Origin of the sequence: Lysinibacillus sp. FSL K6-1151, from assembly GCF_038630755.1 — a bacterium.
GTDB classification, from domain to species: Bacteria; Bacillota; Bacilli; order Bacillales_A; family Planococcaceae; genus Lysinibacillus; species Lysinibacillus fusiformis_D.
Genome location: NZ_CP152040.1, coordinates 639043 through 696713 on the forward strand (window position 1 = coordinate 639043; position 57671 = coordinate 696713).

Below are 57671 nucleotides of genomic sequence, written 5' to 3' on the forward strand. Positions count from 1 at the left end.
ACTTTATCTTACTCACCTACGATGAATGGTTATGCATACACAAACCAAACACCATTTACTATTAGTTTTGTTGGAGATGGTGAAATATTAAAAACTTATACACTCTCAAAAGATAACAATGTAATTAAAGTTGATATCCCGATTGATGTAAAAAGGACATTTGGAGTAATTATAGAAGGTGACGTAACGGATTACTCAATTGTCACATTACTAGGATCAAAATTTATAAATGAGTTGAACAGGTAACTTATATAAAAAAACTTTATTTGTACAGTAAGCCACTAATGCGTTTAAAAAGCATCTGATGAAAAGTGGACTCTTTCAAACCTCAAAATGCATATTATGGAAGATAACCCTGAATACATATAAAAAAATATAATAATCGTCGTATTAAATATGTATAATTTCCGTTTTTAGGTAATTGAAAAAATAAAAAAAGTAGTTAATTTTTCTTTGGAATAGATTAGCTACTTTTATTTTTAACTTACATTTAAAGTGGATTGTTCTTTTTGGATAGCCTTAATAGACTCTGTTCTCCATACTTCATTTTCTATGGTGATTACCCAAAAGTTATGTAACTTTTTTTTATAAAACGAGTCTACTTAAGAAAATATAACTTTACTGGGAGTTCTAATAGTAATGAAGTTACTTATCAAATATTATGCACATATAATTTGATAAAAAGCTGACTTCATTACCTTTAAAATACAGTACGATGGGGGTTATACATAAGGATTTATCAAGTAGCAATGAGTTTGATAGAAAATGTTCATGGAGATTTGGAAATAGCCTTTTCTTTCTATGAAGCTTTTGAAGGAGAGGGGTTAGCACTCTAGTACCGAATTCAACTCTTTTCGATAAAAATCCCACATTTTAGGGTTTTTTCGTGTTAAGATGTTAAAGACTATGGAATGTGAAAAAGGAGATTAGCATGTTTAAGAAACTTAGGAATACATGTATTGTATCGGCAGTTGCTTTGGCTACCATTTTGCCTGGACAAGCATCTGCTGCAACAGCTATTAGTAAAGATGGAATTCAGATAAAAAACAATGTTTCGATTACGATAAATGGAGAGACGATTAGTGTCTATGACCCTATCTTAAATAAATCGGATTTCTTATTATTACCGATGCGTGCATTATATGAAGCGATTGGTGCGAATGTGGAGTGGAATAAGGATACATTGACAGCGTCAGCTACTCGAAATGGTAAGCTTGTCGATTTAACGATTGACTCTATGAACGCATTAGTAGATGGGGAAGAGGTGGCGATGGATGTCGCACCGTTTATGTATAAGGACCGAACTTATATGCCATTACGCTTTGTCAGTGAAAACTTTGATGGCACTGTGAATTGGGACCCCGATACTCAAAGTGTCGATATTACGCTATCTGATGAAACACCAGAGCAACCTCAAGAAAACCCATATATTTTACATATTAATAATCATCGCATTGTGATGAAAGATCCAATTGTGATGAAGCAATCAAGATCCTACATCCCAGCGAATTATATATATGAATACCTTGATGATTCAACAGGTATGTGGCTACCAGATAACTCTTTTGAATTACAAATAGCTGGCATGAGCTTTGTTTTTAAGGATAACAGTAATCAAGTTTTAGTGAATAATGAAGTTGTCACTTTAGAAGAGGTTCCTTTTGTTCAAAAAGGGAAGATGTACGTTCCTATTACCTTTGTAGTGAATGCATTAGGCGGAAACTTGCGTTATATAAGTGAAAAACGAGAAATGTATTTATATGTCTATCATTATATGTATACAAGCTCTTTCCTTGAAAAATCATTTGGCTCAACAGCTTATCCAGAAGCCGTTCCTTCTGCTCGTTTAGAGGGAGATCGTGATTTATTTATTAGTGACAACCCAGAAACTTTAACACGTAAATTAGTTCCTAAATCTAATGCTACGCTTGCACAATACGATGTTAATGCAACAGCAGCAACGAATAAGCACCGTATCTTTGGTTGGCATTATAACACATTAGGGACAGATGTGAAGCTTGGGATTACGGTTCAAAATAAATCTACTACAGAGAGTATTAAGGTAACAGAATCGAAGGGCATTAACCAAAAAACTGGGAACAGCTGGGTAGGCCACGATATTGGTTTAACGATTGCTGATGCTGTTTTAAATAACAAGCTTCAAAGATCAACAAGTAAAGGTACTGTGATTGAACCAGGAGAAACAAAGGTTATTGAAACATACGATTTAGAATACGACTATATCATTGGTTTTTTACATGATTTAGATATCCAAGCGGCTAACGGTGGAAAGCCAGAGTATACAATTCGTACAGTGCTTACAAAGGATAATAGTGACTTAAGAACGATTCAATCAGAGCAGGTTGCTGTTGATGAATATGCTAAACATCCAAGGGGTGCTTGGCCAAGTGCTACAATTCTAGCAGAGCTACCAGCTTATACAGTAGATTCTCCAGAGGTAGGCTATAACATTTCTAACGGCCGTACAGATCATTTACAAACGGCTGAAAATTCCTTCTCGCAAATCAATGGAGCAGTAGGGAATCCAGGTCATTTTGGCATGAACTATAAGGTGTCGATTCCAGTGGTGAATTCATCTGGCACATCAAAAACGATTAAGATGAAATTAGCTGGTCGTGGTGGTTTATATAGTGGTGCTATTAAGGTCAATGGCAAAGTATATTTAGTGCCTTCTTTACGAGTAGGAACAGAATATGTTGAGCTGCCAGAGTACACAATTGATGGTTCATCAGGAACAATTGAATTAGAACTAATGCATGCTGGTGGTGTCAATCTTCCAGTAGCTATCTATGTAGGAACAAAATAAAAAAGTCACTGGCACGGGTCATGTGACATGAGATCGTGCCATACTTTGAATATATTCGGAGTGAAGAAATTGGCAAGAAAACTAGTAACAATTATTGTAGCCCTATTTGTGCTTATACTAACAGTTAGCCCAATCAATGGACAAGCAGCTGGTTTAGGCAATAAAGTCAGTGAAGTTAAAACGGAGGTTTCACCACAGGTAACACATATACAGCAAAGCTATACTTCAGGTTCTATTCGTGAGTTTGTAAATGTTTTAGATGTTAATTTAAATAATACATATACAAAATTAGAAATCGGTATGCCCAATCCTATTAATTCATTAAAAACAACATCAGCGATGGCAAAGCAAAATACGTATGATGGACATCGTGTTGTGGGAGCTGTCAATGCTTCTTACTTTTTAGGTAATGGTATGCCCGCGAACTTGTTAGCGGAAAAAAATGAAATAGTGAACTATGGTATTTTAGGAGATACGTATGATAGCCCAACACAAAAACCAGTTGCGTTTGGTTTATCAAAATCAGGGAAAGCCATAGCAGATTATTATACAACAAATCTAACGTTCCAAGTGAATGGCAAAAGCTATCCTATTGATCTCATTAATAGTGAACGAGGAACGAATAAAACAGTTTTATATACACCTGAAAAAAGAACGACAGGTACGAATACATGGGGTGTAGAATTAGTGGTGACAGGTGCTAGCCAAGATACAAATGTCTTGCATTTTGGCGATCAGTTTTCAGGCACAGTTTCGCATGTAACAGCCTATGGGGCAGAAGGTAACTCATCTGTACCAGCGGATGGCTTTGTTATTTCTGTTCAAAATAAAGAGTTAGCTGCTGAATTAAGTACAATTACTTCAGGCACGAATGTGGATGTAAGCTTATCCATTGATCAAAAATGGATGGATGCTCAATTCATTTTAGCTGCTGGACCAATGCTAGTGCGAAACGGCAAAGTTGATATTTCGATGCCGACGAATTCTGGCTTTGCTTCAACACGTAGTCCACGTACAGCAGTTGCAGTGGATGCCACTGGTACGAAGGTATCTCTTGTAACAATTGATGGTCGCATAAGCGGTCACAGTAATGGGGTTAATTTATCAGATTTAGCTTCTCATTTAATTTCAATGGGCGCTTCTTCGGCTATTAACTTAGATGGAGGCGGCTCTACAGCGATGGTCGTGCGTAATCCAGGTGGCTATTTCGCTAACCTAGTGAACAGACCATCAGAGGGCAGTGAGCGTCGTGTATCAGCCATTTTGCAGGTTGTGAATACAGCACCACCAGGACAAGCAAAATCGATTACATTAAGTAGTGTAAGTCAAGTAATGAAAGGTTCGTCTGTAGATATGCAGGTAGCAAGTGCCTATGATCAATACTTGAATCCGATGACGATCAACCCAGCCAATATGAAATGGACTGTGGAAGGAAATATCGGGAAAATGGATGGGGCAACCTTTACTGCTACACAAAAAGGTGAAGGGAAAATTATCGCAGAATATGAAGGAATCCGTACGTCTACACCTGTAAAAGTAATAGACTTAGCAGAAAAACCTATCGTACTAGATAGCTTCGATAATGCGTCATCTTGGACAACTGAAGTGGCAAAAGCCAATGCTTCATTAGCAAACTCTAAAGAGTATGCTAGACAGGGAACTGCTAGCTTACAATTAAACTATGATTTTACGACAGCGGGCACAGGCACAAAAGCGGCCTATATGGTTGCTAAGACACCAATTGCTATGACAGGTCAGCCTAAAAACATCGGTCTTTGGGTATTTGGTGATGGCGGTAAGCATTGGCTAAGAGGTGTAGTTGTTGATGGTTCTGGCGCTAAGCATACGATTGATTTCACAAGTCAGGGCGGTTTAGACTGGAATGGCTGGAAGTACGTTACGGCGAATATTCCGAGTGATTTAGCGCAGCCATTGAAATTTGAACGATTATATGTTGCTCAACCAACAGCGTCTCTTCAAAAGAAAGGGCAGCTATACTTCGATCAATTACAGGCTGTCTATAAAGATAATCATGAGGAATTAATTTATACAGATGTTGCAAAAGGACATTGGGCATTTTCTGAAATCCAAAGCCTAAACAATAAATCGCTTATTAAAGGGTATGCCAATGGAACATTTAAGCCAGAAGCATCGATTACTCGTGCAGAGGCAGCGACAATCATTGCTAGAGCTTTAAATCTAACAACGACGAAGGATTCAAGCTTTAAAGATGTGAGTAAAGGCCACTATGCTTACAGTGCCATTGCTGCCGTAGAGCAGGCTGGCATTATTAAAGGGCAAGAAGCAGGGAAGTTTAATCCAAATGGACAGCTTTCACGTGCAGAAATGGCTGCGATTTTAACAAGAGCGTACAAATTAACAGGTACAAGTAAGGTAAGCTTCACAGATGTTAAATCAACACATTGGGCATATAGCAATATCCAAGCACTTGTGGCGAATAATTTAACTGGAGGTTTCCCAGACAATACATTTAGACCAGATGCACAAATTACACGTGCTCAATTTGCAAGCTTCTTAAATAGATGCTTATCATTAAAATAATATTGATGAATCCCCTGTAGCTACTACAGGGGATTCGTTCGTAACAAAAAAATCCGCCTAGCTCATAAGAGAGCGAAGCGGATTTTTTATTTAGAATACAATGTATTTCACATATTGTTTCCAAGTTAAATCTTTAAAATGGCTCCATTGTATTTTCTCAACAGGCAACGTGCGGAAGGTATAGGCTGCAATATTACGTTTCTCATTAGAGAGCATTGGCGTGCCTTCCTCTACATAGTCCATAAAAATAGCGGATTTCGCTGTGTTAAATTGCACATTGATATCGATCAGCTGGATTTTGCCCTCCTGATTGATAATATAAAGCTTTTTATTCCCTTTTTTAGTCGTCGCTAGCCACGATTTATCGACTTTGTAAGAATCGAATGCTTCATTGACAATAATGGATGCCTTGCCTGTAGTTGAAAATGGGATGTCCTCTAATGGAGCATCTTGCTGTAACGTTACTTCATAATTTGTTGGCTGTGGTAAAGCTGCTGTTTTAGCTAGCTCATTTGCCCAAAATGTATGATCATCTGTAGCGATCATTTGTTTTTCTAAAACCACACCTGATAAGGCATCTTTAACATGTTTGACTTTAAAATCAACGGTTTGGCCTTCCTGTACCTTTTGCCATTCCATTTCTGATAAATAGGCATACATTGCTTTTTCATTAGAATAGATTTCAAACGTTACTGTACCAGCTTCTTCTTTAATGGCAGATACGATACCATCAATAGGGCTGACAATGCCCTGACGAGATTGAATTTGTGTAATTTGTGCTTCAATTAGCGCAATTTGACGATTTGTTTCGGCAATATGTCGATTTAGCAGTGCAACGGCTGTCGATGCTGAATTTTGTTGAGCAAGCTCTAATTTTAGCGTAACAGATAGTTTATCATTGATTTGGTCCGTATTAATCGAGCTTTTCGGATTAGAGCCATCTCCATATTCATCCTCAATTTGGTCGAGTGCATCCTGTAAATCACTTAATTCTGTTTCATAGGCAGTACGTTCGGATTCAAGCTTTGTTATCTCTTCATCTACCTCATCAGTTTGATAGGTAGCAAGCAAATCATTCATCATCACTTCCTGACCACGTTTTACATTCACAGCCGATAAGCTAGTTGCATCAGCGGTAATGGTGAACGTTTCAGCAGGTGCTACAATCGTTTCTTTATTGACACGCTCAGTATTTGTGCCGATATAGGCTTTTTGAAACTCGTTGATAAAGTAGGATCGTGTGATGTTGCTATCATTCTTGAACACTAAATAAGCATTTATACCGATTACTAGCATCGCCAACACAATGGTCATACTTGTCCATGGTCTTGCTTTGATAAATGCCATCATCCTAACCCCCTAGCAATCCATTCTTTTATTGGTAGCACACTAATCATCCCAACAAATAAGGCCATAAATAGTTGTACACCAATCAATTTGACTACTAATATTTTTCTACTAGCTGCTTCCTCCCATTTAGATAGGAATAGATACTGCACAATAATGATTAAAACGGTCGTTACTGTCAATTGGTTGATGCTAAATAAGACGAAATCTGTTTCAATCACCTGTAGGGCAGCTGGAGCTAATGAGAAGAATGAAAACATTGTTGTATAGCCTACTGCGTAGAAAACAGCAAAGAGAATTGCTTTTTCGATTAATAAGAAGGCAACAACATAAAGCTGGACTTTTTTAATCCAAGAGTAAGGAATGTCCGTTAATAGATGTAATAGATAGGTAACCCCATAATAATGGAAGCAAAAATAGACGATTGCCCATAATACAGCACCGAGCATGGAAAGTACGCGTGCTACAAAATAATCATTTTGTTGATCCATTGCGAATAGGGTCGTTAAATTTTCCGTCCCCATTCCCCAATATTCGCGTACAGCATACAACAGGATAAATAAAATAAACACTGATAATACGCGTTTCTTATATCCGATGACCTCACCTTCCTCTACTATGTTTGTAAAGTAGGTAGGATTTTTTAAGCTATGCCAGAACTTATAATGGTAAAACATAAACAGCGTCCTTTCTTCCAAAATAGGATTTCAAAGTTGTAGTATACACCTTGTAAAAAGATTATGACATATGAAATTAGCTGTTTTTTTTCATTAATTTCGTAGAAAAAAACATATGCCGTCATTACATGTCGGTTGATGTAAACATCACATAAATCTATTGTATAGTATAATTGAAATAACTTCCTGTTTTTCTAGCTAGTAAATTTGAAAAAATATTTTTGATACTCATAATTTTGTAAATATACTAGAATGTCTTGAAAACATGATATTTATACCGATACTAAAGTAATGATTATCAATTACACTTTGCTGTAATTACGTCCGGATTTTTTCGAGCTTGCTCGAAACGTTTTTTTTCAAAATCTGTGACATCCGCCAGAGGTATTGGGGCTACATGATGCTGGTCACACACCTTCATTACTACAAGACGCACCACATTTAGACGGTGTTCCCTTATTTCGGTGGGCATTTAATTAATCGATGAAAAAAGTAAAACAAGAATTTAACTCTGTCTAGTGGAAGGGGATAAATTCTGAATCAAGATAATTGAAAATGAACATAATCATTTTCCCATACATAAAAGATGAAAGGGTGGTTCGATTGAATCGAAAATTGACAGCAGGGGTCATAACAAGTCTTTTACTTGCACCTACGGCTATAGCAAATGCACAGGAAAATGATGCGCAAACTCGTGTGACACCACAGACAGAGCAAGTTGGCTATGCCAACGTGGTAGCAGCTGCTACGACAAGAGAGCAGCTCATTGCAGAATTTGGTAAGTTATCTGAAATTTCTTCAGGTGATGAGATGGTGATTGCAGAAGGAAATCTCATTGTTGTACAAAATTCTGGAGATTTTAATGCTGATGAAAAAGCAATTATAAAAGCGAAGTATGAATATGTAGTAAAACATCGCGAGCTATTAACAAAGCTTAAAGGAATGGGCAATAAAGTTAATGGAATTTTGTATTCAAGTAAAACGTTTTTTGAAGAAGTTGAAGCTGTAAATGACGAATATGTTAAATTTTTAGGAGAAAAAGAACCAACAGATACAACATCCTATCTATATGTACAAGCTCAATTTAAACAGGCCGTTGATACAGCGCTTATAAATAACGCAAGTAGTATTGCTCCTACTATGCGTAACTCGGTGTTGCAATATGGTTATGATAAGGTAGCACGTGATGCGTATTTTGGCAAAAAAGGACTGGACGTTGGAAAACTATCAAAATTAGGTAAGGATGTAGAAGCTACTGAATTGATTGCTAGCGAGCTAGTGGATTTAGTTAATTTATTGGAGAGTTCTGCAAATTTTGAAGATATTTCGACTGCACTAAACAGTTTTACAACTGGATATAATACCTTAACTGCAGATCAAAAGAAGGTGGTTGAAGCTTATAATCCAAACGATGCTTCCGTAACGCCCTTCAAAAAATATAAGGACGCTCTAACGAGTCAGTCTGCTGTAGAAAAAGTTATTTTAAGTATTAATCAGCTGAAAGCAAAACAACCATCTGAATTCACATCAGCAACAAATTTCATTAGTGCGGTATCGTCTGTTGAAAAAGCATATAACAGCCTTGATACGGCATCAAAAAATTTGGTGACAAACGCTTCTATACTTGAAGAGTATAAAAAAGCGGCTGAAATTTCCAAGCGAATTTCAGCACTACGTGTATCAAGTGATGCTGCTTATCGTACAGAAGTAGCTTCAATTAAAGATATTTATGATAATCAATTAACCCTAGAAAAGGGATATATAAAGAATGCGGCTGATTTTGAAATAGCGGTCGCGAATATTGCTTCTGCACAACAGATTGAAGGACTCATCTTGGCAATTGCAGGTGCTTCAGATAAAGTACAAGCAATTAAAGATGCTCGAACTGCTTATGATGCTCCTCCAGCACCATCTGGAACAACAATCAATGCGGCAAATGTCAAAAAAATTGTTAATAATCTAGCAGAGTTAACGAAGTGGGAAAAGGTTTATAACGCGTCTTTAACTGTGGAGAAATTAATCGATAGTATTGATCCAACAGCTTCTACTTTTGAAAGCAAGACATTAGCTGCACAGGCTGCTTTCAATAAGCTTGGAGAAAGTGAAAAGACGTTAGTTCAAGGCACAAATAAACTGACTCTGTTTTTCAAATATGCGGATGTATCGAAAAAAGTGAATGCACTAAATTCTTCTGTGTCTGACTACAACGCACAGCTTGCAACATTGAAAAATGCAGTTGCTGCTTTAGATGCATCGGGCAGTGAATATGCAGCAGCGCTTGATAATATCAAAGATAAACTCAATGAAAAATTAACAGCTCTTACAAACGAAGCATCAGCAGTAACAGATGTTATGAGCAAGATCGACAGTTTAAATACATCATCTAATCTCGTACAGGATATGCTAGATGCCCGTTCAGCTTATAATGCACTACCATCAGCAGCAAAAAGTCGTGTAACGAACATTAAAGTTTTAACAGATTTTGAAAAATCACATAAAGCTGTTGTGAATGTCATCTCACTCTTTGAAAAACTTGATCCATCTTCTAAAAGCTATATTTCCAAAGCGAAGTCAGCTTTTACTGCTTATGCAAAGCTAGATGACAATAATAAAGTATATGTAAAAAATTACAAGGATTTAAAAGATATAGTACCAGTTGTAGATGTCATTGTTCAAATTAATGCTTTAAATCCTTCTAAAAAAACGTATAAAGTGGATGTAACAAAAGCAACAGAGGCATACGCGGCATTAGCAGATGCAACACTTCAAGGAAAGGTTGTCAATTATGCTGACCTAATAAAAGCACAGGGGTATATCGATACAGCCAAAAACTTTGATGCCCATGTCGCAGCATTGGCGAATGAGAATCCTGACACATTTGTCAAAAAGGTAGCCGACCTAGCTGCAGAATATAAGGCGATGGATAAAAATGTTAAAAAGCTGGTGGAAGAGTACAAAACGTTAAGTGCGTATGAAAAAAACAATAAGGCTGTAGTAAAGGTTATTCAAATGATTGATGCCTTAAACCCAACAAGTAAGGATTATACGAAAAAGGTACTTGCTGCACGCAAAGCCTATAATGCGCTTGATACAGTATCACAAAAACGAGTGACGAACTATGATAATCTGACAGCAGTTGAGGATGTAGCTTCTTTGATTGGTCTTATTGCTTCATTAAAGCCAACGAGTAAAACATTCTATCAGGATATGAAAACAGCTCGTGAGCTTTACGATTCACTACCTGAAGCGAAACAACAAGCTATCATCAACTATGATGCTCTGGTGGCAGCAGAAAATGAACAGGGCTTAGCGCAGAGCGTGATTGAGCTTATTAATTTAACAGAAGAACAAGATGCAGACTATTTAACGAAGCTGATGAATGCACGAGTAGCCTATGATAAGCTGTCATCGAATCAAAAGAAATTAGTGACAAATATTAAAGATTTAACAACACGTGAAAAAGCGGTTAAGCCGATTTTAAGTGTGATGGTTCAAATTAATGAACTAGATCCAGAAGCGCAAAACTTTGTTAGTAAGTTTAACGCCGCACGTAAGGCCTATGACAAACTATCAAAGGATCAGAAGAAATATATTGATAATATTGATATACTCTTAAAGTTTGAGCCCGTTTCTAATGTGATGGAATTGATTAGCAAACTAAAATCTTCTAATAGTACATTCCTTCAGGATACATCACGAGCCCGTTCATTGTACGATGCACTGCCTGCTGATTTGCAGCAATATGTGACAAACTATTATTTATTGCAAGCAGCTGAGTCTAGTATTTTAGGTGCTGGGAATGTAATGCAGATGATCAATGACTTACCATCTGTTGATCCAAAGCAATATGTGAAACGTATTCAAGAGATTCGTGCGGCTTATAATGCTTTACCAAAGGATCAGCAGCGAGCTGTACAAAATTACAGAGTGCTACAAGATCAAGAGAAGCTAATTAAGCCTGTTATTACTGTGGTAGAGGATATTGACCGACTATTAACAGCCAAAGATATGAACAGCCAGTATCAAAAGATTTTAAAAGCCTATGATAAGCTCAATGCCGATCAAAGACGCTATGTCTATAACGACCAGCTATTGCTATCATTAGACAACGTGATAAAAGTTTATAATAGCATTGCTAACTTGAATCCGAAGGATAAGTTCTACTTTGGTATGATCGAAGCGGTGCGTAGAGAGTATGATAGCTTGAATACAATAGATAAACAGCGTATTTCCAACTACTCTATTTTATTAGAGGCAGAGAAAAGCATGGCTGACGTCAAGAAAGTGGTTGAGTTAATAGCAGGACTTTCACCAAGCTCGCCAACCTATATTGAAGATGTGGCTAATGCAGTTGCTGCTTATAAAGCGCTGGATTCAAAAGTACGAGGACAAGTCATCAATGAGGATGTATTAAAGCAGGCTGAAAAAGATGTGGCAGCTGTTTTGAAAGTTGTCCAAGCCATTGGCGGCATTGATCCAGAAAGCTCATCCTTCGAGAAAAAAGTATTAGCTGCTCAAAAAGATTATAGTAATTTATCGATTGAGCAACAGGGGTTAGTTTATAATTTCCGCATTTTAGAAGAATATCTAAAAATGATACAATAGTCTGACGAAAAAGGAGTTTCCCCAATGAAGATTGCGGGAAAACTCCTTTTATAACGAGAAAATAATGGTTCTACTTATAAATTTCCAAAAAAGTGAAACTATATCAGATGAAATTCGTATCTTATAATGTGCTTACTTATTTTTATTGCATCATGGATACATATTCATTTGACAGAGTGAGGAGGTAGCCCTGTTGAAAAAAATACTTTGTATAGTGGTCCTTTCAATAGCTGCAACCATAGGAAGTTTAACTAATTCAAGTCAGGTAGAAGCTGCATCTGCAAAAGCTGTAGATGTGACTAGTTCATATTGGGCAAATGCTTCCATTCAACATATGCTCACTAAACAATATATGACTACATATAACGATCATACATTTAAGCCTGAGCAAGCTATTACGAGGGCTGAGGCTGCCGCTACCATTGCTCGTTCTCTCCAGGTAAATGTAGACATTGCGAATTCCGCAAAATTTAAGGATGTTCCTGCAACACATCCATATTACAAGGAAATTTGTCAGCTCGTTCAGCTAGGTGTTATTCAAAAAGGTGATGAATTTCATCCAGAAGAGCCTTTGAAGCGAATGCAGGTAGCGAAAATGCTAACACTTGCCTATCAGTTTAAAGTAGATAGCAAAAACAACAGCCAGTTTGCAGATATTGCTAGCACACATTGGGCAAAGGACTATATCGAATCCTTAGCAGATATAGGCATTGTTAGTGGAGTGGATACAAAACATTTTGCACCGGACCAATTGGTGACGCGTGCACAGTTTGCTGTTTTTGTTGAGCGCAGCATAAATTTTCAGCAAAAGATAAAGAAGCTGGAAGTAGCCTATGATTATTTAGCGAAGCAATATATCCCAACAAAAAACCTTTCTACAGAATGGTCTAAAAAGGTCATTGAATTAATCAATGTGGAAAGAAAAAAGAATAAGCTAGAAACGGTTGTCTATGATCCAGAGCTGACACAAATCGCGATTATCAAAGCACAGGACATGGTGAATCGCCATTATTTTGAACATGTTTCTCCATTTTATGGTGCACCTTGGGATTTAGCGACATTATTTGATTACGATTACACAAGCTTTGGCGAGAATATTGCCAGAAATATAAAAACACCTGAAATTGCTGTAAAGGCGTGGATGGCTTCCACTAGTCATCGAGAGAATATTTTAAAAGAACATTATACAAATACAGGTGTTGCGATAGCACAGGACATCAAAGGAAATTACTATTGGGTTCAAATGTTCTCTAGTCAATAAGTTGTTGTGTAACAAAGAGTCTCTAATATTACAGGAATGTTACGAAAGATCCAAAATACGATAAAAAAATTTCCTTTTGAACGCTGGAAATACCACCAAACGTTGGTATTACAGCGTTTTTTTGCTGTCTAAAACCGTTACACAATTGAAAAATAACAATCGCTTTTTTTGTGATAGTCTATGTATAGGCAAAAAAGTTTTGAGAGGGGTATAACAAAAGTATGAATAAGAAATGGTTATTACCGATTTTTGCATCTTTTATGTTATTTTCAACAGCTCATATAAACACTGCTGAGGCAGCGACTAAAGCAGATGTAACTGATACAGCTTCTAAATACGTAGGTATTCCATATAAATACGGCGGTACAACAACAAGTGGTTTTGATTGCTCTGGCTTTACTTCTAAAGTATTTTCAGATTTAGGCATTCAATTAAATCGCACATCTGGCTCACAGTATCAACAAGGTACTGCAGTAGCGAAAAGCGATTTGCAAGTTGGCGATTTACTATTTTTCAATACAAGTGGTAGTGGTATTTCACATGTGGCTATATACATAGGTGACGGTAAAATGATCCACTCTCAAACTGGTCAAGGCGTAAGTTATTCAAGTGTGAATGATCCATACTATTGGAGCTCTCGTTATGTAGGTGCTAAACGCGTTGCGACATTTGATACACAACAGCAAGCAGAAGTTAAACAAGCAGCAATTGACTTTTCAGTATATGCTTCTCGCGCAGAGGTAGCTGTCCAAATTGCGAAAGCTTTGAACTTAGATACATCTGATACAAATGCTGGTTTTGTAGACGTAAAACCATCCAATGCCCATGCAGGTGCAATCGCAGCTGTGGCAAAACTAGGCATCTTTGAAGGCGATGCGAATGGTAAATTCAACCCGTCTTCACCAATTACACGCGCACAAATTGCTAAAGTATTAGTGGTAGCATTTGGCCTTGAAAACAATGGTGGAAGTGTAGCATTTAGCGATGTACCTCAAAATAGCTGGGCTAATGGATATATTTCGACTTTAGCATCAAATGGTATTACAAATGGCGATGGAGAAGGTAGCTTCGGTTCAGATGAGTTACTTAAAATCGACCAACTAAAAGTATTTATCAAACGAATTCAACAATAAGTTCATAAAGTTAACACTTTAATTGTGTTATAGATTGCAAGAATTGATCTTTTGAATAGCGTATAATGGAAGAAGGGTTTGCAATCGCAGACTCTTCTATTTTTATGATAATTTTGTAGGAAAGGGTGTGACTTGGAAAATTAAATTTTAACAGTTCTATTGTCTGATGCATTATTTAGCTAATTTTGTTAAAATGGACACGTTAAGAGAACAAGAAGGGAGGAAATAAGACATTGAACATCAAAAAAATTAGTCTTATCTTGTGCGTCTTATTGATTTCGGCTTCTATGTTTACGATACATAGTGCAAGTGTCAGTGCAGCTACCAATTCAAATATAACATTTGAAGATGTCACTAAAACACACCCAGCCTATGAAGAAATCAATTATTTAGTAAGTTTAGGTGTTATTCAAGGATACTTTGTCAATGGTAAAAGAGTATTTGGCCCAAATAACAATGTAACAAGAGGACAAGCTGCTAAGATGGTTGTAGTTGCTTCAGGTAACAAACCATTAGTTGTTAATAAATCAAGCTTTTCAGATGTTACAGTAGGCACTGAAATGTCAGGTTACATAGAGCGTGCTGTCCAATTAGGATTTTTCGACAAAAATATAAAAGGTGAATTCCTACCAAATAAGCCTCTAACTCGTGGAGAAATGAGTTATGTATTAACAAAGGCATTCAATTTAGATACTAGTGAGTATGAGGGAATTGACTCACCATTTACGGACGTAGCGATTACACATGAATATGTGAAATACATTAATACCATCTATTATAATGGTATTACGAACGGAACGGGTGATAAGTATTTACCAAATAGTACTGTAACACGTTCACAATTTTCTTTATTCGTTGCACGTGCAAAAAGTGAAAAATATCGCTTAGAATTACCTGTAAAAGGTGTACAAGTGCCAGATACATCACAAGTGATTGGCTTAGTAAAAGTTACTACAGAGGGGTTAAACATCCGTAAATCAAAGGATTCCTCTTCTAGTACTAACATCGTAGGTAAAGTCAATACAGGCGGTAAATTATCAGTATATGCAGTTGAAGGCAATTGGTTAAAGGTAACTTATAAAGGTGCATTTGCCTATGTTTTTAAGCAATACACTGAATTTTTAGATGCAGATGGCAATGAGCTAGGAGCAGTCGAAAAAGAAGTTACGACAAATGGTGCTGTAAACTTATATGTGAAGCCAACATCTTCCGCAAAAGTAATTTCATCAGTTAAAGCCAACGAAAAACTACCAGTTTACAAAACAATAGGTGGCTATTATTTAACACAAGTAAATGGTTTGCCAGGTTATATTGTAGCAAACAGTACTACGGATGCTACTGGAGAAGTAAAACCTAATCCGGATCCAACACCACCACCAGCTTCTGGAGATGTATTAGGTAAGGTAACGGTTGCTAACCTAAATGTGCGTAGTCAAGGTAACTCAACTTCGCCAGTGCTATTTAAGCTGAACAAGGGAGAGTATGTCCAAGTTAATAGCATTAATGGTTATTGGGCAGAAATCACCTATAATGGTCAAACAGGATATGTTCATAAATCCTATTTAAAACTATTAAATCAAACAGCTAAGCCTTTACAAAATCGTATTATCATCCTAGACCCAGGTCACGGTGGTAAAGATCCAGGTACTGTAAAAGGTTCTGTTTCTGAAAAAAGCATTACATTAAAAGTCAGCACACAAGTTAAGCAATTACTAGAGAATGCTGGTGCAAAAGTTTATATGACACGTACTGGTGATACGTATCCATCATTACAAGATCGTGTAGATTTTACACAAGCAAACTATGGTGAGATTTTCGTTAGTGTCCATGTTAACTCTGCTGCCAATGCGTCAGCACAGGGTACTGAAACATATTATGCAATATCTACAGGAGATATGTATCAAGAGGACATCGATTTAGCTACATTTGTGAATAACCAAATTGTTAACAATTTAAATATGAAAAACCGTGGTGTGAAGCAAGAGCAATACTACGTCATTCGTAACATGGTGATTCCATCTATTTTAGTAGAGCTAGGATTCTTAACGAATACAGAGGATCACAATAAAATGACGAATGATCAATACGTTAAATTATTTGCAGAATCTATTTACAATGGTATTTTGCAATATTATAAGAAACAATAATAGTTGAAGAACGATTCCAAAGGGGTGCTATCTTTTGGGATCGTTTTTCTTACTTTATACATACCCGCATTCGAAAAATACAAACAAATCTATAAAAAATGGCTGCCTCGTTTCTTAGGAGGCAGCCATTTACTATTATTTCACGGTATTGATGAATTTAATATAATCCTTACTAATATAGGCAGGTTCAGTGGGTAATTTATCTGAAACAACTTGATACCAACCATTTGCTCCTGTATCTGTGACAATGACGGGCATATTACTTTTGCTAAATGTGAACAATGGACTTTGACTTGTTGATGCGTCTGCACGAACATTTAGACCAGCTGTTGTAGTTAGGGCAATTTTATAAGGGTTATTTGCATCTTTAAAGCCTAAAGCCTTTTCTGCACGATAGTAGTGTCCAGCAATTTTAGCGCCCCAGAATGGATCTGAAGCGTATTTTACATTGAAACCGATAGCCTTAGAACCAACCACTGCACCATTCGTATAACGTCCTCCTGGTGTAATATAATTTGGCTGTAAGAACCTTTCAACAAGCTCATTAATGTTTGCACCAACACTATCAAACTTTTTGTTTAGTGGGTTTGTGTCATAGACATATAAACCAAATAGATTGTTCAAGTTTTGTGCGTGATCACTCATACCATAAGCACTCTCATGCTGTGCTAGAGATAAAATAAGCATAGCATTAATATGGGCATTTGCTTCTACTTCCTTTAACACAGAGCCTAAGCCAATTAATTTACTTTTTGTTGTTGCATCCTTATAAATGGTAGCACCTGAGCTTTCAACTTCCGCTAATTTTTGCAAAATATATTGATCTAGCTCTTCTGCTGTATATTGAGTTGTCGCACGAGCGGGTAGGAATTGATAGTAATTATAGCCTTCTCCTTTTGAAGAACCATTGGCATTTGTAAAATTAATGCCATCCCAGCTAAAGTATTTTTCGCCTTGCTTCATAAAGCTAGGAGCCTTACCGTACACGTAACTAGAGGAATACTTATTCGTTTTATAATCATATAGGGTATGCTTGATTTCACCATTTTCATTTGAATAGAAAGAACGCCCCTTCACTAATGCAGAAGGAATTAAGCTAACGTCAGCCTGTTTTAAATAGCCTACATGACCAGCTAAGCGTACTTTTACTTGTGTGGCATCACTGCCTAGATACTCCATTTCTGTATTACCAGCAACAGCGATTTGATCCTTAATTGTTTCAGAGTTCAGTGCAACGTAATTATTCGTTACAACATAACCCGAAGTCATTTTTATAATTTTATTATTTTGAGTAATCACTAACGAATTACTTGTCATCGCTTTTTCAGCTGCTTCAAAGGTAGGAAGGCTTTGCTTGTCTACTAGATTGCCATTTGAAATTTCTTTGATGATATATGCTGTAGTATTACCGTTATTCCCAGTATTTTCGTTGTTACCAGCGTTTCCATTATTATTGCCATTATTCTCTGAGTTTCCGTTGTTTTCGTTATTCTCAGTACCCATTTGATCGGCAAGAAGAATTAAACGTAGAATGAATGTTGAAGCTTCACCGATAGTGGCATTGTCTCTAGGTAAAAACATGCCATTAGAGCTTCCTTTAATCAGTCCTAATTGTGCACCAATGGCAATATCCTGACGGAAATCTTTAAAAATAGTGGCATTGTCTTTAAACGTAATAGAAGAAGTACCTTTTGGTATTTTTAAATAATCCACCGCTCTAATTAGCATAACTGCCATATGCTCTCTTGAAATGCGTGCGTCAGGCTTAAAAGAGCCATCTGTATACCCTGTGATAATTCCAGCAGTAGCGGCAAGCTTAATTTCATTTGCATATAAATAGGTGTCTGAGACATCTGTAAACGTCATGTCGCTTTTTGTACCTAAATCTAAAGCTTTTGCTATGTATGTGGCAAATTCACCGCGTGTAACCGTGTCATTTGGACGATAGCTGCCGTTTGCATCTTTAATCAATGCATCTTTAGAGATTAAATAACGCAAGCCACTTTCGTGCATATGGCCTGATAGCTCATCAGCATTGGCCGATTGTGGTTGCCAAATGACTACACTAATAAGCATCATAAGCAACATAAAAATTGATCGTTTTTTCATAGTTTTACCCTCCTAAACTGATATCATTTTAACAAAGTTATACAATCAAGTTAAGGGTCAAATGTTAGAAATATCATAAAATATGCCAACGAATTCTAGGAAATAAGTAGGCTTTTCGTTTTTGTAGAAAGATTTTGTATGGAATAAGGGAGGGGGAGTGAATCAAAATTCATATGAGTTTCTTCTATTATATAGTGGTTTTCTGTTTAGCCCAAAAAATAATGCCGCCCATTGTTTGGAATGGACGGCATTTTTGAAAAATATTAAAGCATTTCTGAAGTTGTTTTTGCTTGCATATGCAGTTGTAGGTAGTCTGGTCCACCTGCTTTTGAGTCTGTACCTGACATGTTGAAGCCACCAAATGGTTGGTAGCCAACGATGGCACCTGTACAGCCACGGTTGAAGTAAAGGTTTCCTACATGGAATTCTTCACGTGCTTTTTCTAAGTTCACACGGTTTTTCGTGATGACTGCACCTGTTAAACCGTATTCTGTATCGTTCGCAATTTCAATTGCGTGATCGAAATCTTTTGCTTTTGCGATTGCTACCACTGGCCCGAAGATTTCTTCTTTCATAATACGTGCAGAAGGTTCTACGTCTGCGAATACAGTTGGCTGTACGAAGTAACCAACTGAATCATCTGCTGTACCACCAGCCACTAGACGACCTTCGCCTTTACCGATTTCGATGTATTCCGTAATTTTGTTGAATGCCGCTTGGTCAATAACTGTTGCCATGAAGTTGCTGAAATCTGTTGGATCTCCAACTGTTAAAGCATTTGTTAATTCTTCTACACGATTAACAACTTGCTCATATACATCTTCTACGATGACTGCACGAGAACATGCTGAACATTTTTGACCTGAGAAGCCAAATGCTGATTTGACGATTGATTGTGCAGCTAATTCTAAGTCTGCTTCTTTATCAACTACGATTGTATCTTTTCCGCCCATTTCAGCGATGACACGTTTAATCCAAATTTGACCATCATTTAATACAGAAGCACGTTGGTTGATACGTAAACCAACATCACGTGAACCTGTGAAGCTGATGAAGCGTGTTTTTGGATGATCGACTAAGTAGTCGCCTACTTCAGCACCAGAACCTGGTACGAAGTTCACGGCACCTGCTGGAAGACCTGCTTCTTCTAATACTTCGATAAATTTATACGCCACTACTGGTGTTGTAGAAGCTGGTTTTAATAAGACTGTGTTCCCTGTTACTAAAGCGGCCACTGTTGTACCAGCCATGATAGCAAATGGGAAGTTCCAAGGAGAAATAACGATACCGATTCCTAATGGAATATAGTCATAACGGTTGTATTCGCCTGGACGGCTTTCTACTGGTTGACCGCCTTTAATGCGTAGCATTTGACGACCATAGTATTCCAAGAAGTCGATTGCTTCCGCTGTATCTGCATCTGCCTCTGCCCAAGGTTTCCCTGCTTCTTTTGTTAATAATGCAGAGAATTCATGTTTACGACGACGAATAATAGCTGCTGCTTTGAACAAAACGTCAGCACGAATCGCAGGGTCAACTTTTTTCCATGTTTTGAATGTTTCATCCGCTGCTTGCATCGCTTTTTCAGCTAACTCTTTGCTTGCTTTTGACACACGGCCGATCACTTCTGTTTTCTTTGCAGGATTGTACGAAACAATTTTATCTTCTGTTGTAATGCGCTCGCCACCAATAATTAGTGGGTAGTCTTGACCTAAGTAACCTTCAACTTTATTTAAAGCCTCCACATAAGCATTGTAGTTTGCCTCTTGTGAAAAATCTGTGAATGGTTCGTGTTTGTATGGAATCATGTCAGTTTCCTCCCCATGGATAAGTGATGCCAAATGATTATGCACCTTTTAAGATTGTGATAATTATATAATGCAATATAATTTGGCATTTATCAACTCAAATCTTAAAATTTTTTCAATTTTTGCATCTGTTTTTCGTATTGGTGTTAGAATAAGCTTAATGGAATACAGGAGGACAAGATGGATAATAATGTACTACAAAGTATTTATAAATATGTCATTGAAAAAGGTGATATGGGAATTTGCGTCGTAGATACGGATGGCAAGTTGCTCATATATAATAAAAAAATGAGGGAATTAGAGGGTGTTAACGAAGATGAGTTTGAGGAAAGGCGAGCCTTAGAGATTATTGATTTTGAGATTGAAAAAAGTGATATTTATAAGGTCCTCAGCTCTGAAACACCCATTTACAATATTAAAAAAACGTATTGGAATAAAAAAAATCAAGAAGTGACCTATATAAGCAATATTTATCCGTTGCACTATGAAGGTGCTTTAGTGGGGGCTGTGGAATTTGCGCGAGATATTACACAGCTTGAATATATGATGTATCAGCCATTAAGAAGATATGGCGCACCATTGACATTTGATATTATCACCGCTGTATCACCAGTCATGAAGGATGTTATTGAAAAAGCAAAGATTGTAGCGCTAAGTAGAATGCCTGTTGTCTTAATAGGGGAATCAGGTACAGGCATTGATATGGTGGCTGAGGGAATTCATCATGATCTAAAGGTTCAAAATGATATGTTTATTGCTTTAATTTGCCGTCGAGACGAAAAAACGGTTTTAAAGCAATTTGAAAAATATATTATTGAAAAGGAAAAAATCACTTTTTTTGCAGAGCGTATCGAATATTTATCGCTTGAAGCACAGGAAAAGATTGTTGAGCTTTTTAATAATCACCCAAATCATCAGCATGTTCTAATCGCTAGTGTTGGCAAAGACCCAATTGATTTAATTCAAAAGCAAGAGCTATCTAAAAAGCTGTATCGACTTTTTTCTGGCATCACAATATATGTACCACCTTTACGAGAAAGAAAAGAGGATATCATGCCCTTTATCGATGACTATTTCAAACGGCATCGTGATAGCTTTGGCTCATCGATTCAAGGGCTTTCAGAAGAAGTACGTGAAACCTTTTTAAAATATGATTGGCCAGGTAATCTAAAGGAATTGGAAGTTCTATTGGATGAAATTACGTCGTTGATTACCAATGAAATGATTGTGGAGTCACATATGTTGCCTGTCCATTTCAAATGGAAAATCCAAAGCTCATGTGAGGAAACGAAAAAAGAAGTATCTACGAGTGACTTGTTTGTAATTAAAAATCAGCAGGATATTCGACCGTTAGACGTCTACATGAAAGAGGTAGAGGAGTACTATATTTCGAAGGCGTTAGATTTTCATCAGGGGAATATTTCTAAAACGGCTGCGGCATTGGGGATTCGTCGTCAAAGCTTACAATATCGTGTTAAAAACTATAAGCTCAATAAAAAAAGCGAAAACATTGATTAACGATGTTTTCGCTTTTATTGTTGATTTGATGGATAGACTCCCAAAAGTGACGGATAGAACTATCTAACTGACGGATAGAATCACTAAATTGATGGATAGAACTATCTAACTGATGGATAGCATCTAGCTTGTAATGATTATTTTCCTTTTTTTGAAAGGCGACCAAGAGCAAATGCCGCAGCTCCTAAGCCGATTGCCATATTTGTTTTTTTATTAAACACTTGTTTTGTCACAAGTGCCACATTTTGTGGGCGTTCTGCTAAACGGCGCATAAAGTAACCGTACCAATCGTTACCAAATGGTAGGTATGTGCAGAAGTTATAGCCTTCACGTGCAAGATCTAGCTGCATTTCTTTACGGAAACCATATAGCATTTGGAATTCGAATTTTTCATTTGGAATATTATGTTGCTTCACAAATTGTTTTACATGGTTAATAACATTATGGTCATGTGTAGCAATCGAAGTAAATTTACCATGTAATAAATGATACTCGATTAGTTTTAAATAGTTGCGATCAATATCACCTTTTGATTGATATGCTACATTTTCTGGCTCTTTGTAGGCACCTTTAACGATTCGTAATCGGAAGTTTTTGTATTTCTCAATATTTTCTTCTGACTCGAAGAAGTAAGCTTGAATAACTGTACCTACGTTATCAAACTCTTTGTGTAGCTCCTCTAATAGTTCAAAAGAGCTGTGTAAGCGTTCGTAGTTTTCCATATCGAAATTTACGAAAATGTTATATTGATGTGCCAGAGCCACGATTTCTTTTAAGTTTTCGTAGCAAAATGCATAATCAATATCTAAACCTAATTGAGAAGGCTTAAGGGAGATGTGAGCATCAAGCTTTTCATCATGAATAGCTTGAACAACAGCTAAAATATTATTTTTTGCAGCTGTTGCTTCTGATTTTTCGTAGACGAATTCGCCTAGATTATCGACTGTACATGAAATGTTGGCATTGTTTAATTCTCTAATCGATTGCACAACTTCAGGTAAGCTTGTTCCAGCAACTACACTTTGAGCACCCATTTTTAGACCATATTTTTGAGCAGCGCTATTTAATAATTTGTTTTCTGATAAGTAAATGAAAAAATCACGTAATACCATCATATGCCTCCAAAATTGAAAATTTTAAATTCTTGGCGATTATAACACTTTTTTTGAAAAGTAAAATGGCTAGATTTTTAGAAAAAAATTTTTTCAAGAAGCAATAAGGGGAGAAAACTATTGTATTGATTGACTTTTGAAAGTGAAAAAAACAAATAAAAAAATTTTTTTCAATAAAAGGAACTTTTCAAAATAATAGTTTTGAATTATGTTGAAAGGTATGTGTATTACACAAAGCATGTAATTGTTGAGGGAATTTTCTGATATTTAATTAAGGTGCTCAATTGATTTTTGAGTCCTTTTGGTATTTTAATATAATGTTAAAAGTAATTATCTTTAGAAGAAATTCTAAGATAATTACTTTTTTATTTCCATTATAAATATCATATTAATAGTAGTTCATAGTAAAAAAAAAGTGGGTGTATTATAATAGAATGGTGTATAATCATGGATAAAATATGTACAATTTGTGAAGATATAGTTACTTTTGATTTGTAATACTGAAGGCAATATGACTACTTTAAACTAAGATAAGGTGGAAAGTATGGCAAGAGGCAGAAAATTTAATTCAAATGGAGAGCGAAGCAAACAAATCTTACTTGAAAAAGCGATAGAGCTATTTTCTGATAAAGGTTATTATCAGACAAAAATTAGTGACATTGTAAAGGCTGCCAATGTAACACAGCCTACTTTTTATCTGTATTTTAAAAGCAAGGATGCCCTTTATAATGATTTAAATATACAATTCCAAAGTGGATTTTTGGAAGCGCTGGAAAGTCAATCAACTGAAATTGTTGAAAACGGCTTAATAGGATTTGTCACACTGTTAGAGCAAAAGTTATTAAACTTGTTCGTTTATATTACGGAAAATCCCAAATTGACAAAAATCGGTTTTATCGAATCAGAGCAATCCCATATAGTGAAAACACAACTGACACAGCAAATTATCCACCTAATTTATCTTCATGATTGCGACAAAGATTTGCAGATGTATAGTGTGGATATGAAAATAATGATAGACAGCTTAGTCGGATCAATGGAGCGACTCATCATAATTTATTTATTAGAGCAAAAAAGATTACCTGCTGATCTGGCAAATGATATTATACAATTATATTTTGGGAAAACAAAAGAAACGATATAAAAAATCCTCTCATCGATAAAATGTCTATCGATGAGAGGATTTTTTACTGATTTATTTTTATATGCTGATAGTAGCCTTTTTGACCCTTGCTATTTGCATGAATAAGTAGCATATATTCTTGATCTGCTACTAAAGGTTTTGCTGGGGTAACGACAAGTGTTTGCCCTTCAACTTTAGCAGTTATAGATACTTCATTTGCCCCTAAAGCAACTAGTTGAACGTGATCTTTAGCAATTTGTGAAGAAAGAACTGCAGGGATTTTCACACTTACTTTTTCTTTTGTTGCATTACTCTTTGCAGTAGATAACTTTCTATATTTTGGATACTGTTCCTTTAGAGCATCAAAATGTGCTTGGAAAATAGGAGCTGATGTTGTTTGTATATTTGGCTTAACCCCTACTTCGTGAATAGTCTGACTAGCAGGTCCTGTAAATTTACCGACTGTTAGCTTTAAATAACTTCCATCATGTAAGGTATAAAAGCCTTGCATAGCACCTTTTCCATAGGTTGTTTCACCATATAATATAGCCGCCTTTTGGTCTTTTAGTGAGGCGGAGAGCATTTCAGAAGCACTAGCACTATAGCGATTCACGAGAATACGAGTATTTTTAGGAAACTTTGTGTCTTGGTGAACTGCTGGTATCGTATAGGAGGCGTGTGCTTCCTCTAATAAATAGGCGATTTTAGCAGATGGGAATAATCCTGTCATTTCTTCCGCTGTTGTCACATAACCCCCACCATTATTTTGTAAATCCAATATGAACGATGTTGCACCACGTTGTTTTAAGTCAATAAGCGCTTTTTTGACAAGCTGTGCGCCATCTTCAGAAAAGGAAGCCAACGAAATATAGCCAACATGCCCAAACAGTAATTCAGATTGTACATTTGGTAATGTGAATTTTTTTCGTGTAATAGTTTTAGTCGTTGTCGTTTCATTATTATGCTTGATTGTAACCTTCACTTGGGTCCCTTCATTACCGATTAAGAGGGAAGAGGTTTCTTGTGTAGAGCGACCAATAATAGATTCACCATTAACGGCAATGATGATATCTCCAGCCTTAATACCAGCTTCAAAGGCGCCGCTACCTTCAATTACTTGTAAAATATGAATCCCATCTTCGTGTTCTTCAATTATAACACCAATCCCAATTGTTGATAGGTTAATGCTATTCATATAATCCTCAAATTCTTGCTTTGTAAAATAAGTGGAATATGGATCAAGCATCTCCATGATTTCTGAGATGGACGTGGCTTTCTCTAAGTTTCCATCGATTGTTCCAACATAAGTATTTTTAATGATCTCCTTAATTTCCTTCATAAGCTGTTGATCATTACTTGCAGCATGAGTAGCCGTGAAAGGAATTAGAAAGAAGGCTAGAACAAATACAAACGACCACATTAATTTTTTCATTGGACACCTCTTTTCTAGAACTCGAAAAAGGAATGCACCATGCTCATTAGGCGTTTAATGGATGGATACATTTTACAATTGAGTCTCTATTTTTATTATACATGAGCTGTAGGAATTGTGGGGGGATTAAATAAGATAAAAGAATCTGCTTGTTATGAACAACAAGCAGATTCCAATAAATTATTTCGCTGAGGCGTTATTAGTTAGCTTATGAATCATAATGCCAATAAAGGCGCCAACTATGGCTGGTAAAAGCCATCCTAAATTTTGCTCATACAGAGGCAATGCTTTTAGCATGTTTTCATACGGCGCGATTTCTACCTTCATTTCTTTTAAGCCACCGTAAAGGCTAACAAGGAAAGTTGGAATGAGCGCTAAAATATAAACAATTTGTCCACCTTTAAAGAAATGGTCCGCTAATGATAATACCATCAATACCATCGCCAGTGGATAAATGATTAACAGTACAGGTAAAGATGCACTAATAATTGTTGAAAGACCAACATTTGTAATAGCTGCACTAATAATAGTGAAGACAATCAAAAATGTCTTGTACGAGATTTTTGGGAAGAGCTTGTGGAAATATTGGGCATTAGCAGTTAATAAACCGACAGCCGTTGATATACAAGCTAGTAAAATAGTAGCAGACAAAATAATACTTCCAAGACTACCAAAAAGCACTTCCGCTGATTTTGCAATAATATCTCCGCCATTGGCAGAGGCACCAATTGCAGTAATACTTGTATTCCCAATATGACCGAGTGAGATATAAACAAAAGATAAACCTATAGCTGCAACCACACCAGCAAAAATCGTCGTATTAACTTGCTTTTTCTTATCTGTCATGCCCATATCACGTAAAGCTTGTAAAATAACGATACCGAAAACAAGTGCACTTAGAACATCCATTGTTAAGTACCCTTGTACAAAGCCTTCAGCAAAAGGAGAGCTAATATATTTTCCTGCTGCTTCCCCTGGTTCTCCCATTGGAGAGATAAAGCTTTTGACAGCGAGCAATAAAATAACTAGAAGCAGGGCAGGTGTTAAGATTTTTCCTACTCGATCGACAAGCTTCGAAGGGTTAATAGAGAGATAAAGAATTAGGGCGAAAAATAAAATAGATGTGATTAAAAGCGGCGCCCAATGCCCCTTCATCGCTTCAGGAAGGAACGGTGCAATCCCTATTTCATAGGACACAGATCCAGTTCGCGGTACAGCGAAGAACGGTCCAATGGCTAAATAAACAATGGATGTAAAGATTACGCCAAAAGCAGGGCTAACACGATTGGCAAGCAGCTGTAAATCGCCTCCTGCTTTGGCGACAGCAACGATAGCTAATAGTGGTAAACCGACACCTGTTATTAAGAAACCGATCATAGCAACTGTGATATTTTCACCTGCTTGTTGACCTAATAACGGTGGAAAAATAATATTCCCAGCACCCAAGAATAAGGCAAATAATAGCAATCCTACTGCTAAATTTCCTTTGATGAAATGCAAGATGTTTTTCATAAGTATAAAAACTCCTTTAAGATTGAAAAGATAAAACTTTCTAAAAATTTTAAATACAGAAGTGTATGTTATCATAGGAACAAGAATCTGGCAATGAATATATTATTGCAATATAGTCGGATTTTGTCGTATTCTATAGGATTACTAAAATGTTTGAAAAATAGTCAGTATTTCCGATTTTTCATGAAGCAGTTATCTAGTATGATAGACACACAAGGAAATATTCTAGCACGAACGGAGGCAATTTGGTATGCAAAAGACAAAAAAATGGAGAATTCTTGTTTTAAGTACTATCGCAACTTCATTTTTAGCACTACAAACAGCAGAAGCAGCAACTTACACCGTACAAAAAGGCGATACTTTATCCAAAATCGCGCAACATCATCAAGTTACGATTGAGGATATTATGAAGTGGAATAATCTATCGAAAGATACGATTTTTGTAGCTCAAAAGCTTGAAATTCAAAAGCAAACAACGAGTGAGGGGACAAAATCTTCAACCCCATCAACATCTGTCAAACCTACTGCTGGCTCTCATACAGTAGCGAAAGGTGACACATTATCAAAAATTGCAAAGCAATATAATGTGTCAATTAAAGATATACAGGAATGGAACAAGCTTGAGAAAGACATAATTTACATTGGACAAGTACTAACGATTTCTTCAGGAGCCGTGAAACCCGGGGGCGAATCTATACATAATAATGTGACTTCAGATACGGGCACACCATCCAAAGTGACAGATAAAGATCCTACAGCAAATGGACAAGCTATTTATAAAAAAACAGTTGAAGTGGCAAATACATTGGTTGGGACACCCTACTTATACGGTGGTAATACGCCAGTGGGTCTTGACTGCAGTGGGTTTATTTTCTATGCCTTTAATCAAGGCGGATTAAAAATAGGAAGAACAAGTAGTGAGGGGTATTTTAATGGCAACACAACACTTGTGGAAAACCCAGTACCAGGAGATCTAGTTTTCTTTGAAAATACATATAAAGAAGGTATTTCTCATATGGGCATTTATATTGGGGATAATAAATTCATCCACGCGGGCACAGATGGCGTAGAAATTTCAGATGTTACTTACACTTACTGGTCTTCTAAACTAGTAGCTTATAAACGTTTTGATAGTGTGAAATAAAAAAGGAGTGATTTTTGCTTACGCAGAAATCACTTTTTATATGACATAAACAAACCCCCTTCTTAACGAAAGAAGGGGGTTTTGATGTTATTGTGTAACACGCGCTGTCCAACGGGAGAGATCAGCATCATTTGCATCAACAAGCTCTGCTGGGAAAACAAATGTCCAAGGCTTAGTTGAGTTTGGTTGCACAGTTAAGATTGGGTCCATTTTAAATGAACCTTTGGCAATTTGTTTGCCTGTTGCATCAATAATTTCTAATGGCAATTGTTCAAGATTAATTGCTTTATTGTGGCCATTGCGGATAAAGATCGATACATTTAAATTACCATTTTCAGCTAGCTTTGCCTGTAAACCTGTGAAGTTTACCTCTGTTTCGCCTAGCTCTGGTAATGTTTTAACGATTTTTTCAAGCTCCTCTTTTTGAGCTGCTGGTAATTGCTTTTCCCAAGATGGATCAAGCTCTAATTGGTGTCCGCGAAGGGAAACAAGGTTAAAGGCAATTTTCCAGCCTTCTTCAGGAACCTCATCAACTTTGATGGTAGACTTGTCAAATTCGAATACCCATGGACGAGCACTTTCTGCTGGAATTGTGCCAAGTGCTTTAAAATCGAATTTTTTAGATGCTACAAGCTCATCATTTTTATCCATAATGAATAGTTCGATTTCACCTAGCTCAATCGCTTGTGGTAAAGATGAACGGAAAAATGCACGTACTAACCATTTTCCACCACGACCTTCTTCAATACTAATAGAAGATAAAGATAATTGATTTGGTTTCAATGGTTCTAGCTCATTAGCAAGGAAGTTAAAGATATATTTTTGCTCCTGAGGTACGTCCCATTCTGGATGGAAAGAAAGCTTTGTTTCAACATCACGGTTTTCACCTTTATTTGTAGAAACAGTACCTAGCAAGTCTTTTGAGTCAATTGTGTTTTCTTGAACGATTTTGTCTGATTTTTTAAAGAATGAAAATAAGCCCATTATTGTTCCTCCTGCTGTGCTTCAATTGTTTTCATGAAGCTTGTAATTTCTATAATGATTGAACGACGTAGTTCTTGGAAATTTTTACCGAACAATTCCAGTCCTTCACGTTGGTAAATTCGCATCGGATCTTCTTGTTGATAATGACGTAAGCCTATTCCTTCTTTTAAATGCGCCATGGCTTCCAAATGTCTTACCCAGCCACTATCGATGTAGCTAAGCATAACTTGAGGGATAGCTTGAAGTATTTGCTCATTTTCAGAGAATTTTTCGATTTTATTAAGTAGTTCTAGTTCAGATGGTTCGATATCTGCTAGTATCTGTTTAATTCTTCCGACCTCACGATCGATTGTGACAGGCGTAATAAATAGTGAGTTTAATGTTTGCTCCATACGATCATAATCCCATTCGATAGAAGAAACATCTTCTGGTGCAGCATCACGAACAGCAAAATCAACTGTTTCACGTAGCATTTTTTTCAGCTCGCCCATTAAGTCCTCACCAGCTAAAATTTTGTCACGTAATCCATAAAGAACCGTGCGTTGATCATTAATAACATCATCTAGTTTTAAGTTGTATTCACGCATGCCGTATTGAGAACCTTCCACAATGCGCTGCGTGCGATCAATAAGCTCCTGCACCTCTTTGTTTTGAATAATGCCATTTTCATCTGTGACCATTTTTGCAGAGAATTTTTCAACTTCTTCTTTTGCGTAACGGCGGAACATATCATCTTCAATAGAGAGAATGAAGCGGCTTTCGCCTATGTCTCCTTGACGACCCGAACGACCACGTAACTGATTATCTACACGTCGACTTTCATGCTTTTCTGTACCCATTACATATAAACCACCAAGATCATGCACTTCTTCACCTAGCACGATATCTGTACCACGACCAGCCATATTTGTTGCTACAGTAATACGACCTTTTTGACCTGCTTGTGAAATAAGCTCTACTTCTTGCTCTACGGTTTTTGCATTGAGTAATTGGAAAGTTAATTTTTCTTTTTTTAGATAATCAGCAACCGTTTCGGACTGTAAGATTGATGTTGTACCAATGAGAATTGGTTGACCTTTTTCATGACGTTTTTTAGTCTCAGCTGCAACATATTTATATTTTGCCTCTTGGGTGCTAAAAATAATATCAGGCTGATCGACACGTTGACGTGGACGGTTGGTTGGAATTTGCACAACTTCCATACCGTACACTTCTCGAATTTCCTTTTCCTGTGTTTTCGCTGTACCCGTCATCCCGGAAAGTCTCGGATACATACGGAAATAGTTTTGAATTGTAATTTGCGCCATTGATTTATTTTCATCCGTGATGGTAACGCCCTCTTTGGCTTCAATTGCTTGATGTAAGCCATCAGAGAGTGAGCGACCTTCTAAAATACGGCCAGTAAACATATCAACAAGCTCAATTTTGTCGTTTTTAACGATGTAATCTACATCACGTTTAAACATGACGTGTGCACGAACTGCTTGAATCACATAATGGAAAAGTGTTTGATGTTCTAAATCATACAGATTATCAATATTGAAGGCAGCCTCAACCTTTTCAATACCTTTGTCTGTTAAGGAAGTAGCTTTTGTTTCTTCATCAAAATCATAATCTTCCTCGACTTTGAAACGTTTGGCTAGCATGGCAGCAATTTGATGTAATTCGTTATTCGATGCCATTTTACCTGCGATAATGAGAGGTGTTTTGGCCTCATCAATCAGGACACTATCTACTTCATCAATAATGGCAAAGTGATATGGTCGTTGAACCTTATCTGCCAAGCTATGGGCCATATTATCACGTAAGTAATCGAAACCGAATTCAGTTCCAACACCGTATGTAATATCTGCGTTGTAAGCTAATTTTTTTTCATCTTGCTCCATCATCGGTACATTTAAACCAACAGTTAAGCCAAGGAACCGATGGATTTGACCAACTAACTCATAGTCTCGTTTTGCAAGGTAATCATTTACTGTGATAACGTGAACGCCTTTACCTTCTAATGCTCGTACATAAGAGGGAAGGGAAGCAACGAGTGTTTTACCTTCACCTGTAGGCATTTCAGCGATATTGCCTTCAGTCAATACAAGACCACCGATAAGCTGTACATCAAAATGACGCATACCTAATACACGCTTTGAGGCTTCGCGAACAACTGCAAAGGCGTCCGGGATGATTGATGTAATAGGCTCACCTTGTTCTAATTGATTTTTGAAAATAAAAGTCATTTCTCTTAATTCAGCATCTGACTTGTTAACATACGTTTCTTCAAGATTATTAATTTGATCTACTATTTTATAGTAGCGCTTTAATTGACGAGCACTAGTTTGCTCTTTGTTACTTTTGAAAATTGAGAACATGAAATATACGCTCCTTTAAAGTTGTCTACATGCTAGACACTTCATTATTTTATCAAATTTTGCGAATGGTGACTACAATTGACTGTATAGGAATCTATGAATGCTAAAATGTACAAAATATTTGTGAAATCGTGGAAAATGTTTAGAAAAAGTATATTTCAATGCTTGTTCATGCTATAATCAATTTGGATTTCAATGTAGATTATTTATTTGAGGAGGAGAGACATGCTTTACGTGTCTTTAATAGCAGCGTTCGTTGCATCCATTTTGTTAACTCCATTAGTGAAACGTTTAGCGTTTAGAATAGGTGCTGTTGATGCACCAAACTACCGAAAAGTACATGCTCGAATTATGCCAAGACTTGGCGGCTTAGCCATTTTCCTTGCGTTTATAATTGGTGTGACGATTTTATATTCATTTTTAATCCATACTAAACATGGTAGTCCCGAATCTTTGTTAGCAATCATTATAGGTGCTTGTATTATCGTTGCCACTGGTGTTATTGACGATATGCGTGAGATTTCTGCCAAGGCAAAGATGATTGGTCAGCTAGGTGCCGCACTAATTGTTGTTTTTGTAGGTGGAATTCAAATTGAAATGGTTAATTTACCATTCTTAGGTACATTAGACTTTGGTTTACTAAGTATCCCATTAACAATTATTTGGATTGTTGGGGTTACAAATGCTATTAATTTAATTGATGGCTTAGATGGCCTAGCAGCAGGTGTTTCTACAATTGCACTCATTACATTAGCAATCATGGCGTTTATTATGAGCAATATGTTTGTTTTAGCGCTAGCAGCCATTTTAGCCGTAGCTTCACTTGGTTTCTTATTTTATAATTTCCACCCAGCGAAAATTTTTATGGGTGATACAGGGGCATTGTTCCTCGGATTTATGATTTCCGTGTTGGCATTACTTGGTTTTAAAAATGTTGCATTCGTAGCTTTAATCATTCCAATTATTATTCTTGGTGTACCGATTTCTGATACATTCTTTGCGATTGTTCGTCGTGTACGCATGAAGAAGAAATGGTCTGATCCAGATAAATCTCACTTACACCACCGTTTACTGGATATGGGCTTTACACATCGTCAAACTGTATTAATTATTTATGGCATCGCGATGATGTTTGGATTAGCAGCGATCATCTTCTCTATGGCAAAATTATGGGGAGCTATTTTACTTGTAGCTGTTATTTTAACAGCCATTGAAATCTTTGTTGAGGTCATTGGGCTAGCAGGTAAAAACTATAGACCATTATTAAACTTTGTACGGATTTTCAGTAAATAAAACGAAAGCAATCATACATTTTGTATGATTGCTCAGACTGTAGATAAACTCAAAAAAATTGAGTTTATCTACAGTCTTTTTTTATTAAAACCGTCGATTGATGCTAAAGGCGGGGGCGAGCTGCTTCCCTCGCTTTGTTATTGCCACTACTTCGCACCAATCAGCTTCTACATAAAATACTTCATCGTGAACGATTAGAGATGTTAACGATCGATTAATAAGTACCTAAGAAGCATTTAGTACGAAAATGAAAGAAATCGCAACGAATATGGCGTATTGCCAATATAACCATGCATCACAATGTACAGAAAATAACTCATTCAACACCATATTTGGGAATTATATTTAGAGGAAGCTGAACATTTACGACATTCCTATGACAGCAAACCAATTTATGCAAAGCGCAAAGAGACGATTGAATGTGTCTTTGCGGACGCGAAGCAAAAGCATGGATTGTGATGGAAAAACCTTAAGAGATCTAAAAACATTGTTCATGCAGGTGAGGCTTACTTTTGCTATCAAAGAAACTGGCTACTTGGACGTGCAGCTTAAGAGAGCGCTTCTCAATGTCATTCTTATTGATAAGCATAAATAGCAACTTTGAGTGAACTATTACTGACGGACATTACCATTAGAATGTATAATGGAAAGGGAGGAAAGCTAAAATAGGCTTGTTTAACTAGTTCATGACAGGGTAAATGAAAAGAGCAGTTTAATCATTGGGGAAGTAATATAAAAAGCCCCTAGACAAGATGGCTTGTCTAAGGGCTTTGGAAAGTCATTACTGGTTATTCAACGGCTGAATTATCATCGCTTGCAGCACTGTCTGTTCCTGAAGTATTGCCACTTGTTAGGCTTGATGAACTTTCATTCCGTCCAAGATGGTTATTGAAGATTTCCTTCACTTCATCTACAGAATCCTGATTTAACTGATAATAATATATACCAGTAGACATGTCATCTGTACCATCCAATGTTAAAGAGTCGATACGTGGAGCACCTTTTGATAAATAAGATATGAAGGATTTCATTTCAGTGAATGTCATATCTGTTTTCATGTTATCACCAAGGGCTTTAATGACATCATCATACTTTGTGATGGAACCAACAGAAGCAACTTTTTTGATAATAGCTGAAAGAATTTCTTGTTGACGTTTACCACGCTCAATATCACTATCTTGCTTACGTGTTCTTGCAAGGGCAAGAGCCTCACTACCGTTTAAATGCTGTAAGCCTGGCTGTAAATTGATTGTGAATTTATCAAATTCATCTAATTCGTGTAAAGCATAAGGTACCTCTGCTTCAATACCACCGAGTGCATCGACAACGTCAATGAAGGCATTGAAGTTCATACGCACATAATAGTCGATTGGAATGTCAAATAGTTGTTCTACTGTTTCGATAGTAGTAAGTGTTCCACCCATTGCATGAGCATGAGTAATTTTATCTTTATAACCGACCTTAGGAATATAAACGTAAGAATCACGAGGAATACTTAACATTTTAATTGTATGTGTTTTGTTATTTAACGTAGCTAAAATAAGTGCATCGGAACGTGAGTTTTCAGAACCCTGTCCACGATTATCACTATCATCAACCCCGACAAATAAAATAGATACATTATCATGTACTGGCTCTACTTTTTCTTCTCGCTGAGTAGAAACCTGTCGACCTTCTAATTCCTCGTATGCTGAGTTTGCAGCATGCTCTACCTGTTTTGTAAGGTAAACACCATAAGCCGTTACACAAATCACCAAGCTGGCAACTAATAGTAGTGTAACTTTTATAATTAAGGAAGCTTTAGAAGATCTTTTTTTGTACGGTTTAACAGATCTTTTTTTCATATTAGATATATTCTCCTCTAATTATTGGGAATAATAATGCGATAAAGCTAAATTTTATTCAATTACAATAAAGCAAACGAATGGTCAATAAAAATAGCCTAACAAAAAAATTATACTATGCATATTTAGTTTCGACAATTAAAACTATTTATTTGACAATAAATTCTATAAATTGAGCATCTTCGAATGTAATGGATGCTTGTCCATTTGTGATTTCTGTAATCCAATTTCGGAACTGCTCTTCTTCCTCTTTTAACACAGAAGTAATGATTTCGACACCCTCTAAATACCGTATTTCCTCTAAAGAGTAAGATGAACCTCTTATTTCATTTTCGACTTTCCCTAGCCATGTGTAATCAATGGCTACCTTCATGAAATGATGAAGTTTACGTTCAACTACTTGTGCAGCAATGAGACCCTCTGTTGTCGCTTTCCCGTAAGCACGAATGAGACCACCGCCACCGAGCTTAATACCTCCAAAATAGCGAGTAACTACGACGACCGTATCTTTTAAGCCTTGTTTTTTTAAGACCTCTAACATAGGGACGCCAGCCGTACCACTAGGTTCCCCGTCATCATTCGCTTTTTGAATATGATCATGCTCACCAATAATATAGGCTGAGCAGTTATGTGTTGCATTATGATGCATTTTTTTTATACGATCTATAAAGGAAATTGCATCCTCTTCCGTTTCTGCACGTTCTATATAAGTGAGAAAGCGGGATTTGGAAATAACAATTTCGCTTTCACCATATCCTTTTACTGTTAAATAGTTTTCTCTCATCCGTATCAATCTCCTTTTAATTAGAGTTCTATTCTATAATTTTCGTGTAGAAAAAGCATTAAATTTTAGCATGGTAATGCTATAATGGGTGTAGACTATGGAATATATGAAATTGGTCTATTAAAATAGTGAGTAATCATAAGACATTAGACTGGGGAGTATACTATGTTTTCAAATGATACCTTCGATTTAAAGTCGCTTGATGACATTTTCAATCGAATGTTAGATACAATCATGAGCTCAAAGGATGACATCTTTATTATAAGTGAACAAAGCCGAAGAAGCTTTGAAGATATGCAAAAAGAGCTGGAAATTGTTCGAAAACAAATATCAATTGTAATTGATGAAGGCGATGCTCTGGAAAAAAGTACGCAGCTTGCTAAGCAAAGACTTGTATTAGTAAGTAAAGCTTTTGATAATTATACCGAAGAACAAGTTAGAGAAGCATATGAAACTGCACATGATTTCCAGGTAAAGCTCTCCGTTATTAGAACGCAAGAAAAACAGCTACGCGATAAAAGAGATGATCTAGAGAGAAGATTAAGAGGATTACTCGATACGATTGAACGTGCTGATCATATTGTCAATCAGGTAAATGTCATTTTGAATTACTTAACTTCAGATTTAAAAAATGTTGGTTTAGCGCTTGAACAAGCAAAAATGAAGCAAGATTTTGGGATACGTATTATTGCAGCTCAAGAAGAAGAGCGTAAGCGTTTATCAAGAGAGATTCATGATGGACCTGCTCAAATGCTTGCAAATGTACTAATGCGCACTGATTTAATAGATAGAACGTATCGTGAAAAGGGTATTGAAAATGCATTGGCTGAAATTGCTGATTTAAAGAAAACGGTGCGAAATGCTTTATCTGAGGTGCGACGTATTATTTATGATCTACGACCAATGGCACTTGATGATTTGGGAATTGTTCCGACATTAAAGAAGTATTTATCGACAGTAACTGAATATAATCCAGGTGTTGAAGTTCATTTCCAATCGAGAAGTACAGAAAAACGTATACCTTCAAATTATGAGGTATCCATTTTCCGATTAGTGCAGGAATGCGTAACAAATGCCATGAAGCATGGAAAATGTAAAGACATTTGGGTAAAGCTTGAGTGGTTAAAAGAGGCTGTCAATATCGTTGTGAAAGATGATGGCATTGGCTTTGATCCACAAGTAGTGAAAGACCATTCCTTTGGGATTTTAGGAATGAAAGAACGTATCGAAATTTTAAATGGTACAATCACGATTACTAGTGAAATTAATCGAGGGACAACGGTTTTATTTAAAATACCGTTAGAAGTAGAGTGATGCAATGTTGCAGAAATTTAGGGGGTAAAGACAAATGACAAAGATTATAATTGTAGACGATCACCAGCTATTCCGCGAAGGAGTAAAACGCATTTTAGATTTTGAAGATACGTTTGATGTAGTAGCTGAAGGTGATGATGGTACTGACGTGGTTACGTTATATGCTGAAAACGAACCAGATGTTGTATTAATGGATATTAACATGCCAGGTAAAAATGGAGTAGAAGCAACGTCAGAGTTAATCAATGATTTTCCTGATGCGAAAGTGATTATGCTGTCGATCCATGATGATGAAACATATGTGACACATGCATTAAAATCAGGTGCTCTTGGCTATATGTTAAAAGAGATGGATGCTGATGAAATCGTTGAAGCGATCAAAGTCGTTGCTAATGGTGGATCTTATTTACATCCAAAAGTAACAAAAAACCTAGTAGCTGAGTTCAAACGCCTGTCTGAACACGAAAATAAAGGGAACTTCCACCAAACAGAAATTCGTCGTCCATTCCATTTATTAACTAAACGTGAATGTGAAGTATTACAGCTATTAACAGATGGTCAATCAAACCGTACAATTGGTGAGACATTGTTTATCTCTGAAAAAACGGTTAAAAACCACGTTTCAAGTATTCTACAAAAAATGAATGTTAATGACCGTACACAAGCTGTTGTAACAGCCATTAAAAATGGTTGGGTGGAAGTACGATAAGTGCTAAAACTGTTTTTAAAGGCTACTTTCTATTGAAGTAGTTTTTAAAACAGTTTTTTATTGTTTTTTGGTAATTATTTATAAAGGTTTACGAAATCATGAAGAGGCTATTCACAATTTTGTAACATTGCTAAACGGGACTGTTTATACGTATAAACATGAAAACTAACAGAACGTGCAACATTTTACAAGCAAATGCGTCATAAGAAAGATGTAGCACCTAAATGTTGAAAAAGCACAACAAAATTCCTACTACAGCATTTATATGCTACAATATGCGCGGGAGGTTTTTTGATGTTAAAGAAAAGTTTTCTAGCAGTGTTAATCTTATTCGTATTAACTTTAACTGCATGTGGTAATAAAGAAGAGAAGATGAGTGACGAGGATCGAGAAAAAGTAATAGAAGATGGTACAGTAGGCTTTGAGATGATGGGTGGTAACGTGGAAAAAGCTGAAAATGTGCCAGCAGCAGATGAAAAGGCAATTTTAGCATCTTTCGATGAGTATATTGCTGCATTAAATGCTGAAGAAATCGAGCGTTATATGAAGACAATCTCGAAAAATCCAAAGGGTTTTAAATACGATGAAGAAAAAACATATGCAACAGAAGTATTCGATCAATTTGATATTAAGCGTGATGTAGAAAACGTAACGATTGCTAAATATGAACCAGAAGAGGCTCAGGTGTTTGCCAACATGAAAATGCACTCTCTTCAGATTGAGACAAATGTTGAACACGAAAGTGCAGGACGTCAAGTAACAGTCTTTGTGAAGGAAGACGATGATTGGAAGGTTACAAGTGTCTTTTATATTGGTGATGACTCACAGTCTAGTACAGGCAACTAACAGGAGCTATCTTCATTCAATATAAGAATTGAGTGAAGATACGCCTACTATACATAGATAATGAATGCGAAATGAATAACGAAAACGTGAATCTCACGTTCGTCATTCATTTTACATTCATTTCTTTTTGTTTTCATTCCGTATCCTGTGCGACAACGAACGAACAAACAACAACAATTGCACCAAGAAGAAATAGATTGTAAACTAAGAATCATAGGAGAGTGGACATGGATGAGGACGGCAATCGTAACAGATAGTACTGCATATCTTTCAGCTGAGGAACGTGCACGCTTAAACATTCACATGATACCTTTAAGTGTTAATATCTCAGGTGAACTATTTGCAGAAGAAGTAGACATCACAGCATCTGAGTTTTACGATAAGGTGCGTGGAGCAAAAGAATTCCCAAAAACAACACAGCCTCCAATCGGAGAATTTGTTGCTCTCTTTGACGAGCTAGCGAAGGATTATGACGAGGTTATTTCGATCCATTTATCAAGTGGTATTAGTGGAACATATCAAGGGGCAGTACAGGCAGGTGAAATGGTAGAAGGCATAAAAGTGCATGCCTTTGACAGTGAAATTTCCTGTGCGGTTCAGGGCTTTTATGTTTTAAAAGCTGCTGAAATGGCGAAAGAGGGCCATTCAGCGCAAGACATACTGGCGGCATTAGCGGACATGCAGCAGTATATCCGTGCTTACTTCATTGTAGACGACTTAGCTCATTTACAACGTGGTGGGCGTTTGTCTTCTGCGGCAGCCTTGATCGGCGGCTTATTACAAGTAAAGCCTGTTCTACATTTTGTAGACAAGGTGATTGTGCCTTTTGAAAAAATCCGAACACGTAAAAAAGCATTAAAACGTGCTGAGGAATTGCTAGCAGAGGATGCAAGAAAGTATGAAGCTGTGGACGCTGTTGTCATACACGGCAATTGCCAAGCAGAGGCACAAGAATGGCTAGAGCAATTAGCAGAAGCGTACCCGAACGTAAGTTTTAAATTAAGCTATTTCGGCCCTGTCATTGGCACACATTTAGGTGAAGGATCGATGGGCTTAGGCTGGACAAAAAAATAAAATTTCTATGAGAAGGTCTCTACAGCAAAGTAGAGGCTTTTTTCTATGGAGGGAGAGAAATTATGAAATATAAAGGTTGGCTGTTACCACCAGCATTACGTGATTTCCATGAAGGTCGCATTTGGTTAAAAAATCATTCTCCATATTCATCAGCACATATTGATAAGGCAATCGAGCGAAAATATTTTAATTTAATAGAAGGAATTCAAATGAAGCCAGTTATTCGTTGCAATCGCTGCCACAATACAAACCCGCAATTATTCACTCTATTTGATTGCTCAAAATGCCAGCAACAATGTTTATATTGTCGGCACTGTATCAAAATGGGGAGGGTGAGCAGCTGTACGAATTTGATGGTTTGGATTGGCCCTAAAGCCATTAAGACGTACAAGCATTTATTCAAATGGGCAGGGCAATTCACGGAACTCCAACAACAGGCTGCAAATGAAACTTTAGCAAGTGTGGAAGCAAAGCGTTCGCATTTAATTCATGCAGTGTGTGGTGCTGGAAAAACCGAGCTGCTTTTTCCAACGGTTTATGATGCGCTAAAGCGAGGGCTACGTGTTTGTATTGCAACACCACGCACAGATGTAGTGTTGGAATTGACGCCACGCTTCCAGCAAGTATTCCCTGAAACTATTATTCATGCATTATACGGTGGTGTCTTACAACAACATGGCTATGCCCAGCTGGTTATAGCAACGACCCATCAGCTTTACCGATTTGACAAGGCTTTTGATGTTATCATTGTCGATGAAGCAGATGCTTTTCCTTATACATTTGATGAAACCCTACAAAGAGCAGTAGGAAAGGCTAAAAAAGAACATGCTCCTATTGTATTTGTTACAGCAACCCCATCACCATCATTACTACATGCCTTTCAGCAAGAAAGCTACTCCTTTATTCCAAAACGCTATCACAATCATCCATTGCCAGTTCCTCAAGTGCGTGCTTTATGGGGCTATGATAAAAGCTTCCAGCGAGGTACAATCCCCAAAAGGTTAAAAAAATGGACAGAGGAACGTCTTAGCCAAAAGCAGCCATTTTTAATCTTCTTTCCAACAATCGCCTTAATGAATAGAGCAGAACCCCTTTTTCAGTTGCTAGATGAAAAGATAGTAGCTGTGCATGCAGCAGATTCGGAGCGAAAGGAAAAGGTGCTGAAGCTAAGAAATAAAGAAGTTCCAGGCTTATTAACTACAACTATATTAGAAAGAGGCATTACAATTAGCAATGTACAGGTGGCAGTAATCGGAGCAGAGTCATTGATTTTTACTGCCAGCGCTCTTATTCAAATTGCGGGTCGTGTTGGGCGGGATAGACAATTTCCTGCTGGTGAGGTCTTGTTCTTTCATCACGGCATCACAATAGAGATGGATGAGGCATGTGCAAAAATTGCTTTATATAATAGAAAAGGATTTCCCCAATGAATAAAATAGAATCGCATTGCTTAATTTGCTCGCAGCCGTTGACATCAACCATATCCTGGAAAATTCTGTTAACAAAGCAGTTTTCACCGACTATATGTGATAGGTGTGCTGCTCGCTTTGAACATTCACAGTCAGCTACAGCACTCTATCAGTATAATGACGCGATGAAAGATTACTTACATCAGTTTAAATTTCTTCAGGATGTAGCTCTTGCAAAAGTATTTCGACAGGAGCTTTATGCTCGATTTAGAAAAGAGAAAGCGATGATTCTACCAATTCCCATGCATCCCCTCAAGCAACAGGAGCGTACCTTCTCACACACAGAGGAACTATTAAAGGCAGCTTTTATTCCGTACATTCAGCTATTAGAAAAGACAACAACAGAGACACAAAGCTCCAAAAATAGAGAGCAGCGCATACATGTAGCACCTCTTTTTCGTGTAAAGGTAGGCTCACAAGTAGAGCATAAAGATTACCTTCTTTTTGACGATATTAAAACTACAGGAACAACCATTCAGCATGCCGCAGATGTGCTAATGCAGGCGGGTGCTAAAAATGTCCAATACTTCACATTAATTGAAGGATGAATTTTCCAACGTATTATGTATAATAGATGATGGGTATAGCATTCGTAGATAAGATTTCTTGAAAGAGGAGGAAAAGCAGATGGCTGAGGTTCGTAATTGTCCAAAATGTAATGAATTTTTTAATTATACAGGGGTCCGAGAAGTATGTCATAAGTGTGCACAATCAGAGGAAGAGCTTTATCAAATCGTTTATCGCTTCCTTCGTAAACGTGAGAACCGTGCAGCAACAGTTGAGCGTATCGTAGAAGCAACTGGAGCAGAAGAGGAGCTATTGTATAAATGGGTTCGTAAAGGCCGCTTGCAGCCAGCCATGTTCCCTAACCTTGGTTATCCATGTGATAACTGTGGTCACCTGACAACCATAGGTAAGCTTTGTACAAAATGTCAAGATGAATTAAAGGCTGACTTACGTACATTTGAAGCAGCTAAGGAATTCCGCGACAGTGTAGAGCAACGCGATCGTGTAACCTATCACGCAGAGCGAAAACGCTAATAACGGGAAGTGTGTTAATTTTAAACAAAATTAGCACACTTTTTTATATGTGAAAACTTAACATTATGTGAGACAATCCGAAATAATAGGAAGATAAGATTTTTAGATGGGGGGGTTTCAAAATGAAAATTACATCTTATGGAATTAATGCAGTAAACGCCTATAAAAACCAAGTACGTAACGTTAAATCAGATACAAACAAAGCATCTTTTGCTGATAAAATTGAGATTTCGAAAGCTGCTCAAGATATGAAAAGCGTATCAACATACAGTACAGAGCGAGCTGACCGCGTACAACAGCTGAAAAAAGACATTGATTCTGGTGAATACAAAGTAGATGCTCGCAAAGTAGCAGAGGATATGCTGAAATATTATCGTTTCTAGGGAACAGCAGAAAGGGTGTATAGCGATATGTCTGTAGAAGCGATTAATTCTACATTAACGATGCTAGAAAGAATGCATAAAAGTTTACTTGAACTAGCCTTGAAAAAAACAGAAATCATTAAAGCTGGTGATATCGAAGCTCTAGACCAATTGCTCAAGGATGAGCAGGCACACATAGCGGCCATCGATAAGCTCGAGCAACAGCGTCAGAAACAGGTAACGGACTACCTCGAAGCAAAGGGACTTGCTTCATCTGACAAAACGACTGTCGCAGATGTCATCGAGGCTGCTGACCAACAAGCTGACAAAGCAACCTTATCAGTAGTTCGCGATCGTTTACTGCAAATTATCACTGACCTACGAAAACAAAATGACTTAAATCAAAAACTTGTTTTCCAATCACTACAAATCGTCAACCTAACATTAGATGCTGTAAGACCTCGCACAGAGCAAATGAACTACTCTAGCAACGAGGTTCATGGCACAAATAACATAGCTAAAAAATCATATTTCGATTCACAAGCCTAAAAGGAGGAAGAAAAATGCGCTCAACATTTATGGGCCTAGAAGCAAGTAAACGCGGCCTCTTCGTACAACAAACAGCTTTATACACAACAGGACATAATATTTCCAATGCCAACACATTAGGTTACTCACGCCAACGAGTAAACATGCAGGCGACACCAGGTTTTCCAACAGCCGGCTTAAACCAACCAACTTATCCAGGACATCTTGGTACTGGGGTTGAAGCAAGTTCGATCCAACGTATTCGCAGTGAATTTATTGACCGTCAATATCGTCAAGAGACAAATAAGTTAGGTTATTGGGAATCTAGAACAAATGCCATTTCTCAAATGGAAGATGTTATGAATGAACCTTCGGAATTCGGTTTAGATAAAGCTTTCGAACAGTTTTGGAAGGGACTTGAAGATGTGGGGACGAAGCCTGCAGATGGTGCTTCACGTAAAGTAGCCATTAGCCGTGCGGAGCACTTAGCTGATTCTTTAAATTACCTTGATAAACAGTTAAAAATGATTCAGGGTAATCTTGGAAATGAACTTAATGTTTCGACAACTCAAATTAATACTATCCTTAAACAAATTGCTGCCGTTAATAAGCAAATTCAAGAGGTTGAACCTAGTGGGCATGTACCAAATGATTTATATGATGTGCGTGATACTCTAGTTGATAAACTAAATGAGTATATTCCAGTATCGATTGAACGTATTCCTTCTGGTGGTTTAGCATCAGAGGTTGCAGAAGGAAGCTTAAAAATTACTTTTAAAGGTAATGACGGTGTTATCAGAGATTTAGTAAACGGTAAAGATTTCGCTCAATTTACAGCGATGGGTACAAACGGCACGAAGGTGACTGGCGATGAAATTACAAATTCTTTCTCTGAACTACAATTAACAGGATTGGAATCTTTAGATGCGCATGAAGCGGGTGCTGTCACTAGTGCACAAACGGCAATTAAACAGCAAGACTTTGAAGCATCAAAAGGAAAATTACTTTCACTAATTAATTCGTATGGTTATCATAGTGCGGGTGGCGATATTAAAGGATACTACACAGAAACTTTACAAAAATTAGATCAATTAGCCAATGCATTTATTAAAGAATTCAATGCGCAACATGCAAAAGGTTATACCCTTGAAGAAAAAGATGCGAATGGAAACATCATAAATCCTTCGAAACCAGGCGGCGTCTTCTTTGAAGGAACTGGTGCTGGTGGAATCAAGGTTAATGAAGATATCTTAAAAAATCCTAACCTTTTAGCAGCATCTTCTGACCCAACAGAAGAAGGAAATGGTAAGAATGCTTACGAACTTGCCAATATGCAACATAAATTATATGCAGATATAGATAATGCAAGCTTACAATCATTCTATCAAGCGATTGTTGGAAAAGTTGGTGTAGATGGTGAAGAGGCATTACGTATAGCTGCGACTTCTGAATCCCAACTTCTGATGGTATCTAATAGTCGCGATGCTGTAAGTGCGGTTTCTTTAGATGAAGAAATGACAAATATGATTACTTTCCAACAAGCGTATAATGCAAATGCACGTATGATTACGGTTGTCGATGAAACATTGGATAAAATTATTAACGGTATGGGCCGAGTTGGTTTATAACAATAGAATCAAGTAAATAATGACCAATTTATCAACCTACAAGAAGGAGGCTTTTTACAAAATGCGTGTAACACAATCAATGCTATCAAATAACATGCTACGAAATTTAAATAACAGCTATGGTAAAATGTCTAAGCTACAGGACCAAATAAATTCAGGTTCAAAAATTACTCGTCCATCCGATGATCCAGTTATTGCAGTAAAGGGTATGGGCTATCGTCGAGATTTAGCTAAGGTAGAGCAATACACTCGTAACACGATTACGGCAAGTAGCTGGTTGGATTCGACAGATGAATCTCTTAACCAGGTTGGTGAGCAAATGAAGCGAGTTCGTGAACTTGTTATTCAAGCTGCCACTGATTCAAATACATCAGAGGATCGTGACAAAATAAAAAAAGAAATTGACCAAATTCGCCAACAATTACAGGATGTAGGAAATACGAATATTGGTGGCAGTTACATATTTAGTGGAACTAGAACTAACGAGCCTTTATTTATTGGTGGAGTCATAAATCCGAATACTAATCAAGAAGGTGTAAAAATAGAAATTTATGATGGTATCCAGCTTTCTGTAAATACCCCAGGGAAAGATTTATTTAATAATATAGATGATATGATGGGGAAAATTTCGGATTTATTAGGCGACCCAACAAAAACAGGTGAAGAAATTGCTAGCATGCTTGGCGGGGTATCCTCAGCTACTACAAATGATGATATTACAGCCATGCATAATAAAGTTTTAGAAGCACAGGCAGATATCGGTGCACGGCAAAACCGTGTAGAAATGATGGAAAATCGACTAGGTATACGTGAGGTTAACGTCACAAAACAACTCAGGGATAATGAGTCTGTCGACTATGCAAAGGCCATTACTGAAATGGTTACACATGAATCTATTCATCAGGCTGCACTTTCAGTAGGTTCTAAAATCATTCAACAAACATTAGTGGATTTTATCCGTTAATATAATTTAGGCGTTTGGACACTTTGTTCAAACGCTTTTCTTGAAAGGAGAGCTAGTATTGTGAGGCTACCACAAATACAAATTCGTACAATCGATGCCAAAATTGATCTTCATATTGGTAAACCTCAGCAGCATATTGAACAGCCAAAGGCGACACAGCGTATTGAACAACCAGCCGCTATTTTAGATATAAATACAACGAGAAGTGTTTTGAAAATTGACTCCTCACAGGCAAGAAGAGACATAGGAATGATTGGTCCTTTAGAATCAAGTGCAAATTACGCAGAAAAAGGAAAACAAGAGGCAATAAAAGGAATGGCACGCAGAGCACAAGAGGGACGTCAAATGATGGAGAACGCTGGAAAAGATCAAGGACGGGCAATAGTTCAAAATATAGCTAAACAAAACCACGGTCCACACCGTGTACAATTTAATGTCAAATTTGTACCATCCGTAGGATCAGTCAAAATTAATTACACACCAGGTACAACGGATGTCAATATTCAACGAAGAGAACCAGTAATTGACGCTAAAGTGAACAAACCTATACACGAATACACACCAGGAAAAGTAACTGGTACAATGATACAAAGACCAGATGTTGACATCGATGTCATCATTTAAAGGAGAGTTTATAAATGAAAATTGCTACTAAATTTTTAGGAGAAGTAGAAATTGGTGAACAAGATATCCTTACATTTGAGCATGGTTTACTAGGATTAGAAGAGGAGAAAAAATTTGTTTTGTTACCGATTGATGCAGACCTTCCACTTGCATTATTACAATCTGTTCAGAATAAAGAAATTGGTTTTGTCGTAGCCTACCCTTTTGCATTCAAACAAGATTATAGCTTTGATATTAGCGAAGAAGATCGTGAGCAATTACAAATTGAAAAGCAAGAAGATGTTCTTCCATATGCTATTGTAACATTAAAAGAAGCATTTCAAGACTCTACGATTAACTTGCTGGCACCTGTTATTTTAAATATAGAAAAAAAACGCGGTAAGCAAATCGTTCTTCAAGACAATAAAGCCTTTCCATTACGTTATCCAATGCTACCATTGGAAGGAAGTGCGAAATAATGCTAGTTCTTTCACGAAAAAAAGATGAGTCAATTATGATAGGTGATCAAGTTGAAATAAAAATATTGGCAGTTGAGGGTGACCAAATCAAACTGGGGATTGTTGCACCGAAAACGGTGAAAGTACATCGATCAGAAGTTTTTGAAGCAATCCAAGCGGAAAATAAAGAAGCCCTTTCTGTAACATCAAACTTTTTAGAGCAATTGAAGAAAAAATAATAAGAGATATATGTTTATTTTGAAATAATTACATAAAAAATAAAAAAACTTTCTAAAAAACTATTAAACATTTCCAACTAATTACGATATATAGTTTGTAAGGGGCAGGAAGTACATACATACTACCTAATCCGAAATTCCACACGGATGTGGAATAACACACTAAAAATTCAAGGAGGAATTCCAAATGAGAATTCAACACAACATTTCAGCTTTAAACACACACCGTAACCTTACTTTCAACAACACTCAAGCTTCTAAAAACCTTGAGAAACTATCTTCAGGTTACAAAGTAAACCGTGCGGGCGATGACGCTGCTGGTTTAGCAATCTCTGAAAAAATGCGCGGACAAATCCGTGGTCTTGATATGGCTACTAAAAACGCTCAAGACTCAATCTCTTTAATCCAAACTGCTGAGGGTGCTCTTAACGAAACTCACGCAATCCTACAACGTATGCGTGAATTAGCAGTACAATCTGCAAACGATACAAACGTAACTGCAGACCGTGGAGCGCTTGACAAAGAAGTTACAGCATTAAAATCAGAAATCGACCGTATCGCTAAAAACACAGAGTTCAATACTCAAAAATTATTAGATGGTACATTCTCTGGTAAAAAATTCCATATCGGTGCTAATGATGGCCAATCTATTACATTAAAAATCGGAACAATGGGTACAGCTGGTTTAAAAATTACTGGTAAAATTGATTCTCAAACAGCTGCTGACAAAGCAATTAAAAACTTCAACGAAGCTTTAGAATTAGTTTCTTCTCAACGTTCTGATTTAGGTGCTGTTCAAAACCGTTTAGAGCACACAATCAACAACTTAGGTGCTACATCTGAAAACTTAACAGCTGCTGAATCACGTATCCGTGATACAGACATGGCTAAAGAAATGATGGGCTTCACTAAGAACAACATATTAATGCAAGCTGCTCAATCTATGTTAGCTCAAGCTAACCAACAACCACAAGGTGTACTTCAATTATTACAATAATTGATTAACTTTTAGCCTAAAATATTAAAAGCTTGAACGAAATTTCGTTCAAGCTTTTTTTAATAAAAAATTTAAAAATCCTTTTTTATACCGATATAATCAAAGAAGTAAGACACTTTTCTGTAAAACAAATATGATTTAATAACCCTTTTTTAAAAGAGAGCCTCACCAAGGTTAACCAAGGAGACGACTTTATGGAAGATTTAGATATAATTTATTTACAAACAAAAAATGATAAGCCAAATGCAAAAGTAAATGGGTATTTTTTACATAGTAATTACAATCCTGAAGCAGAAGCTGATAAATACATAGATAAGAACTATAAAGAAGGATATTTAAATATACTGTTTGGCTATGGACTAGGGTACATAGCTAATGCTATTGCAAAAAAATATGGAAACACTGATATTTTAGTGTATGACCCTTTATTTAGTAGTTTAAATATTGAGGGTAAAGATAAAATTGAAGGCGTTTTTTCTGATTTACAGGACTTTTATATGCGTTCAGAAGATTATATAGCTGATTTTGATCGTAAAGTCAATATACTGCTCTCACCTAATTATGACAAAATTTTTGACAAGGAATATAAAGAATTTCTAGACTTTATTCGTCATATACAAATTGAAGATATTGTGAATGAAAATACAATAAGATTTTTTGGCGATTTATGGCAGGAAAATTACATTATGAATTTATATTATGTTCATAAAGATCAGAGTTTAAAGGAACTTTACAATAAATATGATTGCCCAGTAATTTTAGCTTCGGGAGGTCCTTCATTAACAAAACAGTTACCACTGTTAAAAAAATTGAAAGATAAATGTTTGATAATTAGTGCAGGATCTACCATCAACTCTCTACTGGCAGCAGAAATTACACCTGACTATGTAGTAACAATGGATGGAGGAGAAAGTAATTATTTACACTTTAAAAACATTAAAAATAATGCTTTCGATTTGATTTATGGTTTAGGGAATGCATGGAAAATAGAACGAGATTTTAAAGGAAACCGCTATAGTTTTTGTTTTTATGGAGAAGATAGTATACAAAAACGTATTAAAGAAGGGCTAGGTAAGGATTTACCAATGCTATCAACTGGTGGTACAGTTGCTATAACTGCATTAGAAATAGCAAGTAAAATTAGTACAGGACCAATCGCAATTATTGGACAAGATTTAGCTTATACGAACAATAAATCCCATGCAGAAAATAATAATCATTATAGTGAGTTAACTGATGAATTTTTCAAGAAAGACATGACTTTTGAAGTAGAAGGATACTACGGGGAACCTGTAAAAACGAATCACCAATTTAACAGTATGAGGAAGAGTATAGAAAAATTATATATAATGTTGCACAAACAACATAAAATTTATAATTGTACCGAAGGTGGCGTAAAAATTAACGGTATCCCACAATTAGATTTTGCAACATTTTGTGAAAACTATATGTATCAGACAAATAATATTTCAAAATTGGAACTTAAAAATGAAATAGATAATAGCGTTGTCAATTATAAGCAATTTATGAGTCAAGAAATAGAAGTCTATTTAAAAATAAAAAAATTACTAGTAGAAGCGATTCAACTGTTAAAAGAAGAAAGAAATAATACGGTATTTTCAGCTAGTACATTAAAAAAACTAGATAAAATCGATTCTAAATTGAAAGAATATTACCCACAAGTAATTATGGAAAGAATCATTGACCCGATTACTATGGATGTGATGAGAATGACTATAGATAATAAACATTTAGAGACAGTAGAAAAATTTAAACAAATTCATAAACAAAATATGTATCTTTATGAAAATATTTTAGAGGCAACAGAAAAATCTTTAAAATATACAAGAATAGCATTAGAAGAATTCGGGGGTTGTTAAAATGGACAAAATAGAGATTGTAGATGAATATTACAAATATATAGCTAAAATTCCAGCAGGGTTACAATATATTGCTGATAGTTTAAGATCTGGCAATGTTCCGACAGCTTTAAATGAAATATTGAATTTTTCAGAGGGAATTACTTGGATAAAACAAATGGAAGAAATACTAACGGATCAAGGGGTTAATACAAATTTAAACAAACAACAATTAGAAGAGTATTTAAACCTTATAAATGAAGGTTTAGAAAAACAAGATTTTGTCCTTGTAGCTGATATTTTTGAATATGAAATGTTGCCATATTTTGAACAAATTATAGCTTGAAATTAATATCAATTAAGAGATAGTTAAAATAAGAACACTTTTTGAATGTACATTCTAATTCAAAGAGTGTTTTTTCGTCTATCTATTAAAATGAACATTTGCTAAGGAGGAAATGTGTAGAGTAAAAAGGAAAAAGTGAAATATGTACAAATAAAAAGTGGATATTGCATTAAAAATTATATTTATTTTTCAAAAGTAGAAATACGTTAAAATTATCCGATATAATATTTATATGATACATAATAAGGGGAAATACTAATGAGTGTTTTAAAAGATAAAGTGGTATTAGTAACAGGCGGTACAGGCTCTTTTGGTAAAAAATTCATCAGGAAAGCACTTACATTAGGTGTAAAAAAAATTATCGTTTTTAGTCGCGATGAGTTAAAGCAATATGAAATGAAGCAAGAGTTCCAAGATGAACGAATCCGATTCTTTATTGGTGATGTGCGGGATAAAGACCGATTATATCGTGCCTTTGATGGTGTGGATATTGTCATTCATGCAGCTGCTATGAAGCATGTTGATGCATGTGAATATAATCCTTTTGAGGCGGTAAAGACAAATATTCATGGAGCTCAAAATATTATTGAGGCAGCTATCGACCGTGGTGTAGAAAAGGTAATTGCGCTTTCAACGGATAAGGCATGTAGCCCTGTGAATTTATATGGTGCGACAAAATTAGCATCTGATAAATTATTCGTTGCTGCCAATGCTTATGTAGGAGAAAAGAAAACAAGATTTGCAGTTGTACGCTATGGCAATGTAGTAGGAAGTCGCGGTAGCGTAGTACCATTCTTTAAAAAGATTAAAGATACAGGTAAATTACCTATTACAGATGAGCGTATGACCCGTTTCTGGATTACCCTCGATCAAGGGGTACAATTCGTATTAGATAATTTGGAACGAATGTACGGTGGGGAAATCTTTGTGCCGAAAATTCCAAGTATGAAAGTTACAGATTTAGCAAAAGCGATTGCTCCTGAATGCGAAATGGAAGTTATTGGAATTCGCCCTGGTGAAAAACTTCATGAAGCAATGATTATGGAAGATGATGCTCGGCATACATTAGAGTTTGATACATATTATGTCATTCAACCTGAATTTTCTTGGTGGTATGCTGATAAGTTTGAAGGCGGTATTCCTCTACCAGACGGCTTTGCTTATACAAGTGATAATAATAAAGAATGGTTAAATGTTAAAGATCTAGTGAGAATGATAGGAGAAAAAGACATATAATGAATACTGAACCTCGGTATACAGTTGTTTATGGTATAGGTTACGCAGCAAAAGTTTTAATAAACTATTTGGATTGGTTTGAGAATATCCAAGTGGATTATGTCTTTGTAAGTCCAGGGCATAAGAAAGAACAGAAATATTGTTATCATAGTAAAAGTGGAAAAATGAGAAGTGTACCTATAGTTGAACTTAATGAAATAAGTTTACTAAAAGATAATGTTGATATTTATTTAACTGTAGTTTCCCATAATGAAGAAGTATTTAGTTCTCTTATGAAAACGGGTTATAAAAATATTGTAAATATACAGTCTATAGAGAACTATGAAGATCCATTTTTTGAAGAATATTTTAAAAAATTCAACATCGACCTTTCGAAAGAAATAATTGATTTTAATGGTATTCAAATATATAACCCTATACTATTTAATAGTGATTTAAAAGGTGCTTTTTTTGAAACAGTAGGGGATGAATTATCACCTAGCATTTTAAACGATTTTTCATTAGTAGTAGATGGTGTTTATGAGTTTGAAGATGTTCACCTCGAAGAAGGAGATTATATAATCGATGCCGGTGCAAATATAGGGTTATACTCTTGTTACGCAGCTAGTATGGGGTGCACAGTATATGCTTGTGAGCCAGGGAAAAAATCACTCGAGATATTAGAAAAGCAAAAAAAGATATATGACAATATTCAAATAATACCGTATGGTTTATCAGACCATCAAGGGTACATGGATTTATTTGAATCAGACACAGGAGTACTAGACTCTTTTTATATGAATCGTGGAAATGATCAAATAAGATCAGTTCCTATTGATACAATAGATAATTTGGTTGAAAAAAAGATGATTAAGAAAGTAGATTATATTAAGGCTGATATCGAAGGTGCAGAACGATATATGCTTATAGGGGCTCAAAAAACTTTAAAAGAAATGGAGCCAAAATTATCAATATGTACGTATCATTTCCCAGAAGATGCGCAAATTCTCGAAAAAATAATAAAAGATGCTAACCCAAAATATGTAGTTAAGCATAATTGGAGAAAACTATATGCGTATGTTCCAAAATGAATTAGTGGTGAATAATAATGAGTATGGAATTTAAATTATTAGATGAAGATAGTTTAGATTTAGTAATGAAATGGCGCACTAGTGAACACGTAACTAAATTTATGTATACGGATATCGAGCCTGATTTAAACAAGCAAAGAAAATGGTTTGAAAAGATAAACAAAGATTATACTCAATTAAATTGGGTTATCGTTTATAAAGATAGCCCTATAGGTTTAATTTCATTAAATAATATTGATTACATACATGAGAAAGCCAGTTCAGGCTTTTATATTGGTGAATTAGAATATTCTATTGTTTCAAGCCGTATCCTGCCTTATTTTCTAAATTTTTATTTCTTCGAAATGAAGTTTAACAAATTAGTAATTGAAGTTCTCTCTATAAATGAATCTATGTTGAAAATGGACTATCATTATGGATTTAGAAAAGTAGGTACGTTAACTCAGCATATAAAAAAAGATGGCGTATATTATGATGTAGAAGTTCTGGAAATCTTAAAAGATACGTGGATTAACAACTATCAAAAATATCATAAATTAAGGGCTCCATTCGAATTGAGAGGAAAAAATAGCAATGAATAATTTAAACAAGTATAACAATGTTTTTAAAGAGTGTTTTAATATTAACGAGGACCAATTAAATGAAACGTTAGTATATAACTCAATAGAAGAGTGGGATTCTGTAGGGCATATGGCAATGATTGCTGAATTAGAAGATGTGTTTGATATTATGCTTGAAACAGATGATGTGATTGAGTTTAGCTCATATACGATTGGTATAGAAATTTTAAAAAAATATGATGTTGAAGTATAAAGTAGGAGGTAGTTAGTATGCTTTTAAGCGGAAAAGTAGCGGTTATAACAGGATGTAATCGGGGAATTGGAAAAGCCATTACAACTGTATTTGCTAAACAGGGCGCTAATATAATTGCATGTGCTCGAAAAAGTACTGTGGAATTTGAAAGCTACTTAACTAATCTTCAAAACGAGACAGGTGTTCTAATAACACCTGTCTATTTTGATATTAGTAAGGAAGATGAAGTTAAATTAGCCATAAAAGAAATAAGAAATCTGTTCTCTACGATTGATATATTAGTTAATAATGCTGGGATAGCTGGGGATACAATTTATCAAATGACTACAATGGAAACACTTGAAGAAAAAATGAAAGTGAACTTTTATGGCCCTTTTTTATTGACTCAATATATTACGAAATTAATGAGAAAAAGTACAGCGGCATCTATTGTAAATATTACATCTATTGCAGCCGATGATAGTTACAAAGGGATGATTTCCTATACGGCAAGTAAGGCTGCATTTAACGCCTTTACTAAAACAATAGCGAATGAACTAGGTAATGTTAATATAAGGGTAAATGCTATTGCTCCAGGTTTTACAGAAACCGATATGGTATCAAATGCAATCACAAATAAAGAATTTTTGACACAACTACAAAGTCATTTAGCTTTAAAACGTTTAGCTAGACCTGAGGAAATTGCAAATAGTGTGTTATTTTTGGCATCTGATTTGTCATCCTATATTACTGGACAAATATTACGGGTAGATGGGGGACTTTTTAATGATTAATGCAAGCTTAGTAGAAAAATTAAAGAAACAAGCTAGTCATATGAGAATAAATGCTTTGAAATTAGCAAATGCTTCAGGGAATAATGCTGCTCACGTAGGCCCGGGCTTATCCATTATTGAAATTTTAGCTGTTTTGTACGGTCACACTATGAATATTAATAGTAAAAATTCTTTAGACGAAGGTAGAGACCGTTTTATTTTAAGTAAAGAACATGGGGTATTAGCTTACTATACTGCTTTATATGAGAATGGAATTATTACAGAGGAAGATTTAGCTAGTTTTATGAATACAGGTAGTGCCTTTTTAGGTCATCCAGTAATGAATCGTAAAAAAGGTATTGAATTTACAAGTGGTAGTTTAGGAATGGGCTTATCATTGGCTATCGGTGTTGCGATGGGATTAAAACGTAAGCAATTATCAAGTCATGTTTATGTATTATTAGGTGATGGTGAGAGTAACGAAGGGTCGATTTGGGAAGGGTTTTTATCTGCTCCACATTTTAAATTAGATAATTTAACAGTCATTATTGACCGGAATGGTATTCAGTTAGGTGGTAAAACGAACGATATTTTACCAATGAATCATTTGGAGAAAGTACTAGAAGAGATGGGCTGGGCTGTCTCCACTGTAGATGGGCATGATATTGAGGCATTAATAAGTGTATTTGATAGTGTTTCTCATAAACCTAGAGTAATAATAGCTAATACTATTAAAGGCAAAGGTGTTTCTTTTATGGAGCACAATATTGATTGGCATCATGCTGTGCTAACGGATAAATTATTTAACGAAGCGATAGAAGAGCAGGTGAAAGAAAATGAATAATACATTAAAAAATCATAAAATGTTAGCACGTTTAGGTCAACGAGGCACATTTGGAATGGTCATGTTAGAGAAGGCCAAAAAAAAGGAAGATTTATTGGTGATAACAGCAGATGTATCTATTCCAGCAGGCTTAGATCGTTATAGAAAGCAACATTCTGACAAATTTATTGATGTAGGAATTGCTGAACAAAATATGATTGGTATAGCCGCTGGTTTAGCCAGTGAAGGTTTTGATGTTTATACAACAACATATGCTCCATTCCATACGCTAAGATGTTTAGAACAAATTCGAATGGATATTGGTGAAATGAAACATCCAGTAAGAATGGTAGGATTATCTAGTGGTGTAGTATTAGGTATGATAGGTAATATGCATTGTAGTTTTGAAGATATAGCTGTTATTCGTGCTATCCCTAACATAGCAATTATTTCACCTGCAGATTCTTTTGAATTAGTAAAAGTATTAGAGGCTCTAGAAAGTTATCCCAATCCAGTATATCTTCGATTGACTAGTGGAGCGCCCTCTCCAATTATTTATAAAGAGGATTATAATTTTGAAATCGGAAAAACTATCTCAGTGAAAAATGGCGAAGATATCGCGATATTTGCTACGGGTTCCATTATAAGTGAGGCAATAAAAGCTGCAGAATTATTAGAATTAGAAGGCATTAATACTGAAGTAATTAATGTCCATACTATCAGACCTTTAGATAATGAAGGTATAAAAATGGTTATTAAAGATAAAAAGCTTCTTGTAAGTATGGAAGAGCATGTAATTGCTGGAGGGCTAGGTAGTGCCATATCCGAAGCAATAGCTATGGAGGTTAAAAAGCCTCCTCACTTAATGATAGGATTACCTAGTGATTATAGCAGAGCAGGAATATATGAAGAGATGCTAGACTATTACGGATTAACTGCTAATAAAGTTGCTAAAAGTATAAAGGAAACATTAAATAATATTTAATTATTTATTGGTGTGGTAGATGCTATCACACCTTTTCCTATAAAGAAGGAGCGAGCTTATGGAACTTTTTAATTTAGAGAGTAGTGATGTGGCGATTATTACAAATGAACAAACATATGCTTTTAGTGAAATTCCTAAAATTGAATTTCGTAGTACAAGCAAAGAGTTAATATTGATACTATGCCAAAACACAATAGATATTTTAGCTACTTATATTTCAGCTATGAATAGCAAGCATGCGGTTATGCTGATTAATGAAGGTATTAATCATGAATTACTAGCAAACATTATAAAAACATATCAGCCGAAATGGATTATTGGATTAAAGAGCCATGAAGGGTATGAAATAAATGAAAATCAATTAATAAGAACAAAAGAAATAGTAACCAATATTCATCCTGACCTTGCAATTTTATTAAGTACTTCAGGTACAACTGGTAGCCAAAAGTTTGTTCGTCTTTCCTATGACAATATTAGGGTAAATGCTGAATCTATTATAGAGTATCTAAAAATTAATCAAAATGAACGAGCAGTTATGAATCTACCACTTTCTTATTCATATGGCATGTCGATTGTGAATAGTCACCTTTTAGCAGGTGCTTCAATTTTATTGACTGATGAAAGCGTGATGGAGAAGTCATTTTGGGAACTTGTGAAAAAACATAAAGCAACTTCAATTGCAGGTGTTCCATTTACATATCAAATGTTACAGCGTATAGGCTTTACAAAAATGGAGTTACCTTATTTAAAGACAATGACACAAGCTGGGGGACGATTAAATGAAAAGCTTGTAAAGCATTTTGCAGAATATGCAAAAGAACAAAATAAGAGATTTTACATAATGTATGGTCAAACTGAAGCTGCACCACGTATTTCATATATTCCTTATGAAAAAGTATTAGAGAAGTCTAGCACAATTGGTATTGCTATTCCTGGTGGCAAACTTTCTATAGATGTAGAAACCGAGGAGTTAATTTATATGGGTGCTAATGTCATGATGGGGTACGCTGAGAATTTATCAGACTTAGCAAATGGCTATGAACTTAATGGGGTACTATATACTGGCGATACAGCAATCATTGATGAAGATGGATACTTTACAATTACAGGACGAATGAAGCGTTTTATTAAGTTATTTGGTTTGCGCATTAATTTAGATGATGTGGAGAAGAAACTTGAAGAAGAACTACAAATACCTTTAGCTTGTACTGGATCTGACGATAAATTAATTGTAGCTATTGAACAAGCTGATTATGTTGAAAAAGTAAAAGAAGCGATTGAACATTTATATAAGCTTCACAAAACGGCATTTAAAGTCAAGGTGATTGATGAAATTCCACGTTTTGTAAGTGGAAAAACCGATTATATGAAGCTAAAGGAGAGCTGTTTATGACGGTCCCTTATCATTTAGTACAGGCCGAGAAAGAAATTGAACTAGTAGTTAAATTAAATGAACTAACTAGATGGCACACTGAAAATTGTCATGAATATAAATCAATGCTAGAAAAAAGCAATGCATTACTAGAAGCAAGTTGTTTAGAAGAAGTACCATTTTTACCTGTGCAGTTGTTTAAGCTAATGAATTTAAAATCGGTTTCTCAAGAGAACGTTGTAAAAGTGCTAACATCAAGTGGGACAACGGGACAGCAAGTATCTAAAATTTACCTCGATAAAGAGACATCGATTGCACAGACAAAAGCACTTGTAGAAGTGATGAAACCTATTTTAGGTAATAGACGTTTGCCAATGATTCTGTTAGATACGAAATCTGTGCTAAAGGATCGAAAATCATTTAGTGCACGTGGAGCGGGAATTTTAGGGTTCTCTAATTTCGGTCGCAAACACTTTTATGCTTTAAATGATGATATGACATTGGATGTTGAAGGTTTACAAGCGTATTTAAAAGAATACGAAGGACAACGTATATTACTGTTTGGTTTTACATTTATGATATGGCAGTACGTTTATAA

General features: G+C 36.0%; 48 protein-coding genes and 1 pseudogene (2 of these 49 only partly in view). 38 read left to right on the plus strand and 11 right to left on the minus strand.

Annotated elements, in window-relative coordinates; all coding sequences use genetic code 11:
- The 3 genes from MHI04_RS02975 to MHI04_RS02985 form a co-directional block, all read left to right on the plus strand.
- Positions 1-246, plus strand: the 3' end of a protein-coding gene (locus tag MHI04_RS02975; protein ID WP_340809931.1) for a hypothetical protein. 735 nt of this gene lie to the left of the window's left edge; only the last 246 of its 981 coding nucleotides appear in the window; its start codon lies beyond the left edge, outside the window; its stop codon occupies positions 244-246.
- A 685-nt stretch (positions 247-931) separates the two neighbouring features.
- Positions 932-2827: a stalk domain-containing protein gene (locus MHI04_RS02980; RefSeq protein ID WP_342535332.1), complete on the plus strand. Its 1896-nt coding sequence runs from the start codon at positions 932-934 to the stop codon at positions 2825-2827.
- A 60-nt stretch (positions 2828-2887) separates the two neighbouring features.
- On the plus strand, positions 2888-5389 hold the full coding sequence (locus MHI04_RS02985) for an S-layer homology domain-containing protein (RefSeq protein ID WP_231745126.1): 2502 nt from the start codon (positions 2888-2890) through the stop codon (positions 5387-5389).
- Between the two features lie 90 nt (positions 5390-5479).
- Here the strand turns inward: MHI04_RS02985 and MHI04_RS02990 are convergent, their stop codons facing one another.
- Both MHI04_RS02990 and MHI04_RS02995 read right to left on the minus strand, forming a co-directional pair.
- Entirely contained in the window at positions 5480-6739 is a 1260-nt protein-coding gene (locus tag MHI04_RS02990; protein ID WP_340809933.1) for an HlyD family secretion protein, read from the minus strand.
- Positions 6736-7413 carry a hypothetical protein gene (locus MHI04_RS02995; RefSeq protein ID WP_058845006.1) on the minus strand — a complete coding sequence of 226 codons (678 nt, stop codon included), beginning with the start codon at positions 7411-7413 and terminating at the stop codon, positions 6736-6738. The genes MHI04_RS02990 and MHI04_RS02995 overlap by 4 nt, the downstream gene beginning before the upstream one ends.
- A gap of 594 nt (positions 7414-8007) precedes the next feature.
- Here MHI04_RS02995 and MHI04_RS03000 point away from each other — a divergent pair.
- The 4 genes from MHI04_RS03000 to MHI04_RS03015 all read left to right on the plus strand — a co-directional run bounded on the left by MHI04_RS03000 (position 8008) and on the right by MHI04_RS03015 (position 16559).
- On the plus strand, positions 8008-12018 hold the full coding sequence (locus tag MHI04_RS03000) for a cell wall-binding protein (RefSeq protein ID WP_342535757.1): 4011 nt from the start codon (positions 8008-8010) through the stop codon (positions 12016-12018).
- Between the two features lie 193 nt (positions 12019-12211).
- Entirely contained in the window at positions 12212-13279 is a 1068-nt protein-coding gene (locus MHI04_RS03005; protein ID WP_036124284.1) for an S-layer homology domain-containing protein, read from the plus strand.
- 221 nt (positions 13280-13500) lie between these two features.
- Positions 13501-14412 carry a C40 family peptidase gene (locus MHI04_RS03010; RefSeq protein WP_036124282.1) on the plus strand — a complete coding sequence of 304 codons (912 nt, stop codon included), beginning with the start codon at positions 13501-13503 and terminating at the stop codon, positions 14410-14412.
- A gap of 233 nt (positions 14413-14645) precedes the next feature.
- Positions 14646-16559, plus strand: coding sequence for an N-acetylmuramoyl-L-alanine amidase (locus tag MHI04_RS03015; protein WP_089932944.1), 1914 nt, complete (start codon positions 14646-14648; stop codon positions 16557-16559).
- 135 nt (positions 16560-16694) lie between these two features.
- On the opposite strand, the gene MHI04_RS03020 is transcribed toward MHI04_RS03015, so the two are convergent.
- Entirely contained in the window at positions 16695-18668 is a 1974-nt protein-coding gene (locus MHI04_RS03020; RefSeq protein ID WP_342535333.1) for an S-layer homology domain-containing protein, read from the minus strand.
- 263 nt (positions 18669-18931) lie between these two features.
- Positions 18932-20476: an L-glutamate gamma-semialdehyde dehydrogenase gene (gene pruA / locus MHI04_RS03025; protein ID WP_036119871.1), complete on the minus strand. Its 1545-nt coding sequence runs from the start codon at positions 20474-20476 to the stop codon at positions 18932-18934.
- A 180-nt stretch (positions 20477-20656) separates the two neighbouring features.
- On the opposite strand from pruA, the gene MHI04_RS03030 reads away from it, so the two are divergent.
- Positions 20657-21994 carry a helix-turn-helix domain-containing protein gene (locus MHI04_RS03030; protein ID WP_342535334.1) on the plus strand — a complete coding sequence of 446 codons (1338 nt, stop codon included), beginning with the start codon at positions 20657-20659 and terminating at the stop codon, positions 21992-21994.
- Between the two features lie 137 nt (positions 21995-22131).
- Here the strand turns inward: MHI04_RS03030 and MHI04_RS03035 are convergent, their stop codons facing one another.
- Positions 22132-23106 carry a proline dehydrogenase family protein gene (locus MHI04_RS03035; protein ID WP_058843863.1) on the minus strand — a complete coding sequence of 325 codons (975 nt, stop codon included), beginning with the start codon at positions 23104-23106 and terminating at the stop codon, positions 22132-22134.
- Positions 23107-23650: 544 nt separating this feature from the next.
- Between MHI04_RS03035 and MHI04_RS03040 the strand changes: the two genes are divergently transcribed.
- Positions 23651-24250, plus strand: coding sequence for a TetR/AcrR family transcriptional regulator (locus MHI04_RS03040; RefSeq protein WP_036121135.1), 600 nt, complete (start codon positions 23651-23653; stop codon positions 24248-24250).
- Positions 24251-24293: 43 nt separating this feature from the next.
- On the opposite strand, the gene MHI04_RS03045 is transcribed toward MHI04_RS03040, so the two are convergent.
- Positions 24294-25661: a S41 family peptidase gene (locus MHI04_RS03045; protein ID WP_342535335.1), complete on the minus strand. Its 1368-nt coding sequence runs from the start codon at positions 25659-25661 to the stop codon at positions 24294-24296.
- A 180-nt stretch (positions 25662-25841) separates the two neighbouring features.
- On the minus strand, positions 25842-27173 hold the full coding sequence (gene brnQ / locus MHI04_RS03050; protein WP_340812562.1) for a branched-chain amino acid transport system II carrier protein: 1332 nt from the start codon (positions 27171-27173) through the stop codon (positions 25842-25844).
- Between the two features lie 250 nt (positions 27174-27423).
- Between brnQ and MHI04_RS03055 the strand changes: the two genes are divergently transcribed.
- Positions 27424-28317, plus strand: coding sequence for a LysM peptidoglycan-binding domain-containing protein (locus MHI04_RS03055; protein WP_342535336.1), 894 nt, complete (start codon positions 27424-27426; stop codon positions 28315-28317).
- An 87-nt stretch (positions 28318-28404) separates the two neighbouring features.
- Here MHI04_RS03055 and MHI04_RS03060 read toward each other — a convergent pair whose 3' ends face one another.
- Both MHI04_RS03060 and secA2 read right to left on the minus strand, forming a co-directional pair.
- Positions 28405-29301 (minus strand): accessory Sec system S-layer assembly protein, encoded by an 897-nt coding sequence (locus MHI04_RS03060; RefSeq protein ID WP_036121124.1) that lies wholly within the window; start codon positions 29299-29301, stop codon positions 28405-28407.
- Positions 29301-31664, minus strand: a complete 2364-nt coding sequence (gene secA2, locus MHI04_RS03065) for an accessory Sec system translocase SecA2 (protein ID WP_036121120.1) — start codon at positions 31662-31664, stop codon at positions 29301-29303. Before secA2 ends, MHI04_RS03060 begins: the two co-directional genes overlap by 1 nt.
- 225 nt (positions 31665-31889) lie before the next feature.
- On the opposite strand from secA2, the gene MHI04_RS03070 reads away from it, so the two are divergent.
- Positions 31890-32957: an MraY family glycosyltransferase gene (locus MHI04_RS03070; RefSeq protein WP_036121117.1), complete on the plus strand. Its 1068-nt coding sequence runs from the start codon at positions 31890-31892 to the stop codon at positions 32955-32957.
- A gap of 295 nt (positions 32958-33252) precedes the next feature.
- Positions 33253-33565: pseudogene (locus MHI04_RS03075) on the plus strand (transposase); the annotation flags it as partial.
- A gap of 180 nt (positions 33566-33745) precedes the next feature.
- On the opposite strand, the gene MHI04_RS03080 reads toward MHI04_RS03075, so the two are convergent.
- Complete coding sequence (locus MHI04_RS03080) at positions 33746-34801, minus strand: LCP family protein (RefSeq protein WP_036121114.1); 1056 nt, start codon at positions 34799-34801, stop codon at positions 33746-33748.
- Positions 34802-34949: 148 nt separating this feature from the next.
- Entirely contained in the window at positions 34950-35585 is a 636-nt protein-coding gene (locus MHI04_RS03085) for a YigZ family protein (protein ID WP_036121111.1), read from the minus strand.
- Between the two features lie 165 nt (positions 35586-35750).
- Here MHI04_RS03085 and MHI04_RS03090 point away from each other — a divergent pair, with 165 nt between their 5' ends.
- The 26 genes from MHI04_RS03090 to MHI04_RS03215 all read left to right on the plus strand — a co-directional run.
- On the plus strand, positions 35751-36899 hold the full coding sequence (locus MHI04_RS03090) for a sensor histidine kinase (protein WP_036121108.1): 1149 nt from the start codon (positions 35751-35753) through the stop codon (positions 36897-36899).
- 34 nt (positions 36900-36933) lie between these two features.
- Complete coding sequence (locus tag MHI04_RS03095) at positions 36934-37608, plus strand: response regulator transcription factor (protein WP_036121104.1); 675 nt, start codon at positions 36934-36936, stop codon at positions 37606-37608.
- Positions 37609-37902: 294 nt separating this feature from the next.
- A complete protein-coding gene (locus MHI04_RS03100; protein ID WP_036121101.1) occupies positions 37903-38454 on the plus strand; it encodes a DUF3225 domain-containing protein in 552 nt (183 codons plus the stop codon).
- Positions 38455-38685: 231 nt separating this feature from the next.
- On the plus strand, positions 38686-39528 hold the full coding sequence (locus tag MHI04_RS03105) for a DegV family protein (protein WP_036121098.1): 843 nt from the start codon (positions 38686-38688) through the stop codon (positions 39526-39528).
- A gap of 62 nt (positions 39529-39590) precedes the next feature.
- Positions 39591-40958, plus strand: a complete 1368-nt coding sequence (locus MHI04_RS03110) for a DEAD/DEAH box helicase (RefSeq protein WP_342535337.1) — start codon at positions 39591-39593, stop codon at positions 40956-40958.
- Complete coding sequence (locus MHI04_RS03115) at positions 40955-41545, plus strand: ComF family protein (protein ID WP_271912390.1); 591 nt, start codon at positions 40955-40957, stop codon at positions 41543-41545. The genes MHI04_RS03110 and MHI04_RS03115 overlap by 4 nt, the downstream gene beginning before the upstream one ends.
- A gap of 79 nt (positions 41546-41624) precedes the next feature.
- Positions 41625-42038, plus strand: coding sequence for a TIGR03826 family flagellar region protein (locus tag MHI04_RS03120; protein WP_271912391.1), 414 nt, complete (start codon positions 41625-41627; stop codon positions 42036-42038).
- A 122-nt stretch (positions 42039-42160) separates the two neighbouring features.
- Positions 42161-42421, plus strand: a complete 261-nt coding sequence (flgM, locus tag MHI04_RS03125) for a flagellar biosynthesis anti-sigma factor FlgM (RefSeq protein ID WP_036121087.1) — start codon at positions 42161-42163, stop codon at positions 42419-42421.
- A 27-nt stretch (positions 42422-42448) separates the two neighbouring features.
- Complete coding sequence (locus MHI04_RS03130; protein ID WP_058843853.1) at positions 42449-42949, plus strand: flagellar protein FlgN; 501 nt, start codon at positions 42449-42451, stop codon at positions 42947-42949.
- 14 nt (positions 42950-42963) lie between these two features.
- Entirely contained in the window at positions 42964-44556 is a 1593-nt protein-coding gene (flgK, locus tag MHI04_RS03135) for a flagellar hook-associated protein FlgK (RefSeq protein ID WP_342535338.1), read from the plus strand.
- A 61-nt stretch (positions 44557-44617) separates the two neighbouring features.
- Positions 44618-45520 carry a flagellar hook-associated protein FlgL gene (flgL, locus tag MHI04_RS03140; RefSeq protein WP_089934776.1) on the plus strand — a complete coding sequence of 301 codons (903 nt, stop codon included), beginning with the start codon at positions 44618-44620 and terminating at the stop codon, positions 45518-45520.
- 60 nt (positions 45521-45580) lie between these two features.
- Positions 45581-46144 (plus strand): DUF6470 family protein, encoded by a 564-nt coding sequence (locus MHI04_RS03145; protein WP_036121075.1) that lies wholly within the window; start codon positions 45581-45583, stop codon positions 46142-46144.
- A 14-nt stretch (positions 46145-46158) separates the two neighbouring features.
- Positions 46159-46602, plus strand: coding sequence for a flagellar assembly protein FliW (gene fliW / locus MHI04_RS03150; protein WP_271912394.1), 444 nt, complete (start codon positions 46159-46161; stop codon positions 46600-46602).
- Positions 46602-46820 (plus strand): carbon storage regulator CsrA, encoded by a 219-nt coding sequence (csrA, locus tag MHI04_RS03155; RefSeq protein WP_089934782.1) that lies wholly within the window; start codon positions 46602-46604, stop codon positions 46818-46820. The genes fliW and csrA overlap by 1 nt, the downstream gene beginning before the upstream one ends.
- Positions 46821-47007: 187 nt before the next feature.
- Entirely contained in the window at positions 47008-47817 is an 810-nt protein-coding gene (locus tag MHI04_RS03160; RefSeq protein ID WP_342504113.1) for a flagellin, read from the plus strand.
- A 194-nt stretch (positions 47818-48011) separates the two neighbouring features.
- Complete coding sequence (locus MHI04_RS03165) at positions 48012-49697, plus strand: 6-hydroxymethylpterin diphosphokinase MptE-like protein (protein WP_271912396.1); 1686 nt, start codon at positions 48012-48014, stop codon at positions 49695-49697.
- A gap of 1 nt (position 49698) precedes the next feature.
- Positions 49699-50022 (plus strand): hypothetical protein, encoded by a 324-nt coding sequence (locus tag MHI04_RS03170; RefSeq protein ID WP_089934787.1) that lies wholly within the window; start codon positions 49699-49701, stop codon positions 50020-50022.
- A 258-nt stretch (positions 50023-50280) separates the two neighbouring features.
- Entirely contained in the window at positions 50281-51258 is a 978-nt protein-coding gene (gene pseB / locus MHI04_RS03175; RefSeq protein WP_271912397.1) for a UDP-N-acetylglucosamine 4,6-dehydratase (inverting), read from the plus strand.
- Positions 51258-52328 (plus strand): FkbM family methyltransferase, encoded by a 1071-nt coding sequence (locus MHI04_RS03180; RefSeq protein WP_340809943.1) that lies wholly within the window; start codon positions 51258-51260, stop codon positions 52326-52328. Before pseB ends, MHI04_RS03180 begins: the two co-directional genes overlap by 1 nt.
- Before the next feature lie 17 nt (positions 52329-52345).
- Entirely contained in the window at positions 52346-52909 is a 564-nt protein-coding gene (pseH, locus tag MHI04_RS03185; RefSeq protein WP_271912399.1) for a UDP-4-amino-4,6-dideoxy-N-acetyl-beta-L-altrosamine N-acetyltransferase, read from the plus strand.
- Complete coding sequence (locus MHI04_RS03190; RefSeq protein ID WP_271912400.1) at positions 52902-53141, plus strand: acyl carrier protein; 240 nt, start codon at positions 52902-52904, stop codon at positions 53139-53141. The genes pseH and MHI04_RS03190 overlap by 8 nt, the downstream gene beginning before the upstream one ends.
- 17 nt (positions 53142-53158) lie before the next feature.
- Positions 53159-53914 carry an SDR family oxidoreductase gene (locus MHI04_RS03195; protein WP_089934796.1) on the plus strand — a complete coding sequence of 252 codons (756 nt, stop codon included), beginning with the start codon at positions 53159-53161 and terminating at the stop codon, positions 53912-53914.
- Positions 53907-54737, plus strand: coding sequence for a transketolase (locus MHI04_RS03200; RefSeq protein WP_089934797.1), 831 nt, complete (start codon positions 53907-53909; stop codon positions 54735-54737). Before MHI04_RS03195 ends, MHI04_RS03200 begins: the two co-directional genes overlap by 8 nt.
- Positions 54730-55701 carry a transketolase C-terminal domain-containing protein gene (locus MHI04_RS03205; RefSeq protein WP_089934798.1) on the plus strand — a complete coding sequence of 324 codons (972 nt, stop codon included), beginning with the start codon at positions 54730-54732 and terminating at the stop codon, positions 55699-55701. Before MHI04_RS03200 ends, MHI04_RS03205 begins: the two co-directional genes overlap by 8 nt.
- 58 nt (positions 55702-55759) lie before the next feature.
- A complete protein-coding gene (locus MHI04_RS03210; RefSeq protein WP_089934803.1) occupies positions 55760-57094 on the plus strand; it encodes an AMP-binding protein in 1335 nt (444 codons plus the stop codon).
- Positions 57091-57671 carry the 5' portion of an acyl-protein synthetase gene (locus MHI04_RS03215; protein ID WP_089934807.1) on the plus strand. 481 nt of this gene lie beyond the right edge of the window, so 581 of the gene's 1062 nt are visible here — the first part of the coding sequence; it begins with the start codon at positions 57091-57093; the stop codon falls past the right edge of the window. The genes MHI04_RS03210 and MHI04_RS03215 overlap by 4 nt, the downstream gene beginning before the upstream one ends.

Bases quoted from the DNA above. Each gene is read 5' to 3' on its own strand.
- MHI04_RS03060 (WP_036121124.1), bottom strand. From the start codon at position 29,301: ATGGGCTTATTTTCATTCTTTAAAAAATCAGACAAAATCGTTCAAGAA.
- MHI04_RS03100 (WP_036121101.1), top strand. From the start codon at position 37,903: ATGTTAAAGAAAAGTTTTCTAGCAGTGTTAATCTTATTCGTATTAACT.
- MHI04_RS02990 (WP_340809933.1), bottom strand. From the start codon at position 6,739: ATGATGGCATTTATCAAAGCAAGACCATGGACAAGTATGACCATTGTG.
- pseH (WP_271912399.1), top strand. From the start codon at position 52,346: ATGAGTATGGAATTTAAATTATTAGATGAAGATAGTTTAGATTTAGTA.
- MHI04_RS03070 (WP_036121117.1), top strand. From the start codon at position 31,890: ATGCTTTACGTGTCTTTAATAGCAGCGTTCGTTGCATCCATTTTGTTA.
- MHI04_RS03035 (WP_058843863.1), bottom strand. From the start codon at position 23,106: ATGGTATTACGTGATTTTTTCATTTACTTATCAGAAAACAAATTATTA.
- MHI04_RS03045 (WP_342535335.1), bottom strand. From the start codon at position 25,661: ATGAAAAAATTAATGTGGTCGTTTGTATTTGTTCTAGCCTTCTTTCTA.
- csrA (WP_089934782.1), top strand. From the start codon at position 46,602: ATGCTAGTTCTTTCACGAAAAAAAGATGAGTCAATTATGATAGGTGAT.
- MHI04_RS03010 (WP_036124282.1), top strand. From the start codon at position 13,501: ATGAATAAGAAATGGTTATTACCGATTTTTGCATCTTTTATGTTATTT.
- MHI04_RS03020 (WP_342535333.1), bottom strand. From the start codon at position 18,668: ATGAAAAAACGATCAATTTTTATGTTGCTTATGATGCTTATTAGTGTA.
- pruA (WP_036119871.1), bottom strand. From the start codon at position 20,476: ATGATTCCATACAAACACGAACCATTCACAGATTTTTCACAAGAGGCA.
- MHI04_RS03200 (WP_089934797.1), top strand. From the start codon at position 53,907: ATGATTAATGCAAGCTTAGTAGAAAAATTAAAGAAACAAGCTAGTCAT.
- pseB (WP_271912397.1), top strand. From the start codon at position 50,281: ATGAGTGTTTTAAAAGATAAAGTGGTATTAGTAACAGGCGGTACAGGC.
- MHI04_RS03205 (WP_089934798.1), top strand. From the start codon at position 54,730: ATGAATAATACATTAAAAAATCATAAAATGTTAGCACGTTTAGGTCAA.
- MHI04_RS03090 (WP_036121108.1), top strand. From the start codon at position 35,751: ATGTTTTCAAATGATACCTTCGATTTAAAGTCGCTTGATGACATTTTC.
- MHI04_RS03030 (WP_342535334.1), top strand. From the start codon at position 20,657: ATGGATAATAATGTACTACAAAGTATTTATAAATATGTCATTGAAAAA.
- MHI04_RS03110 (WP_342535337.1), top strand. From the start codon at position 39,591: ATGAAATATAAAGGTTGGCTGTTACCACCAGCATTACGTGATTTCCAT.
- MHI04_RS03095 (WP_036121104.1), top strand. From the start codon at position 36,934: ATGACAAAGATTATAATTGTAGACGATCACCAGCTATTCCGCGAAGGA.
- MHI04_RS03130 (WP_058843853.1), top strand. From the start codon at position 42,449: ATGTCTGTAGAAGCGATTAATTCTACATTAACGATGCTAGAAAGAATG.
- MHI04_RS03210 (WP_089934803.1), top strand. From the start codon at position 55,760: ATGGAACTTTTTAATTTAGAGAGTAGTGATGTGGCGATTATTACAAAT.
- brnQ (WP_340812562.1), bottom strand. From the start codon at position 27,173: ATGAAAAACATCTTGCATTTCATCAAAGGAAATTTAGCAGTAGGATTG.
- MHI04_RS03085 (WP_036121111.1), bottom strand. From the start codon at position 35,585: ATGAGAGAAAACTATTTAACAGTAAAAGGATATGGTGAAAGCGAAATT.
- MHI04_RS03080 (WP_036121114.1), bottom strand. From the start codon at position 34,801: ATGAAAAAAAGATCTGTTAAACCGTACAAAAAAAGATCTTCTAAAGCT.
- MHI04_RS02980 (WP_342535332.1), top strand. From the start codon at position 932: ATGTTTAAGAAACTTAGGAATACATGTATTGTATCGGCAGTTGCTTTG.
- MHI04_RS03105 (WP_036121098.1), top strand. From the start codon at position 38,686: ATGAGGACGGCAATCGTAACAGATAGTACTGCATATCTTTCAGCTGAG.
- MHI04_RS03115 (WP_271912390.1), top strand. From the start codon at position 40,955: ATGAATAAAATAGAATCGCATTGCTTAATTTGCTCGCAGCCGTTGACA.
- flgM (WP_036121087.1), top strand. From the start codon at position 42,161: ATGAAAATTACATCTTATGGAATTAATGCAGTAAACGCCTATAAAAAC.
- MHI04_RS03040 (WP_036121135.1), top strand. From the start codon at position 23,651: ATGGCAAGAGGCAGAAAATTTAATTCAAATGGAGAGCGAAGCAAACAA.
- fliW (WP_271912394.1), top strand. From the start codon at position 46,159: ATGAAAATTGCTACTAAATTTTTAGGAGAAGTAGAAATTGGTGAACAA.
- MHI04_RS03160 (WP_342504113.1), top strand. From the start codon at position 47,008: ATGAGAATTCAACACAACATTTCAGCTTTAAACACACACCGTAACCTT.
- MHI04_RS03055 (WP_342535336.1), top strand. From the start codon at position 27,424: ATGCAAAAGACAAAAAAATGGAGAATTCTTGTTTTAAGTACTATCGCA.
- MHI04_RS02995 (WP_058845006.1), bottom strand. From the start codon at position 7,413: ATGTTTTACCATTATAAGTTCTGGCATAGCTTAAAAAATCCTACCTAC.
- MHI04_RS03170 (WP_089934787.1), top strand. From the start codon at position 49,699: ATGGACAAAATAGAGATTGTAGATGAATATTACAAATATATAGCTAAA.
- flgL (WP_089934776.1), top strand. From the start codon at position 44,618: ATGCGTGTAACACAATCAATGCTATCAAATAACATGCTACGAAATTTA.
- MHI04_RS03190 (WP_271912400.1), top strand. From the start codon at position 52,902: ATGAATAATTTAAACAAGTATAACAATGTTTTTAAAGAGTGTTTTAAT.
- MHI04_RS03120 (WP_271912391.1), top strand. From the start codon at position 41,625: ATGGCTGAGGTTCGTAATTGTCCAAAATGTAATGAATTTTTTAATTAT.
- flgK (WP_342535338.1), top strand. From the start codon at position 42,964: ATGCGCTCAACATTTATGGGCCTAGAAGCAAGTAAACGCGGCCTCTTC.
- MHI04_RS03180 (WP_340809943.1), top strand. From the start codon at position 51,258: ATGAATACTGAACCTCGGTATACAGTTGTTTATGGTATAGGTTACGCA.
- secA2 (WP_036121120.1), bottom strand. From the start codon at position 31,664: ATGTTCTCAATTTTCAAAAGTAACAAAGAGCAAACTAGTGCTCGTCAA.
- MHI04_RS03165 (WP_271912396.1), top strand. From the start codon at position 48,012: ATGGAAGATTTAGATATAATTTATTTACAAACAAAAAATGATAAGCCA.
- MHI04_RS03195 (WP_089934796.1), top strand. From the start codon at position 53,159: ATGCTTTTAAGCGGAAAAGTAGCGGTTATAACAGGATGTAATCGGGGA.